The sequence below is a fragment of the Sphingopyxis sp. BE235 genome, assembly GCF_031457175.1.
Classification (GTDB): Bacteria; Pseudomonadota; Alphaproteobacteria; order Sphingomonadales; family Sphingomonadaceae; genus Sphingopyxis.
Map to the genome: position 1 here is coordinate 641,700 of NZ_JAVDWC010000001.1, position 54,526 is coordinate 696,225.

Annotated in this window: 59 protein-coding genes (2 of these 59 only partly in view); 40 read left to right on the forward strand and 19 right to left on the reverse strand. The window is 65.8% G+C overall.

What is annotated here, in order from left to right:
* Positions 1-562, reverse strand: the 5' portion of a protein-coding gene (locus J2X38_RS03040; protein ID WP_310251209.1) for a CHASE domain-containing protein. It extends 1,052 nt beyond the left edge of the window; the window shows 562 of its 1,614 coding nt (coding positions 1-562); its start codon is at positions 560-562; the stop codon falls past the left edge of the window.
* A gap of 170 nt (positions 563-732) precedes the next feature.
* On the opposite strand from J2X38_RS03040, the gene J2X38_RS03045 reads away from it, so the two are divergent.
* Entirely contained in the window at positions 733-1,383 is a 651-nt protein-coding gene (locus J2X38_RS03045; RefSeq protein WP_310251213.1) for a glutathione S-transferase family protein, read from the forward strand.
* Here the strand turns inward: J2X38_RS03045 and J2X38_RS03050 are convergent.
* Both J2X38_RS03050 and J2X38_RS03055 read right to left on the reverse strand, forming a co-directional pair.
* Positions 1,380-1,895 (reverse strand): PilZ domain-containing protein, encoded by a 516-nt coding sequence (locus tag J2X38_RS03050; protein WP_310251216.1) that lies wholly within the window; start codon positions 1,893-1,895, stop codon positions 1,380-1,382. The genes J2X38_RS03045 and J2X38_RS03050 overlap by 4 nt on opposite strands.
* A 105-nt stretch (positions 1,896-2,000) precedes the next feature.
* Entirely contained in the window at positions 2,001-3,602 is a 1,602-nt protein-coding gene (locus J2X38_RS03055) for an ABC-F family ATP-binding cassette domain-containing protein (RefSeq protein ID WP_310251217.1), read from the reverse strand.
* A 386-nt stretch (positions 3,603-3,988) separates the two neighbouring features.
* On the opposite strand from J2X38_RS03055, the gene J2X38_RS03060 reads away from it, so the two are divergent.
* The 7 genes from J2X38_RS03060 to J2X38_RS03090 all read left to right on the forward strand — a co-directional run bounded on the left by J2X38_RS03060 (position 3,989) and on the right by J2X38_RS03090 (position 11,217).
* A complete protein-coding gene (locus J2X38_RS03060; RefSeq protein ID WP_058539156.1) occupies positions 3,989-4,363 on the forward strand; it encodes a BlaI/MecI/CopY family transcriptional regulator in 375 nt (124 codons plus the stop codon).
* Entirely contained in the window at positions 4,363-6,084 is a 1,722-nt protein-coding gene (locus J2X38_RS03065; RefSeq protein ID WP_310251220.1) for a M56 family metallopeptidase, read from the forward strand. Before J2X38_RS03060 ends, J2X38_RS03065 begins: the two co-directional genes overlap by 1 nt.
* Before the next feature lie 113 nt (positions 6,085-6,197).
* Entirely contained in the window at positions 6,198-6,944 is a 747-nt protein-coding gene (locus J2X38_RS03070) for a hypothetical protein (protein WP_310251223.1), read from the forward strand.
* Positions 6,941-9,037 (forward strand): TonB-dependent receptor plug domain-containing protein, encoded by a 2,097-nt coding sequence (locus tag J2X38_RS03075; protein ID WP_310251225.1) that lies wholly within the window; start codon positions 6,941-6,943, stop codon positions 9,035-9,037. Before J2X38_RS03070 ends, J2X38_RS03075 begins: the two co-directional genes overlap by 4 nt.
* 17 nt (positions 9,038-9,054) lie before the next feature.
* Positions 9,055-9,432: a reverse transcriptase-like protein gene (locus J2X38_RS03080; protein ID WP_310251228.1), complete on the forward strand. Its 378-nt coding sequence runs from the start codon at positions 9,055-9,057 to the stop codon at positions 9,430-9,432.
* Between the two features lie 84 nt (positions 9,433-9,516).
* Positions 9,517-10,005, forward strand: coding sequence for a hypothetical protein (locus J2X38_RS03085; RefSeq protein WP_310252672.1), 489 nt, complete (start codon positions 9,517-9,519; stop codon positions 10,003-10,005).
* Positions 10,006-10,176: 171 nt separating this feature from the next.
* Complete coding sequence (locus J2X38_RS03090; protein ID WP_058539162.1) at positions 10,177-11,217, forward strand: rod shape-determining protein; 1,041 nt, start codon at positions 10,177-10,179, stop codon at positions 11,215-11,217.
* Positions 11,218-11,263: 46 nt separating this feature from the next.
* Here J2X38_RS03090 and J2X38_RS03095 read toward each other — a convergent pair whose 3' ends face one another.
* From J2X38_RS03095 to J2X38_RS03105, 3 genes are all read right to left on the reverse strand, one after another.
* Positions 11,264-12,289: an adenosine deaminase gene (locus J2X38_RS03095; RefSeq protein ID WP_310251232.1), complete on the reverse strand. Its 1,026-nt coding sequence runs from the start codon at positions 12,287-12,289 to the stop codon at positions 11,264-11,266.
* Entirely contained in the window at positions 12,282-12,857 is a 576-nt protein-coding gene (locus J2X38_RS03100; RefSeq protein ID WP_058539164.1) for a phosphoribosyltransferase, read from the reverse strand. The genes J2X38_RS03095 and J2X38_RS03100 overlap by 8 nt, the downstream gene beginning before the upstream one ends.
* A 130-nt stretch (positions 12,858-12,987) precedes the next feature.
* On the reverse strand, positions 12,988-14,802 hold the full coding sequence (locus J2X38_RS03105; protein ID WP_310251234.1) for a DUF885 domain-containing protein: 1,815 nt from the start codon (positions 14,800-14,802) through the stop codon (positions 12,988-12,990).
* A gap of 36 nt (positions 14,803-14,838) precedes the next feature.
* On the opposite strand from J2X38_RS03105, the gene J2X38_RS03110 reads away from it, so the two are divergent.
* Both J2X38_RS03110 and J2X38_RS03115 read left to right on the forward strand, forming a co-directional pair.
* Positions 14,839-15,447 (forward strand): hypothetical protein, encoded by a 609-nt coding sequence (locus tag J2X38_RS03110; RefSeq protein WP_310251237.1) that lies wholly within the window; start codon positions 14,839-14,841, stop codon positions 15,445-15,447.
* A 78-nt stretch (positions 15,448-15,525) separates the two neighbouring features.
* Entirely contained in the window at positions 15,526-15,786 is a 261-nt protein-coding gene (locus J2X38_RS03115) for a hypothetical protein (protein ID WP_310251240.1), read from the forward strand.
* A gap of 146 nt (positions 15,787-15,932) precedes the next feature.
* Here the strand turns inward: J2X38_RS03115 and J2X38_RS03120 are convergent, their stop codons facing one another.
* Both J2X38_RS03120 and J2X38_RS03125 read right to left on the reverse strand, forming a co-directional pair.
* Positions 15,933-17,591, reverse strand: coding sequence for a M20/M25/M40 family metallo-hydrolase (locus J2X38_RS03120; protein WP_310251243.1), 1,659 nt, complete (start codon positions 17,589-17,591; stop codon positions 15,933-15,935).
* 87 nt (positions 17,592-17,678) lie between these two features.
* Positions 17,679-18,203, reverse strand: coding sequence for a hypothetical protein (locus J2X38_RS03125; RefSeq protein ID WP_310251245.1), 525 nt, complete (start codon positions 18,201-18,203; stop codon positions 17,679-17,681).
* A gap of 196 nt (positions 18,204-18,399) precedes the next feature.
* Between J2X38_RS03125 and J2X38_RS03130 the strand changes: the two genes are divergently transcribed.
* Positions 18,400-19,113: a 2OG-Fe(II) oxygenase gene (locus J2X38_RS03130; protein ID WP_310251247.1), complete on the forward strand. Its 714-nt coding sequence runs from the start codon at positions 18,400-18,402 to the stop codon at positions 19,111-19,113.
* An 8-nt stretch (positions 19,114-19,121) separates the two neighbouring features.
* Here the strand turns inward: J2X38_RS03130 and J2X38_RS03135 are convergent, their stop codons facing one another.
* The 5 genes from J2X38_RS03135 to J2X38_RS03155 all read right to left on the reverse strand — a co-directional run bounded on the left by J2X38_RS03135 (position 19,122) and on the right by J2X38_RS03155 (position 24,402).
* Positions 19,122-19,568: a MarR family winged helix-turn-helix transcriptional regulator gene (locus J2X38_RS03135; RefSeq protein ID WP_058539169.1), complete on the reverse strand. Its 447-nt coding sequence runs from the start codon at positions 19,566-19,568 to the stop codon at positions 19,122-19,124.
* 101 nt (positions 19,569-19,669) lie between these two features.
* The gene (locus J2X38_RS03140) at positions 19,670-20,065 is read right to left on the reverse strand and encodes an Ohr family peroxiredoxin (protein ID WP_310251251.1); all 396 of its coding nucleotides are present in this window, start codon (positions 20,063-20,065) and stop codon (positions 19,670-19,672) included.
* 359 nt (positions 20,066-20,424) lie between these two features.
* A complete protein-coding gene (locus J2X38_RS03145) occupies positions 20,425-22,590 on the reverse strand; it encodes a S9 family peptidase (RefSeq protein WP_310251254.1) in 2,166 nt (721 codons plus the stop codon).
* A 247-nt stretch (positions 22,591-22,837) separates the two neighbouring features.
* Complete coding sequence (locus J2X38_RS03150) at positions 22,838-24,100, reverse strand: L,D-transpeptidase family protein (protein ID WP_310251257.1); 1,263 nt, start codon at positions 24,098-24,100, stop codon at positions 22,838-22,840.
* A 53-nt stretch (positions 24,101-24,153) separates the two neighbouring features.
* Positions 24,154-24,402, reverse strand: a complete 249-nt coding sequence (locus J2X38_RS03155; protein ID WP_058539991.1) for a hypothetical protein — start codon at positions 24,400-24,402, stop codon at positions 24,154-24,156.
* Between the two features lie 229 nt (positions 24,403-24,631).
* Here J2X38_RS03155 and pip point away from each other — a divergent pair, with 229 nt between their 5' ends.
* The 6 genes from pip to J2X38_RS03185 all read left to right on the forward strand — a co-directional run bounded on the left by pip (position 24,632) and on the right by J2X38_RS03185 (position 29,883).
* Positions 24,632-25,723, forward strand: coding sequence for a prolyl aminopeptidase (gene pip, locus J2X38_RS03160; protein ID WP_310251263.1), 1,092 nt, complete (start codon positions 24,632-24,634; stop codon positions 25,721-25,723).
* Between the two features lie 231 nt (positions 25,724-25,954).
* Positions 25,955-27,136, forward strand: a complete 1,182-nt coding sequence (gene chrA, locus J2X38_RS03165; protein ID WP_310251265.1) for a chromate efflux transporter — start codon at positions 25,955-25,957, stop codon at positions 27,134-27,136.
* Positions 27,137-27,286: 150 nt separating this feature from the next.
* A complete protein-coding gene (locus J2X38_RS03170) occupies positions 27,287-28,255 on the forward strand; it encodes an IS1595 family transposase (RefSeq protein WP_310251268.1) in 969 nt (322 codons plus the stop codon).
* Between the two features lie 106 nt (positions 28,256-28,361).
* On the forward strand, positions 28,362-28,910 hold the full coding sequence (locus J2X38_RS03175) for a hypothetical protein (protein ID WP_310251270.1): 549 nt from the start codon (positions 28,362-28,364) through the stop codon (positions 28,908-28,910).
* Between the two features lie 167 nt (positions 28,911-29,077).
* Positions 29,078-29,224 carry a hypothetical protein gene (locus tag J2X38_RS03180; protein ID WP_310251272.1) on the forward strand — a complete coding sequence of 49 codons (147 nt, stop codon included), beginning with the start codon at positions 29,078-29,080 and terminating at the stop codon, positions 29,222-29,224.
* A gap of 65 nt (positions 29,225-29,289) precedes the next feature.
* On the forward strand, positions 29,290-29,883 hold the full coding sequence (locus tag J2X38_RS03185) for a hypothetical protein (RefSeq protein ID WP_310251274.1): 594 nt from the start codon (positions 29,290-29,292) through the stop codon (positions 29,881-29,883).
* On the opposite strand, the gene J2X38_RS03190 is transcribed toward J2X38_RS03185, so the two are convergent.
* On the reverse strand, positions 29,880-30,203 hold the full coding sequence (locus J2X38_RS03190) for a hypothetical protein (protein ID WP_310251276.1): 324 nt from the start codon (positions 30,201-30,203) through the stop codon (positions 29,880-29,882). The genes J2X38_RS03185 and J2X38_RS03190 overlap by 4 nt on opposite strands.
* A gap of 523 nt (positions 30,204-30,726) precedes the next feature.
* Between J2X38_RS03190 and J2X38_RS03195 the strand changes: the two genes are divergently transcribed.
* The 10 genes from J2X38_RS03195 (at position 30,727) to J2X38_RS03240 (ending at position 39,181) form a co-directional block, all read left to right on the forward strand.
* Positions 30,727-31,233 carry a hypothetical protein gene (locus J2X38_RS03195; RefSeq protein ID WP_310251278.1) on the forward strand — a complete coding sequence of 169 codons (507 nt, stop codon included), beginning with the start codon at positions 30,727-30,729 and terminating at the stop codon, positions 31,231-31,233.
* Positions 31,234-31,235: 2 nt separating this feature from the next.
* Entirely contained in the window at positions 31,236-32,570 is a 1,335-nt protein-coding gene (locus J2X38_RS03200) for a terminase large subunit domain-containing protein (RefSeq protein WP_310251280.1), read from the forward strand.
* A gap of 583 nt (positions 32,571-33,153) precedes the next feature.
* The gene (locus J2X38_RS03205; RefSeq protein WP_310251282.1) at positions 33,154-34,260 is read left to right on the forward strand and encodes a phage portal protein; all 1,107 of its coding nucleotides are present in this window, start codon (positions 33,154-33,156) and stop codon (positions 34,258-34,260) included.
* Positions 34,261-34,354: 94 nt separating this feature from the next.
* Positions 34,355-34,663, forward strand: coding sequence for a DUF6127 family protein (locus J2X38_RS03210; RefSeq protein WP_310251284.1), 309 nt, complete (start codon positions 34,355-34,357; stop codon positions 34,661-34,663).
* 14 nt (positions 34,664-34,677) lie between these two features.
* Positions 34,678-35,139, forward strand: a complete 462-nt coding sequence (locus J2X38_RS03215; protein WP_310251286.1) for an HK97 family phage prohead protease — start codon at positions 34,678-34,680, stop codon at positions 35,137-35,139.
* 77 nt (positions 35,140-35,216) lie between these two features.
* Positions 35,217-36,359, forward strand: coding sequence for a phage major capsid protein (locus tag J2X38_RS03220; protein WP_310251287.1), 1,143 nt, complete (start codon positions 35,217-35,219; stop codon positions 36,357-36,359).
* A 97-nt stretch (positions 36,360-36,456) separates the two neighbouring features.
* A complete protein-coding gene (locus J2X38_RS03225; protein WP_310251289.1) occupies positions 36,457-37,797 on the forward strand; it encodes a tail fiber domain-containing protein in 1,341 nt (446 codons plus the stop codon).
* 168 nt (positions 37,798-37,965) lie between these two features.
* On the forward strand, positions 37,966-38,247 hold the full coding sequence (locus tag J2X38_RS03230) for a hypothetical protein (protein WP_310251291.1): 282 nt from the start codon (positions 37,966-37,968) through the stop codon (positions 38,245-38,247).
* A complete protein-coding gene (locus J2X38_RS03235; protein ID WP_310251293.1) occupies positions 38,247-38,792 on the forward strand; it encodes a hypothetical protein in 546 nt (181 codons plus the stop codon). The genes J2X38_RS03230 and J2X38_RS03235 overlap by 1 nt, the downstream gene beginning before the upstream one ends.
* Complete coding sequence (locus J2X38_RS03240) at positions 38,789-39,181, forward strand: DUF3168 domain-containing protein (protein WP_310251295.1); 393 nt, start codon at positions 38,789-38,791, stop codon at positions 39,179-39,181. Before J2X38_RS03235 ends, J2X38_RS03240 begins: the two co-directional genes overlap by 4 nt.
* Before the next feature lie 184 nt (positions 39,182-39,365).
* Here the strand turns inward: J2X38_RS03240 and J2X38_RS03245 are convergent, their stop codons facing one another.
* Entirely contained in the window at positions 39,366-39,704 is a 339-nt protein-coding gene (locus J2X38_RS03245) for a hypothetical protein (protein WP_310251297.1), read from the reverse strand.
* Between the two features lie 47 nt (positions 39,705-39,751).
* On the opposite strand from J2X38_RS03245, the gene J2X38_RS03250 reads away from it, so the two are divergent.
* The 11 genes from J2X38_RS03250 to J2X38_RS03300 all read left to right on the forward strand — a co-directional run bounded on the left by J2X38_RS03250 (position 39,752) and on the right by J2X38_RS03300 (position 49,453).
* A complete protein-coding gene (locus J2X38_RS03250) occupies positions 39,752-40,159 on the forward strand; it encodes a phage major tail protein, TP901-1 family (protein WP_310251299.1) in 408 nt (135 codons plus the stop codon).
* Positions 40,156-40,467: a gene transfer agent family protein gene (locus J2X38_RS03255; protein ID WP_310251301.1), complete on the forward strand. Its 312-nt coding sequence runs from the start codon at positions 40,156-40,158 to the stop codon at positions 40,465-40,467. The genes J2X38_RS03250 and J2X38_RS03255 overlap by 4 nt, the downstream gene beginning before the upstream one ends.
* Position 40,468: 1 nt before the next feature.
* Positions 40,469-40,672, forward strand: a complete 204-nt coding sequence (locus tag J2X38_RS03260) for a phage tail assembly chaperone (protein ID WP_310251303.1) — start codon at positions 40,469-40,471, stop codon at positions 40,670-40,672.
* Complete coding sequence (locus J2X38_RS03265; protein WP_310251304.1) at positions 40,665-41,249, forward strand: tail tape measure protein; 585 nt, start codon at positions 40,665-40,667, stop codon at positions 41,247-41,249. Before J2X38_RS03260 ends, J2X38_RS03265 begins: the two co-directional genes overlap by 8 nt.
* Positions 41,249-43,588: a DUF2460 domain-containing protein gene (locus J2X38_RS03270; RefSeq protein ID WP_310251306.1), complete on the forward strand. Its 2,340-nt coding sequence runs from the start codon at positions 41,249-41,251 to the stop codon at positions 43,586-43,588. Before J2X38_RS03265 ends, J2X38_RS03270 begins: the two co-directional genes overlap by 1 nt.
* Positions 43,588-44,403: a DUF2163 domain-containing protein gene (locus J2X38_RS03275; RefSeq protein WP_310252675.1), complete on the forward strand. Its 816-nt coding sequence runs from the start codon at positions 43,588-43,590 to the stop codon at positions 44,401-44,403. Before J2X38_RS03270 ends, J2X38_RS03275 begins: the two co-directional genes overlap by 1 nt.
* Entirely contained in the window at positions 44,396-44,815 is a 420-nt protein-coding gene (locus J2X38_RS03280; RefSeq protein ID WP_310251308.1) for a peptidoglycan endopeptidase, read from the forward strand. Before J2X38_RS03275 ends, J2X38_RS03280 begins: the two co-directional genes overlap by 8 nt.
* 73 nt (positions 44,816-44,888) lie before the next feature.
* On the forward strand, positions 44,889-47,066 hold the full coding sequence (locus J2X38_RS03285) for a phage tail protein (RefSeq protein WP_310251310.1): 2,178 nt from the start codon (positions 44,889-44,891) through the stop codon (positions 47,064-47,066).
* Between the two features lie 12 nt (positions 47,067-47,078).
* Positions 47,079-47,531 carry a DUF2793 domain-containing protein gene (locus tag J2X38_RS03290; RefSeq protein WP_310251312.1) on the forward strand — a complete coding sequence of 151 codons (453 nt, stop codon included), beginning with the start codon at positions 47,079-47,081 and terminating at the stop codon, positions 47,529-47,531.
* 130 nt (positions 47,532-47,661) lie between these two features.
* A complete protein-coding gene (locus tag J2X38_RS03295; protein ID WP_310251314.1) occupies positions 47,662-48,777 on the forward strand; it encodes an OmpA family protein in 1,116 nt (371 codons plus the stop codon).
* A gap of 238 nt (positions 48,778-49,015) precedes the next feature.
* Positions 49,016-49,453: a biopolymer transporter ExbD gene (locus J2X38_RS03300; RefSeq protein WP_056372381.1), complete on the forward strand. Its 438-nt coding sequence runs from the start codon at positions 49,016-49,018 to the stop codon at positions 49,451-49,453.
* 22 nt (positions 49,454-49,475) lie between these two features.
* Here the strand turns inward: J2X38_RS03300 and J2X38_RS03305 are convergent, their stop codons facing one another.
* From J2X38_RS03305 to J2X38_RS03315, 3 genes are all read right to left on the reverse strand, one after another.
* The gene (locus J2X38_RS03305; RefSeq protein WP_310251317.1) at positions 49,476-50,012 is read right to left on the reverse strand and encodes a DUF1993 domain-containing protein; all 537 of its coding nucleotides are present in this window, start codon (positions 50,010-50,012) and stop codon (positions 49,476-49,478) included.
* A gap of 30 nt (positions 50,013-50,042) precedes the next feature.
* Positions 50,043-51,827 carry an ABC transporter transmembrane domain-containing protein gene (locus J2X38_RS03310; RefSeq protein ID WP_310251319.1) on the reverse strand — a complete coding sequence of 595 codons (1,785 nt, stop codon included), beginning with the start codon at positions 51,825-51,827 and terminating at the stop codon, positions 50,043-50,045.
* Positions 51,828-51,973: 146 nt separating this feature from the next.
* Positions 51,974-52,231 (reverse strand): YjhX family toxin, encoded by a 258-nt coding sequence (locus tag J2X38_RS03315; RefSeq protein ID WP_310251321.1) that lies wholly within the window; start codon positions 52,229-52,231, stop codon positions 51,974-51,976.
* 275 nt (positions 52,232-52,506) lie between these two features.
* Here J2X38_RS03315 and J2X38_RS03320 point away from each other — a divergent pair, with 275 nt between their 5' ends.
* A complete protein-coding gene (locus J2X38_RS03320; protein ID WP_310251323.1) occupies positions 52,507-53,727 on the forward strand; it encodes a polyhydroxyalkanoate depolymerase in 1,221 nt (406 codons plus the stop codon).
* Positions 53,728-53,903: 176 nt separating this feature from the next.
* On the opposite strand, the gene J2X38_RS03325 is transcribed toward J2X38_RS03320, so the two are convergent.
* Positions 53,904-54,299: a YkvA family protein gene (locus tag J2X38_RS03325; protein WP_082639994.1), complete on the reverse strand. Its 396-nt coding sequence runs from the start codon at positions 54,297-54,299 to the stop codon at positions 53,904-53,906.
* Between the two features lie 24 nt (positions 54,300-54,323).
* Between J2X38_RS03325 and J2X38_RS03330 the strand changes: the two genes are divergently transcribed.
* A protein-coding gene (locus J2X38_RS03330) for a dipeptide epimerase (RefSeq protein WP_310251326.1) crosses the window boundary here: on the forward strand, positions 54,324-54,526 show its 5' portion. It continues 790 nt past the right edge of the window; the window shows 203 of its 993 coding nt (coding positions 1-203); its start codon is at positions 54,324-54,326; its stop codon lies off the right edge, out of view.

The following is a 54,526-nucleotide window of genomic DNA, read 5'->3' on the forward strand; positions in this document are numbered from 1 at the left end:
CCTGCGCGAGATGGACAATGCCGCTCGCGGCCGGGCGCCCGGTCTGCCAGGCACGTCGCATCGCCGCGCGCCGCACGGGCTCGCTGTACATGTCGAAGCCCAGCGCGACATCGCGGCGCGGCGTATAGGGTTCGAGGAGGATGACGGGAAAGCCGACGGGCTGGTCGGTCTCGCCCCACACCTTGATATTCTCGCCGTAATTTTCGTGCAGCCGCGTCTCGATCGCGGCCGGCGTACCCGCGCGCATCGCGGCGGCGATGCCGATGCCCTCCATCCCGGGGGCATGGACCTGCGGCCGGAGCGCGCCGAGATAGGCGCGGATGCCGGGGCCGCTTGCGGCGGCGTCGGACTGGTAGAGCGCGCGGACGCCTTCGAGGATCGCGACATGATCGCGCAGCCGCATGTTGAACTGCGCCGCGACGCGTTCGGCCTGATCGGCTTCTTCGGCCTGATTATAGAGGAAACTGGCGCCGGCCGCGACGATGGTCGCAAGCAGGATGACCAGCCCGACGAAGCGGACCAGCAGCGCCAACAGCCGATCTGCCCAGGTTGAAGGGCGCATTATCTTGTCCTGCCTGATGGCTGCCGTAGCAGCGCCCCCCTCCGAGGCCAGATGTTTCACGCGAAAGGGCTGATAGCAAGTAAATTTCGTGCCGCTTCGGCCCCATCGCTGGCCGGTTGCAAGCGAAAACCCATTGCCTATGATGCCGCATATAGAATGGGAGAAGCGCGATGATTATTTACGGGTCGGTGGTGTCGCCGTTCGTGCGCAAATTGCTGGCATATCTTGGCGAAAAGAGAATCGATTTCGAGCTGAAGGGCGTCGGGATCGGCGACCCCGATCCGGGGTTTCGTGCCGCCTCGCCGCTCGGCAAGATGCCCGCGATGGACGATGACGGCTTCCTGCTCGCCGATTCGAGCGCGATCATCCAATATGTCGAGGCGAAATATCCCGAACCCGCTCTGATTCCCACCGATCCGCAGGAGCGCGGCCGGGTGATCTGGTGGGAGGAGTTTGGCGACACGGTGTTTGCGGCATGCAGCGGCAAGATGTTCTTCAACCGCATCGTCGCGCCGAAATTCCTGGGGCGCGAAGGCGACCTGGCCGCCGCGGCGCAAGCGGAGAGCGAGGAATTGCCCAAGCTGCTCGCCTACCTCGAAAGCGCGATCCCGGCGTCGGGGTTTCTCGTCGGCGACCGGCTGACGCTGGCCGACCTTGCGGTGGCATCGCCGCTGATGAATTTCCGCCACTGCGGCGCGTGCATCGATCCGGCGACGCATCCGAAGATCGCGGCGTGGAGCGAGGCGATCCTGTCACGGCCGAGCATGGCGATGTGGATTGCGAAGGAAGAAAAGCTGATGGCGCGGGTGCTGGCGGCCTAGAATTCGACGATGATCCGGACCCTGTCGGCGCTGATGCCGGCAGCGACCGCGATCTGTTCGCGGCTGCGGTCGATCAAATCCAGCAACGTCTCGGGTTCCCCGGGCGCTTCGTCGATCACCGGTGCCGACTGATCTTCGTCGATGCCGGGCGCAGGGTCCGCGGCGTCCGCCAGTTCGGGCGCCGGGCCGATGGCGCTCTTGAGTTCCACGGCGCTCAGCGTTGCCGGCGATACCGGACCTTCGAACTGACATCCGAAAAGACGTCCGCTTGCCCAGATGACGACCGCCGTTATGTCTCCGGCATGCGGCAGCTCGATCTCGATCCGGTCACCGGTCGCCAGTTTGACGTCGCTTTCGAGCAGCAGGCCCGTTCCGGAGATATTGTGGATCTGGACCTCAAGGCCCGTGCCGTCATGCCGCAAGCCCGAGGCGAGAAGGCTGAGTTTCCGGCGCGCGTCGAACCGTTTTTCGGCGCCGGGCGCCGATGGCAGGAAATGTCCGAAAATAGGCATATGCGGTTGTTGGTGCCGGGCTGGTTAAAAGGAGGTTAGCGAGCGCGCCGAAAGATGGTGCGCCGGCACAAAAAGCACGGGTTTCGGCCGCGCGGCCTTCATCGCTCAGGATATGGTCAATTCGACCGTTCGCGTGATCCCGATCGCGTCCAGAAACGCCGTGTCGTGGCTGACGACGAGCAGCGCGCCGTCATAGGCGGCGAGGCCTGTTTCGACGGCGGTCAGCGACTCGATGTCGAGATGGTTTCCGGGCTCGTCGAGAATCAGGAGCTGCGGCGGCTGCGGCGCGCCGAGGACACAGGCGAGTCCGGCGCGGAGCATCTGCCCGCCGCTGAGTGTCCCGACGATGCGATCGGCGGCGTCGGCGCGGAAGCGAAAGCGTGCGAGCGCGGCGCGGCACTGGTTGTTCGTCGTCCCGGGGTTGAGCGCGAGGAAATTGCCGGCGATCGACTGCACGGGGTCGAGCAGGCTGACGCGTTGGTCGAAGAGCGCGAAGGGGACACCGACGCGGACCTGTCCCGACCAGGGGGGCAGGGTGCCGGCGACGAGCGCGAGAAGCGTCGACTTGCCCGAGCCATTGGGACCGGTGATCGCGACGCGTTCGGGACCGGTGAGGGTGAGCGACAGATTTTCGATGACCGGCCGGTCCTCGGCATAGCCTGCCGTGACATGATCGAGGGCAAGCACAGTCCGCGACGCGGGAAGACCGGTCGAAGGCAGGCCGACCGCAAGGGGGTCGACGATCTCGATCTTCGCGCGCGCGGCGGATAGCTGCTCTTCGGCCATGCCGCGCTGCCGTTCGGCGATGCGGCTTCCCGCCGCGCGGGTTTCTTCGGCGCGGCGCTTGAGACCGCCTATAAGGATTTTCGGCATGTCGCCGCGCGCGGCCTTGGCGCGTCCGCGCGAGTCGCGGCGGTCCTGTTTTTCGGTCGCCGCCTGCGCCTGCCGCTGGGCGGCGTCGGCGCGCTTTTCGGCGCCCGCGAGTTCGGCCTCGACCGCCGCCTGCTCGATGTCCTTGCGCGCGCGATAGGCGCTCCAGCCGCCGCCATAGCGCGTCCCGCCGAGGCTGGTCAGCTCGACGATCGCGTCCATTTCCTCGAGCAGTTCGCGGTCGTGGCTGACGACGATCGCGCCGCCGCGCCAGCCGGCGAGCAGGTCGCGCACGGCTTCGCGGCCCTCGCGGTCGAGATTGTTCGTCGGTTCGTCGAGAAGCAGGAAATCGGGTGCGGCGAACATCGCGCCGGCGAGCGCGGCGCGTGTGCGCTGTCCTCCCGACAGCTGTGCAAGCGGAGTGTCCGCGGGAAGCGGCAGGCCGACACCGGCGAGCGCTTCGTCGATCCGCGCTTCGAGCGTCCAGTCGGCGTCGCCGATTTCTTCGACACTCGCTTCGCCCGCTTCGGCCTTGCGCAGCAAGGCGAGGCCGTCGCGTGCGCCGAACAGATCGGCGATGCTTTCGTGAGCCGCGACCTGCACGGTCTGGCGGAGCATCGCGATGCTGCCGTCGATCGCAATGCTGCCCGATGCCGGCGTGAGTTCGCCAGTCAGCAGGCGCAGCAGCGTCGACTTGCCGACGCCGTTGCGCCCGACGATGCCTGCGCGCTCGGGCTGGAAATTAAGGTCGAGGTCCGAAAGGACGGCGCGGCCGTCAGGCGTGGACCAGCTGAGATTGGAGATCGTAATGGATGGAGAGACGGGGGGCATGAACATGAACTTTCCTGGCGGCAAGGCGGGGCTGCGTTGCGGTCAGGTTGCGGTCCATGGCGGGAATCTCCGGTTGGTTGAGCGGGTGATGTAGAGGCTGCGGTTGCGGCATGCAACCGGGGTCGACCGGGGAGGTCGGTCTGACGTGGTATGAAAACGACCGATGGCGGACGTTCTCTATCCTCGTCACCCCGGACTTGATCCGGGGTCCATAGCTGCCGTCACGCTAATGAATCCCGGATCAAGTCAGGGGTGACGAAAGGAGGAGATGGCAGCTCCCCATCCCGAAAGCGCCCGCTATCCGTCCTTCGTGTATTATCCGAATAAAACCCCTTGCCAAGCATGCGCTACAAATGTAGCACGCTACAAATGTAGCGCATGAGGTGAGTCGTATGTTGTCCAGCCTGCCCCCGCGAGAACGCGAGATCGTCGATATTCTGTATGAATGCGGTGCGTCGACCGTGACCGAAATCGGTGAGGCGCTGGCCGACGAATTGTCAGGTTCGGCGATCCGCGCGATGCTGAAGCGGCTCGAGACGAAGGGCTTTGTGGCGCGTGAACAATCGGAGCGCGGTTTCGTCTATGCGCCCAGCGTGTCGGACAAGACGGCGCGCAAGTCGGCGCTGAGCCAGGTCGTGCGCGTCTTCTTCAACGGGTCGGCGACGAGCGCCGCCGCCGCGCTGCTCGGCATGCAGGACGAGATGAGCAATAGCGAACTCGACGAGCTTGAACAGATGATCGCCAAAGCGCGCGAAGGGAGAGGGTGATGTTGACCACCGCCATGTTGCTGGGCCTTGCCTGGAAATCCGTTGTCGTCGCGGCGCTGACGATGGGACTGTTGCGGCTGATGCGCTCGCGCTCGGCCGGCGAGCGGTCGATGATCGCGCACGCCGGGCTGATGGCGCTACTCGCGCTGCCCGCGGCGATCCTGCTACTGCCGCAATGGGCGCCACTCCCCTCGAGCTGGTCTTTCGAACCCGCCGCGCCGATTGTGCAAACGGCAACAACGGGGGGATCGGCGATCGATCCGGCACCCGCCACGGCTTCAGTCCCTGTCGTGGTCGATGGTGCCGGATCGACGCCGATCGTCTTTTCGTGGAGCGACCTTGCCCCCTTTCTCTATCTTGTCCCGCTCCTGCTATTATCTGGAGTGATGGCGCTCGCCGTCGTGCGGCTGTTCGCGATGCGCGGGCGCGCCGAGATCCTCGTCGAACGCTCGTGGCTGTCCGCGCTCGCCGAGGCGCAGCGGCGCATGGGGTTCAAGCATGGCACCGCGTTGCTGGTGAGCAACGAGCTGCGTTCGCCGATCAGCTGGGGCGTGCTGCGCCCGACGATCGTGCTGAGCCCGAAAGCCGTCGCGGCATCGGGTGAGGCCGAGGCGATCATCGCGCACGAACTGGCGCATGTCGCGCGGCTCGACTGGGCGAAACTGCTTGGCGCGCGCGTCGCCTGCGCGGTCTTCTGGTTCAATCCGCTGGTGTGGATGCTGGCGCGCGAGAGCCATCAGTTGCGCGAGGAAGCCGCCGACGATGCGGTGCTGATGGCCGATATCAACGGGCCCGATTATGCGACTTTGCTGGTCGGCGCGGCGCGGCACGACAATCAGGGCGCGCTGCTCGCCGCGCATGGCGTCGCGCCGGGCAAGGACAGTCTGAAGCGCCGCATCACCCGCGTCCTCGACGGCAGCCTGAAGCGCGGCCCGGCGAGCGCGAGCTGGATTTTGATGAGCCTGGTGGTGCTGGCGGGCGTGACCGCGCCACTGGCGGCCTTTTCGGCAACCGCTCGGCCCGCGGCGACGGCGGACGTCCACTCCGTCGTCGCCTCGACGACCAAGAAGGCGACCACCGTGTCGTCGGCGTCGGCTGTGGCTGCGCAGGCCGCTGCCGTCGAGGGCGCCGCGACGGCGACGTCGAAGCAGCTCTCCGCCGAGCAGCTGGTCGGAATGCGCGCGGTCGGCGTGACTCCCGAATATGTCGAAAAGATGCGCGAGAGCGGCGGGTCGATGGACGCCGACGACATCATCTCGGCCAAGGCGAGCGGGATCGATCCCGCCTATATCCGGCAGATGCGCGATGTCATTCCCGGCGCCGATTTCGACGAGCTGGTCGGCGCGCGGCACGTCGGCGTCAATGCGGCCTTTGCTCGCGACATGAAATCGCATTTCCCCGACATCGGGGTCGACGATCTGATCGCGCTGAAGGCGATGGGGGTCGACTGCGACTTCGTCACCGACATGCAGAAGTCGGGCGTCAAGATGCGCGATGCCGACGACGCGATCGAGCTGCGCGCGACGGGCGGGTTCCGGCCCATGGCGAAGCATCGTCCCGCGGCGATGCCGCGCCCGGTGACGAAAGCGGTGCGCGGCGACAATGTTGCAGTCGTCGATATGGAGCGCGGCGTGATCGAGGCGCGGCGCGGGGATGGCCGGACCGCGCGGATCGAATTCCCCGCATCGCCGGAACCGCCCGAGCCCCCCACCCGCGACTGACGCCCGGACATTCGTCCGTAGCGACCGACGATTAATCGAAACTTGATTCAAAATTGCCGCTGCGGCGGCGAGCGATGACGCTCGCCCGGCGCACGGAGGGAGGAGTGCACCAAATGAAAGCCCTGTTATTTGCCGGCGGCGCCACGCTGCTGTCGATCCTCGCCTGTTCGGCGCCGACCGCCGCTGCCGATCCGCTCGTCCTGAGCGACGTCAGCTGGGTCGCCGAGCCCGCGGGCGGAAAGAAGGGCGCGCCGCGCGTCCGCATCCGGCACAAACAGTCGAGCAGCGACCAGAGTTTCGACGGCTCGCGCCCCTATTTCGCTGCGGCAGAAGCGGCGCTCGGGCGGAAAACGCCGGGGCCGGTCAGTTTTACTGTGACACATGATGCGGGGACGCTGGCGTGCACCGGCACGCTGACCCGCCCGTTCGAGGGGAAGGGCGAGTGCCGCTTTACTTCCGACCCCGCCTTCGAGCGTGCGCTTGGCGAACGCGGACTGGTGCCCGACCGGCGGTCGACCTTGCTTGCGATGCTGATGGTCGATGCGACGATCGAGCTTGCCGATGGGCTCACGCGCGAGGGGGTGCGGCCGAAGGATGCCGACGACCTGATTGCAGCGGCGGCGCTCGATGTGCGGCCGGCCTATGTTCGCGACCTCAAGTCCGAGGCGCTGGTGCTGACCGAAATCGAAGATGCGATCGCGTGCAAGGCGCTGGGCGTCGACGGCGCTTATGTGCGCGGGCTCGCCGCGGCGGGATACCGGAAGCTGAGCGCCGACGAGGTCGTCAGCATGAAGGCGATGGGCGTCACGGGCGAATATGCGCAGGCGATGAACCGCGCGGCGGGGGGAATTTCCAAGTGAACCGATGGACCAGCCTGATGGCGGTTGCGGCCGTGCTCTCGGCGCCCGCGCTGGCGCAGGAGACGGCGGCGCCGACCGGCGATACCCCGCCGCCCGCGCCGACCGAAATCGCGCCGACCGCGACGACCACGGCGCGGCAGGTCTATACGCCCGCCGACTTCGCGCGCTACGCGCCGAACAACGCCTATGACATGCTGATCCAGGTTCCGAGCTTCCAGATCCGCGACAACGAGAATCTGCGCGGGCTGGGCCAGGCGACGGGCAATGTGCTGTTCAACGGCGAGCGGCCGTCGAACAAGGCCGACGACATGTATACGCAGCTGTCGCGCATCCCCGCCAGCAATGTCGAACGGATCGAGATCGTCGACGGTGCGACGCTCGATATTCCGGGCCTGTCGGGGCAGGTCGCCAATATTGTCTATCGCGCCGATGCCTTTTCGGGGCAGTTTTCATGGAAGCCCGAATTTCGTGCCCATTACACCGATCCGCTCCTCACCCGCGCCGACGTATCGGTGCGCGGCCGCGCCGGCGCGGTCGAATATGAGGTCGCGCTGAACAACGACGATTCGGCGCGCAGCGGCGCGGGCGGGCCGACTTTGATCTATGACGGCGCGCGCAATATCATCGAGCGGCGCAAGGACATCTGGAACACGCATTACGACACGCCGAAGCTGTCGGGGCGCATCACCTGGGATCCCGCCGGCGATACGGTCGCCAACCTCGGCGGCCACTATCAGCGCATATATGACCGCTATTACGAGGATGGTGTGCGTATCGGGCCGGGTCTGCCCGACCGTATCCGCACGGTGTATGAGAATGAAGACAGCTGGAATTACGAGGTCAGCGGCGATTACCAGTTCAGGCTGGGGCCCGGGAAGCTGAAGCTGATCGGGCTCCGCCGGTTCAGCCACGAGCCTTATCGGCAGGAGATCGTCACGACGCCCGAGGGCGGCGTCGCAACCGGCGACCGCTTCATGCAGACCGGCGACATCGGCGAGACGATCGGGCGCGGCGAATATCAGTGGAAGATGTTCGGCGGCGACTGGCAGCTGTCGGGCGAGGCCGCGTTCAATACGCTCGACAATGTGGCGTCGATCGCGGTGCTCGATCCGACGGGGGCGTGGGTCGATCAGCCGTTCGAGGGCGGCACCGGCGGTGTGAGCGAGGATCGCTATGAGGGTTTGCTGAGTTTCGGGCGCAAGCTGACCGACAAGCTCAATTTCCAGATCATCGCGGGCGCCGAACATTCGACGATCACGCAGACGGGCATGAACGGCCTGACGCGCAGCTTCTTTCGTCCCAAGGGCTCGATTTCGCTGGCGTGGACTCCGTCGCCCGATTTCGACATTTCGGTGAAGCTGCGGCGGCGCGTGCTCCAGCTCAGCTTCTACGATTTCCTCGCGCGCGCCTTCCTGAACGACGGCAACCAGAATGAGAGCAACAACGACCTGCGGCCGCAGCAGGACTGGACCTATGAAGCCGAGATCAACAGGAAGTTCGGGGCGTGGGGCTCGACCAAGATCATCTTGATCTATCGCGATGTCGAGGACCGGGTCGACGTGATCCCGATCGGCGCCAATGGCGAGGCGGTCGGCAATATCGCCAAGGCAAAGGCGGGGGCGATCGACTGGACGGCGACGATCAACCTCGATCCCGCGGGGATCAAGGGAATGAGGCTCGAACCGCGGATGTTGCTGCAGAAAAGTTCGCTGCGCGATCCCTTCACCGGCGAGAAAAGGCAGTGGAACGGCTTCACCGACACGGTGATCAGCTTGGGCCTGCGCCACGATATCCCGGCCAGCGACTGGGCGTGGGGCGGGGATGTCGAATATTCGCATTATCAGCCCAATTATCGCCGCAACCAGACCGACAAGGTCTGGGAAGGGCCGGTCTGGGCGTCGGTCTTTGTCGAGCATAAGGATGTGCTGGGCCTGACCGTCCGCGCGTCGATCCGCAATATCGCCAACGCCCGCTCGAAGCGCGACCGCACGGCCTATACCGGGGTTCGCGGTGAAAGCCCGGTGAGCTTTATCGAGGAACGCGATCGGCTGATCGGCCCGATCTTCTCCTTTTCGGTGCGCGGAAAGTTCTGACGGGCTAAGGGAATCCGATGGTGGCGCGCCGCATCAAAATCTATTTCGACGGCGGGTGCCGGCCCAATCCGGGGAAGATGGAAACCGCCGTCGTGACGGGAGGCGCCGCGATGGTCGTGCGCGACGCGGGGATCGGCAGCAGCATGGATGCCGAGTGGCTGGCGCTGATCGCGGCGCTGCGGCTGGCGCAGGATCTGGGGCTGACGAATTTTGTCCTGCTCGGCGATGCCGCGGCGGTGGTGGGACAGGCGAATGACGTGGTGCGGGCGCGCGGCGACGCCGCCGCGCATCTCGCCGCGTTCCGCGCGCTCGTCGGAGACGGTCCGGTGCCGAACATACGCCATGTCAAACGGACGCAGAATCTGGCGGGGATCGCGCTGGCAAGCGGGCGATAACGCGCCGAAGGGCTGTCCATCGGGATCGCCAGTTGCTAAGCGACGCGCGCCTATCCTTTGGCGGCCCAATGGAAGACCAGCGTGTTGAAGCCGACCCATCCCTTGCCTGTCCATCATAGCTGGCCGCTTTATGAGCGTGATCGCTTTTTCGAGCTTGGGCGGCTTCATCTCGGCGACACGCTCGATCCGATCCCCGACGTCGTCGATGTCGCGGCGCGGCTGTTGCCGGTGCGCGCGCGGATCGGCCAATGGGAATGCGACCTAACCGACAACAACCGGCTGAGCTGGTCGGACGAGGTATATGACATTTTCGGCATTCCGCGGGGTGTGGCGGTCGCGCGGGCCGAGGCGGTCGCGCTTTATGCCGAGGGGTCGCGGGCGGCTATGGAGAAGCTCCGCGCCTATGCGATCCGGCACCGGCGCGGCTTCACGCTCGATGTCGAAATAAAGCCGGCGCAGGCGCAGCGCCGGTGGATGCGGTTGATCGCAGCGCCGGTTTGTGTGGGGGATGAGGTCGTCCGGCTGCAGGGGCTGAAATTCATCGTTCCGGGCTCGGATGGTCCCGAATTTTGAACCGATCGAACAGCCGGGCCTGAGAAACCACCGTTCTGGCAGGATTGGTCGCGGCATTCGTTGACGCGGGTGCGCCTTCGCCGCAGTCGATATGGGACAGACGTTGCGGGCGCCGAAGGGCCAGCCACGCCTGATTCTTCCATTCATTCCCGAAGGCATTTGCCCCGTCTTATGAAGTTTTTTAATCGGTTTGCGTCGGCCGCGCACGACATGGCCATCGACCTGGGTACTGTGAACACCGTGGTTTATGTGCGCGACAAGGGCATCGTACTCAACGAGCCGTCGGTCGTTGCGCTGGAGACGCGCGACGGGGTGCGGCGGGTGAAGGTCGTCGGCAACGAAGCCAAGCCGATGATGGGCAAAACCCCCGACAATATCCAGGCGATCCGGCCGCTGCGCGACGGCGTGATCGCCGACATCGACGTCGCCGAACAGATGCTGAAGCATTTCATGGACAAGGCGCAGGGCGGCGCGAGCCGCTTCATGCAGCGCAGCAACGTCGTGATCTGCGTGCCCTCCGGATCGACGATGGTCGAGCGCCGCGCGATCCGCGATGCCGCGACGAACGCCGGCGCGGTGTCGGTGCAGCTGATTGAGGAATCGCTTGCCGCCGCGATCGGCGCCGGTCTGCATGTCACCGAACCAAGAGGCGCCATGGTCGTCGATATCGGCGGCGGCACGACCGAAGTCGCGGTGCTGTCGCTGAGCGGCATCGCGTACAGCACATCGGTGCGCGTCGGCGGCGACAAGATGGACGAGATGATTTCGTCGTCGATCCGCCGCAGGCACAATCTGATGGTCGGCGAAATGACCGCCGAGCGCGTCAAGCTGACGATCGGCTGTGCGACGCCGCCGGTCGGCGACGGGATGATCATGGGCGTCAAGGGCCGCGACCTGGTGACCGGCCGCCCCGCCGAGGTCAAGGTAACCGAGGCCGAAATCGCCGAGGCGCTGACCGAGCCGGTCGGGCAGATCGTCAGCGCGGTGCGCGCGGCGCTGGAACAGACGCCGCCCGAACTGTCGGCCGACATTATCGACGAAGGCATCACATTGACCGGCGGCGGCGCGCTGCTGCGCCGGATGGATCAGGCGATTGCGCGCGCGACGGGGCTGCCGGTGGTGGTTGCCGACGATGCGCTGATCTGTGTCGCGATGGGAGCCGGCCGCGCGTTCGAGGACCGCGCCTATCATGGTGTGCTGATCGCGGCGTAAGGCTGCGCTGGGTTTCCGCTTTCGCGGGAATGACGAAGTTTAAGGATCAGGCGTAAGCGTCGATCGCCGCGAGGTGGCGCGCCTTGTCGGCGTCGCCGAGGAACGAACCGGCGAAGCTGTTGCGTGCGAGCGTGACGAGGTCGTACTTCGACAGGTCGAGCGCGTCGGCGACCGCCTGATAATTGGCGTTCACATAGCCGCCGAAATAGCTGGGATCGTCGCTGTTCACCGTCGCGCGGAGCCCGGCGCCGAGCATGAGCTTGAGCGGATGGTGGGCGATGTCGTCGACGACGCAGAGCTTGAGGTTCGAGAGCGGGCAGACGGTGAGCGTCATGCCCTGGGCCGCGAGGCGCGCGACGAGTGCGGGGTCTTCGAGGCTGCGGTTGCCATGGTCGATGCGGTCGACTTTGAGCAGGTCGAGCGCCTCGTGGACATAGGCGGGCGGGCCCTCCTCGCCAGCATGCGCGACGCTCTTGAGGCCGAGGCCGCGGGCGCGGGCGAAGACGCGTTCGAATTTTGCCGGGGGATGGCCGACCTCGGACGAATCGAGGCCGACGCCGTCAATGCGATCGAGGAAGGGCAAAGCTTCGTCGAGTGTCGCTTCGGCGTCGGCTTCGCTGAGGTGGCGGAGGAAGCACATGATGAGCTTCGATGTCATTCCGTAGCTTGCCGCCGCATCGTGGAGTGCGCGGGTGATGCCCGCGATGACGGTTTCGAACGCGACGCCGCGTGTCGTGTGGCCCTGCGGGTCGAAGAAGATTTCGACGTGGCGGACAGCGTCGGCGTTAGCGCGGGCAAGATAGGCGGCGGTCAGGTCATGGAAATCCTGCTCGGTTTGGAGGACGCCCATTCCCTGATAATAGATGTCGAGGAAATCCTGGAGGTTCGAGAAGGCGTAGGCCGCGCGCACGTCCTCCACCGATGCGAAAGGGATCGCGACGGCGTTGCGCTGCGCAAGCTCGAACATCAGTTCGGGTTCGAGCGAGCCTTCGATATGAAGGTGAAGCTCGGCCTTGGGTAGGCCGGCGATGAAGGCGGCCCGGTCTTCGGCCGATGCGAAACCATCAGGCATTGGGCTTGTCCTCCTCGCGCAGGATGATCGCCGCTTCGGGCTTGTGCTGGCGGATTTCATCGACCGTCAGCCCATCGACTTCGTGCGGGAAGATCAGCCACTGGTCGGTTTCGTGGACGAAGAAATCGGGGCGCAGGTCGGTGACGTTGCGCCCGGGTTTGAACCAGACGGTCGCGATGCGGATATCGCGCGGCATATTGTGGCGGCAGCGTGCTTTCAGCTCGGCGATGAAGGCGCGGATGCTGCGCCCGCTGTCGAAGACATCGTCGATGATGAGCAGCCGGTCCTCGGGGTTCAGCGTGTCGATCAGATAGCCGAGCGCGAAGACTTTGACGTGCGCGTCCTGTTTGTCGATGCCGTGATAGGAGGAGGTGCGGATCGCGATATGGTCGCAATGCTGGCCGTGATAGTCGAGCAGTTCCTGCACCGCAATGCCGACCGGCGCGCCGCCGCGCCAGATGCCGACGAGGTGCGTGGGCTTGAAGCCGCTGTCCAGCACCTGCATGCCGAGCCGGAAGGAGTCGGCGAGCAGGTCGTTTGCGCTGATGAAGATTTTGGCGTCGCTCATGCGCGTGGATTAAGCCTGCGGGAGGAGCGGGGCAAGGCGGGTTTCGACCGATTGATGCCGAACTACTCCCCTCCCGCTTGCGGGAGGGGAAACTCAAATCCACCCCAAAGCCGAGGTCAGCGTCGCCGCATCACTTCTTCTTCGCCGCGATATAGCGCGTTACCTGCTCTTCGAGAATGTCGAGCGGCAGGGCGCCTTCGCTGAGCACGGCTTCGTGGAAATCGCGAATGTCGAAGCGCGGGCCGAGCTCGCTTTCGGCGCGTTTGCGCAGTTCGGCGATCTTGAGCTGACCGACCATGTAGCTCGTCGCCTGACCCGGCCAGTTGAAATAGCGGTCGACTTCGCGCGCGATGTCGGTGTCCGAGACCGAGCTGTTCGCCTTGAAATAGGCGATCGCCTGATCGCGCGTCCAGCGCTTCGAATGGATACCTGTGTCGAGGACGAGGCGGATCGCGCGCCACACTTGCAGCGACAGCATGCCGAAGCGGTCATAGGGGGTCTTGTAGACGCCCATCTCGTTCGCGAGCCGCTCCGAATAGAGTCCCCAGCCCTCCATATAGGCGCCATAGCCGCCGAACTTGCGGAACTTGGGAATACCGGTGAGTTCCTGCTGGCGCGCGATCTGGAAATGGTGGCCCGGCGCGCCTTCGTGCGCGGCGATGCCGGCGACCTGCACCTTCTGCGTCTGGTTCATGTTGACGAGGTTGACGTAATAGATGCCGGGGCGCGACCCGTCGGCCGACGGCGGGTTGTAGAAGGCGGTCGACGCCGTCCCCTCGCGCCATTTCTCGACCGCGCGCACTTCGAGCGCCGCCTTGGGCAGCACGCGGAAATAGCGCGGCGCGGCGGTCATCACCGATGCGATCACCGCGCGCGCGTCGGCGAGATAGGTTTCGCGGCCGGCCTCGGTATTCGGATATTTGAACTGCGGATCGGTGCGGATGTGGTCGAAGAATTGTTCGAGCGTGCCCTTGAAACCGACCTCGTTTTTGATCGCCTCCATCTCGCCGCGGATCGCCGCGACCTGCGCGAGGCCGAGGTCGTGGATCTGGTCGGCGGTGAGGCTGGTCGTGGTCGAGCTCTTCAGCCGGTCGGCATAATAGGCGGCGCCGTCGGGCAGGTTCCATGCGCCGAAATTGCCCTTTGATTTGGGCTCGATTTCGTCGATCGCGGCGACCAGCGTGTTGTAGCCTTGCTTGAACGGTCCGGTCAGCGCGGCGCTTGCGTCGGCGAGCAGCTTGGCCTTCGTCGCCGCGGGCGCGTCCAGCGCACCCACCTTTTTGCGGAAATCGGCCATCAGCGTCGAATCGGCGCCGCTGCCGAACGGGGCGCCCGTGATGACTTTCAGCGCATCGGCGCGCGCGGGGGCGAAATTGACCTTGTTCGGGACGATCCCCGCCGCCGCCTGTTCGCGCATCGTCGCCGCGACTTCGCGCATCACGCGGTCGGTGTCGCGCAGGCGCGCGATATAGGCTTCCGCGTCCTGCAGGCTGTCGATCTTGTGATTGTTGATGAGCAGCACCGGGATTGCGCCCGCCGGGCTGCCGTTGGTCGACACGGGGAAGCGCAGCTTGCGGAAGCGCAGCGATTCGCGGCCGCGTTCGACTTCATATTCGAACAGACGGTAGCTGACGCGCGCGCTCTCGCCGAGCTGGTCGGGTTTGAAACGCGCGTGCATGTCCTTGAGCTGGCGTTCGGCCAGCTCCTGCTCGCGTACCGACGCGGCGTCAGTGTAATCGTCGAGCTTGCCGTAATTGGTCTTGAGCCCGAGCTGGGTCTGCGATTCGGGGCTGAGGGCCAGCCGCTCTTCGAACGCCTGATCGAGGAAGTCGAGCAGGGCCGGGTCCTGAGCGCCGGCTTGCGGTGCCGCCTGTGCGAAGGCGGGCGCGGTCATCGGAGCGAAGGGCAGGACGGGGAGCAGCATCAGGGCAACGGCAAAGCGCATCACATTCTCCTATTCGAATGAGGGGCTTGTTGCGCAGTGCCGGGCCGGGCGCAATATTATTTCAGTGGTTGGTTGTACCTACCTGTTTTCGTGAAGGCGGTTGCCTGTCGTCGTGCGGCGCGAAGGGCCGGTTTGGGGTGGGAAGCGGACATTGCACCCGATACTGGAAAGTTGCATGCAACGGCGATGGAATGGTCAAGTATCGCACAGGATTTCGAGCCGGACGGCGGATTACGGGATATCTACATTCTTAATGCATCGCTCTCAGTGTGGGAGAATGTCTGGGCATTGCTGACAGCCGATCCCGATTTGCTGGAATTCTGGGTCGATGGCGATCGAACCGATCCACCGAGCGATCTGCAAAAGATTTTCGAGCGCCGGCCATTCCACGGATTCTTGGCAACATATCGGCTTGGAACAATGGGCCTGAATTGCCATTTCTTCGGAGCAGACGAAGTGGAGTTGGATCTCGATCCACAAGAGGTTCGTTCTGCTGCTGACGGCGAATTGCTCGAACGGTTTCTCACGCAAATGGGGCGTGCCACCTCCCAGGAAGTCATTCTCACTCCTGAAAATCAGAGGGATTCCGCCATTGCGCGATATGACCCTGCGGTCGACCGCGTAACTTGGTCGAGCGCCCGCTAGGAACGTCCACAATCGGTCGATTGCGCCTCATCCGCAAGATAGCCTATGGCCACTGGCGATGGACGAAGAGGGAAAGCAATGGCCGCGACATTTTCAGTGGACGAGCGACGCGAGCATTTTGCTTATTGCGTCCAACTGTTTGGCGGAACCACTGCATTCTCGCGGCGCCTTGGCATAGACGAGCGGGCCATCCGCCGTTTTATCAATGGCGAGCGGCCCCTTGGTGACGGGCTTTTGGAAGACACCGCAAAGGCATTGCGCCTGCTCATCGAAGAAGCAACCGCGGCCGAGGCACAGATCGCTGCCACGTTGCGCTTTCCGCCGGCCGATCCGTCGTAGCCGAAATTGGTCGCCTCCAGTCGCTCGTCATCCCGGGCTTGACCCGGGACCCATAACCGCGCCGTTGTCATGGACCCCGGATCAAGTCAGGGGTGACGAGAAAAGGGATGTACGCGTCCCGGTCGCCAACAATCGCCGCCATTCGCTTATTTCCGCGACGAGGCGCTCTTGTCGCGGATCGCCTTGAATTCGCTGCCGTCCTTCCAGCCCGGCCATTTGGCCGAGCGGGCGAGTTCGTCGCCGATCGTGTAGAAAATCGAAATGTCCTGAACCGCGCCGTCGAGGTTCCAGCTTTCGTCCCACGCATCGCAGGCCTGATGATAGCATTTGCCGGTATAGGCATCGACCCACGCCTGTCCGGCGGGCTTACCGCCCCGGGCGAGATCGGAGGCGCCCGCGATGCCCATCATCAGGAGGACGGGGACGCCGCGCTTGGCGAGGCTGAAATGGTCGGCGCGGTAGAAGAGGCCGCGTTCGGGGAGGCTTTCGACGCTGACGGTGCGGCCTTGGGTGGCGGCGACGCGCGCGAGATCGTCTTCGAGCGTACCCTGTCCCTTGCCGACGAGGACGACGTCCTTTGCCTTTCCGGCGGTCTGGAGGATGTCGAGGCCGAAGTTTGCGACGGTTTTCTCTGCAGGGAAGATCGGGTTCTGGGCATAGGCTTCGGAACCGAGTAGTCCGCGCTCCTCGGCGGTCCAGAAGGCGAAGGCGATCGTCCGGTCGGGGGCGGGCGCCGCCTTGAACAGCCGTGCGATCTCGAACAGTCCGGCGACGCCCAGCGCGTCGTCGTTGGCGCCGGCGCGGTAGATGCGGCCCTTTTCGTCGGGCGCGCCTTCGCCATAGGCGTCCCAATGCGCGCCGTACATGACGACCTCGTCGGGGCGCTTGGTGCCGGGGATTTTGGCGAGGACGTTCTGGCTCTGCACGACCGCCTGTGTCACCGGGATCGCGGCGTTGAAGCTGGTGCCGAGGTCGATGGGTTTGAAATCCTTGCGGCGCGCTGCGGTGCGCAGTTTTGCCAGATCCTGTCCGGCGTTCTTGAACAGCGCCGTCGCGGTCTCGCCCGAGATCCAACCCTGGAGCGCGAGGCTCGTCACCTTTTCGGGCGACATGACGAGGCCGTAGTTTTCACCGCCCGGTGCTTTGACGACGTTCCAGCCATAGCCGACGCCGTCGGTGTGGTGGACGATCAGCGCGCCGATTGCACCGCGGCGCGCGGCTTCCTCGAACTTGTAGGTCCAGCGGCCATAATAGGTCATCGTGCGGCCGCCGAACTTGCCGAAGCTGTCCTCGCCTTTTGTGGCGACGAAATCGGGGTCGTTGATAAGGAAGACCGCGACCTTGCCCTTGAGGTCCTGCCCCTTGAAATCGTCCCAGCCGCGTTCGGGCGCGGAGACGCCGTAACCGACGAACACCATCGGCGCATTCTGGATCACCGCCTGATCCTTGGGCTGGAGCGTCGAGACATAGATGTCGGTGCCGAAAGTCAGCGGGGTCGCGGTGCCCTTGCGGTCGAAGGCGAGCGCCGTCGGGGTGCCGAGGCGGGTGTGGAGCAAGGGCACGGGCTGGGTCCAGCCGCCGTCGGTGCCCGCGGGTTCGAGCCCGAGCGCCTGCAGCCGGCCGATCAGATAACCGATCGTGCGTTCCTCGCCGATTGTGCCGGGCGCGCGACCCTGAAACTGATCGGAGGCGAGGGTGCGGACGGTCTGGGTGAGGTTCGCGGCGTCGATGCCGGGCGCGTTTTGCGCCGCGGCGGGAATGGCGAGCAGGGGGAGGAGCAGGGCGGCGGCGTGGCGCAGGGACATGATGAATCGGTTCCGCTTTGGGGAAGGAGATCGAACCCTAGCATGGTCAAGCGCTTTGTGAACCGGTGCGGCGGCGGTTGAGGCTGGCTAGAGTGCAACCAGCAATGCGGCAAGCGTCGCGGCCGCGATCGCGAGCAGAACCGCAGCGCGGAGGCCATAGAGGCGCAGGAGGCGCGCCGTTGGCGGCTCGGCGGGTGGCCAGTCGGCGGCGACGGCAGGCTCGGCTTCGGGCCACACATCGCCGATGCGGTTCGGAAAGCCGGGTCGCGACGAGAGGTCCGGCCCGCTGATCCCGCTGGCGAGCGCGAGTTTCTCGAAGGCGACCGCCATCCTTCCTTCCTTGACAATGCGGGCGGCGTGTTCCTGCTGCGGATCGTCGGGCGAGACGGGGAGCGCGCCGACGAGGCGTTCGACCTCGATATCGAGTGCGTGCAGGTCGTCGATCGCCTCCATCGCGCGCGACCGGTCGCCGCGTTCGAGCGCGAGTTGCAACCGCGTCAGCGACAGAAAGCCGACGCGGCAAAACTGGAGCCCCAGCGCATAGTCGTCCGCCGTCGGCGGGCAGCCATGACGGACCGGGTCGGGCTCGTGCCGGGTCGAAAGGGCGCTCATGATCTTTGCTCCTGTCTTCACTCGCCCCCTGTCAGATCGACTAGAGAGAAGATGCGCGGGCGCGAAAGCCCCGATCGGGTCCGCTGTGCCCTGGATACGCCGGACGGTGGCGCGGCGTGGGACTTCCAGTTTGAAAGCAAGAAACGGGGCGCGGGTCGGCGCGCGCGGTGGCATGGCCCGGGGCATGACGGAAACCATGGAAACAGACATCGGCGCGCGTATCGAAGCGCTGGACTGGGACGCGATCGCCGTGGTGCTCGACCGCGACGGGTGGGCGGTGTTGCCGGGGCTGTTGAGCGATGCCGAGTGCGACGGCACTGCGGCGCTCTATGCTGAGGAGGCGGGGTTTCGCAGCCATGTGTTCATGGCGCGGCACGGCTTCGGGCGCGGCGAATATCGCTATTTCGCCTATCCGTTGCCGCCTCTGGTCGCGGCGCTGCGGAGCGGGCTGTATCCGTCGCTCGCGCCGATCGCCAATCGCTGGCACGAGCGGATGGGAATGGCGGTGCGCTTTCCCGCCGGGTACGCCGAATTTCTGGCGCGGTGCCATGATGCGGGGCAGCGGCGGCCGACGCCGTTGCTGCTGCAATATGGCGCGGGCGATTATAATTGCCTGCACCAGGATCTGTATGGCGAGCATGTCTTTCCGTTGCAGGTCGCGGTGCTGCTGTCGGCGCCGGGCGACGATTTTACCGGCGGCGAATTCGTGCTGACCGAGCAAAGGCCGCGGATGCAATCACGCGCCGCGGTGGTGCCGCTGGCGAAGGGCGATGCGGTGGTGTTTGCGGTGAATGTCCGGCCCGTGAAGGGCTCGCGCGGCGACTATCGCGTCGCGATGCGCCATGGGGTGAGCGAAATCCGGTCGGGGCGGCGGCACACGCTGGGCGTCATTTTTCACGACGCAACCTAAGCGCGCGGTCAGTCGTCCAGCGAGCGCATCAGATTGTCGCGTAGCTTGGCGACCGATTTCTGCACGTCGAAAAAACTGTCACCGAGACCGGTCGCGTCGAACAATTCATTGCCGATCTCGTGACTGCGCAGCTCGCTGCCCTTGGGGGTCAGGCGGATGCGCACCTGGCGCTCATCGGCGGGGTCGCGGCGGCGCTCGATGAAACCTGATTGTTCGAGTTTCTTCAAAATCGGGGTGAGCGTGTTCGATTCGAGGAACATTTTTTCGCCGAGTTCGCCGACGGTCTGGTCGTCCTGTTCCCACAAAGCGACAAGCGCGACATATTGGGTGTAGGTGAGGCCGAGCTTTTCGAGGATTGGGCGATAGGCGCGGCCGAAAGCGAGATTTGCCGAATAGACCGCGAAGCAGAGGAATTCGCCAAGTTTGGGCCGTTCGGGGGCGGGCGACTTAGTCATGGGCGTTCCTTGGTGAATGTCCGAAAATTCAAGCGTGTACGATGAAATCGGAATCCGCGGGTGTCAACCGGGCGGTGCGGGGAACACCGCCCGGAGAGACATCAGACGAGGTTGAGTTCGATGTCGATATTGCCCTCGACCGCCTTCGAATAGGGGCAGATCTTGTGCGCGGTGTCGACCAGTTCGCGCGCGATGTCGCGGTCGATGCCGGGAACCTGGATGTCGAGGCGGGCGCGGAGGACAAAACCGTCAGCGCGGTTCAGCAGCTCGATCGTCGTGTCGGCTTCGGGCGAGGCGGGCAGCGCGATCTTGCGCTGTCCGGCGGCGAGTTCGAGCGCTCCGATGAAGCAGGCCGACCATGCGGCGGCGAAGAGATTCTCGGCGGCGGGGTGCGGCTGGGGCAGCGCGAGATCGAGAACGTCGTTCGTGCTGCGGGCGTAGCCGTCGGGGCCGCCTTTGACGTGGGTGGTGCCGGTGAAGATGATTTTGTCAGTCATTTCGGGTTCCTTTCGGGGTTTTTGATCGCATCCGGTTAGATCGGATGCGATGTAATTAAGTGAGTCGCGCCGCAATGTCAATCGCTAGCGATTAAATCGCGTACGATATAATAATAAAATATTGATATCGAATGGATAAAATTTGATCTGGATGGTCGCTAATCGTCTTCCGGTGCGGCGGCGTGCCGAGGCAGTGTCGGCTTCGATCGAGAGCTGACCTATCCATCATCGTCACCCCGGACTTGATCCGGAGCCTGCCTTCTTGAAGGAAAAGGCGGGTCCCGGGTCAAGCCCGGGATGACGGAAGTGGATGATCGAAAGGATGCTCACCACCCCTAAGCAGACGCGAGACGGGCAGGCTATTTCGCCGCAGCATCGCTCGCCGGGCGCGTCCAGCCCTTCTTGTACTTTTCGAACCAGGCGAGGATTGCCGAGGCTTTGGCGGCCGATTGCGACGGGCGCGCGGCGATGGTGCCGTGGCCGGCGCCGGGCACCTTGATCAGCGCGCTGGGCACGCCGCGGAGGCGGAGCGCGGTGTAATATTGTTCGGATTCGCTGACCGGGGTGCGGTAATCCTCGGCGCCGACGATGACGAGCGTCGGGGTTTCGACATTGCCGACGAGCGAAAGCGGCGAACGCGACCAGAAGAGTTCGGGCTTTTCCCACGGCTCGGCGCCGAGCCAATAGGGGCCGAAGAAGCCGGGGCCGTCGGCGGTGAGCGCCTGCGTCGTCCAGTTGATCACCGGCTTTTGCGTGACCGCGGCCTTGAAGCGGTTGGTCTTGCCGACGATCCAGCTGGTGAGCACGCCGCCGCCCGAACCGCCGGTGACGAAGAGCGCGTCGGGGTCGGCAACGCCGAGCTCGATCGCGCGGTCGACGATGCTGATCAGGTCGAAATAATCATTGCCCGGATATTGCTTGTCGATCTCGTTCGCGAAGGCCGCGCCATAGCTGGTCGAACCGCGCGGGTTCGCGGAGAGGACGGCATAGCCGCCCGCGGCGTAAAGCTGGTTGTCGGTCGAGAAATGACCGCCATAGGCCGCGAAGGGACCGCCGTGGATTTCGAGGATCAGCGGCACGCGCTGGCCCTCGCGGTAGCCGGGCGGGAGGGTCAGCCAGCCCTCGATGGTCTTGCCGTCGTGGCTCGACGCCACGGTGATCTTGCGCACCTCGCCGAGCGATTTCACTTCGCGAAGCGAGCGGTTGAGATCGGTGAGGATGCGCGGGGTGCCGCCGCGGTTGAGCTGTACCTCGGCGGGGCGGGTCGCAGTGCCGCCGGTGAAGGCGATCGCGCCGCCGTCCGACACGGTGAAGCTGCCGCCCGTATAGGGCCGGTCGAGCCCGCCACCCGAAAGGCCGGTCGCGGCGGTGCGCACCGCGCCATCGAGGCCGATGCGTGCGACCTTGGTCTCGCCATGATCGTCGTACTGCGCGTAGACCGACTTGCCGTCGGCGCTCCACTGGATCGCGTCGACGCCATAGTCCCAATTGCCCGTCAGGCTGCGCTTGCCCGATCCGTCGCGGTTCATGACGTAGAGCTGGGTGTTTTCGTAAGCGCGCAATTTGTCGTCGAAGCCGAGATACGCGATCTTGCCGCCGTCGGGCGAGACGAGCGGGTTGCTGTCGGGGCCGTTGCGGTCAGTGAGCGCGGTGACCGTGCCGCTCGTCACGTCGAGCGCGTGAATTTCGCTCTCGACCGGATCCTTCTCCCAATCGGGTTTGCGGTTCGCGCTGAAATAGAGGGTGCGGCCGTCGCGCGACCAGCTCAAGGGACCGCCGTCATGATAAGGGCCGAAGGTCAGCTGGCGCGGCGAGCCGCCCGTCGCGGGGACGACGAAAATCTTTTCGAAGCCGGGTTCGAGATAGCCTTCGCCGTCGGCGCGGTAGGCGAGAAGGTCGTGGACCTCGAGCGGTTCGGCCCATTTCGCGCCCTCGGGCTTGTTCTTCGGTGCCGAGCCGAAGCTGGGGCCGTCGTCCTTGACGAGCATCGTGTAGGCGATCGAGCGGCCGTCGGGCGACCAGGCGAGGCTCGACGGGCTGGTCGGCAGACCGGTGAGGCGCACCGCCTCGCCGCCGTTCATCCAGCGCACCCAGAGTTGCGCGCTGCCGCCCTCGGTCGAGGCGAAGGCGAGGCGCTTGCCGTCGGGCGACCAGCGCGGCGAGAAAGCGCCGCCGCTGCGGCCCGCCACCGGGGTTTCCTCGCCGGTCGCGGTGTCGATCAGCCAGATCGAACTGACCGCGCGGTCGGACATGATGTCGTTCGAACGGCGGACATAGGCGATGTGGCGCCCGTCGGGGCTGATCTGCGGGTCGGAGGCGATCGAGAGGTCGAAGAGGTCGGCGCCGGTGAGGCGGCGTTCGGGGCCTTTGCGCGCGCTGCCGGCGGCGGACGCGGACATGGGGGCGGGGGTGGTGGTTTCTGTGGCGGGGGCGGGCGGGGCGGCTGGGGCGGGCTCTTCCTGTGCGAAGGTCGGCTGCGAGGAGAGCACGAGCAGGCTCGCACCGAGGATGGCCAGTTTGCGCATGAAGATTCGCCCTTTTTTCAGTGAGGCGGCAGGTCTGTACGTTTCGCCGGGGTGGGTCAACCGCCTCTGGCAGAGGTTCTTTCGTTAGACACGGCCTGACGAGAGAGCCGTGCCGCAAGGTCGAAAATTATTGTCCCGTTTATCGTCACCCCGGACTTGATCCGGGGTCCCGCTCGAGAGCTGGGCAGACCAACTTTTCAAAAAGAGAGCGGGATCCCGGGTCAAGCCCGGGATGACGAAGGGGTGGCTACCCGTCCCTGCCGTACACATCGTCGCGAAAGGCCAGGCCGCGTTCGGTTGCGATGGCGGTGATATAGGTGAGGTAGACGGGCACTTCGACCGGCAGCGCGACCGCCTGTTCGGGGGTTTTCGACTTGGTGTTGATCGAGCGGTGGAGCAGCCACTGGCCTAGCGCGGAGGCATTTTCGAGGCGGATGCAGCCGTTCGAAAAATGGCGGTCGGGCTTGCCGAGCAGCGCGCGATCGGGGGTGTCGTGGAGGTAGATGCCCTCGTCATTGGGGAAGAGGAATTTGACGCGGCCCATCGAATTGGCGCCGCCGGGAAGCTCGCGCAGGCGCAGCGCCTGATCGCCAGCGGCGACCGCGGGCCAGTCGATTTCGGACGCGTCGAGCTTGCGCGGATTGGGGCCCCAGTCGGACAGCGCCTCCATGCGCAGCGAGGCGAGGCTGCGGCCGGCGAGCACCTTCGGCGCGATGCTTTTCTGTGCGAGATAGTCGGGGACGTTCCAATAGGGGTTCAGGATCGCCCATTGGAGCTTGCCCGCGAGCATCGGCGTCTGCGTCTCGGGCGCGCCGACGACCACCTTCATAGATCCCGCGCGCTTGCCCGATCCATAATACCAGAGCTGCCCCGACGAGGCGTCGACGACGATATGGTGGACGTACGGGCCGGGGAGGATGCGCGTGCGGTCGAGGTTGAGGCGGAGGCGCGCCATCGCGTCCCTCGGCGCGCCCTCTACCAGCGCGCGGCCCATAGCCAAGCGGAGGCGGACATAATGTTCGCTCATCCAGCCCATGTTTTTCATATAGGCACCGAAATCCTTGGGGAAGGCGGCGGCGCGGAGCACGTCATCGGCATCGGCCTTTTTCGGGCGAAGCGACTTGTCGGCATAGTCCATCTTCGCTTTGCCGGGGCTGCGCATGTCGCGAACGTAGCGCGCGAAGGCGGCCGAGAGCGCGACCTCGGCGCGCGCGAGCGCTTGCGGGTCGCCGCCGCGGGCGCGGGCGATCAACGCCTCGAGCTTTTCGAGATCATAGGAAGAGGATTTGAGGTCGTCGCGCGAGGCGGTCGAGAGATAGCCGAGCAAGGTCACCGCTTCGGGACCGACCTTGCTCGCGCGCATCCACAGCGGCTTGTAGCCGCGCGCGGCGTAGAAGCGCTTGACGTCGCCGCCCGCCTCTTCGCGGATCGCGCTGACAAGCGGGATCGACGCGCTTTGCGCGGCAGGCGCTGCGAGTGCGGGCGGGGCGAGCGTGGAACCGAGCGCCAATCCGATCAGAAAAAGGGGAGCGCAGCGGTGCCGTACTCCCCGAATATGCGTGTTCAGCCGCGTTCTCCCAGCCGCGTCGGCGCGGGCGGAGGTGGCGGCGGGGGCGGCGCATAGTTCGGATGGTAGATGCCGTCCGAGGTGTAATAGCCGTCGATGATGCCGTCCCCGTCGCGGTCGGCGGCGACGCTGCCCGGAACGGCGCCCGGCGGGGGTGGCGGGGCGGCGGCGACTTCTTGTTGCTGCGAACAGGCGGAGAGCGCCAGCGCGCCAAGCGCACCGAGCAAAACGGGTTGGATACGCATAGACCACTCCTTTTTGATGCTGATGGAAATCGCTTTCCACAGGCGAGTGCCCAACCCCGGGATTTCAGCCATGCGCACTTTGTGAGCGCGTCATCCATCCCGCGATCAGGAGTGATTTCTGAACGACGGCCCGCGCCATAAGTTCCCCGGCGGTGGACATGGCTGTGGGGCAGGTTAAGTCGGGCACCACGGCCGGTCGGCGGCCGAGTCATCAGGTAAGGCATCGGACATGGATTTTTCGCGGTTGCAGGCTTCGAGCAAGATTGGCGACGATTGGGTCTATCCGCAGCCGCCGTGCCTGAATTTCGGCTGGCTCGAGGTCGACCGCGACCCGGCGCACCGCATTTACTGGGAGGAATATGGCAATCCCGCGGGCGAGCCGGTCATGTTCCTCCACGGTGGCCCCGGCGGCGCATGCGCCCCGGCGATGGCGCGCTTCTTCGATCCCAAACGCTACCGCGTCATCCTGTTCGACCAGCGCGGATGCGGGAAGAGCGAACCGACGGTGGCGTCGGCCGGCCCGGCGGTGGCGCTGGCGAAGAACACCACCGCCGACCTGATCGGCGATATCGAGAAATTGCGCGAGAAGCTGGAGATCAGCGGGCCGATGCATGTGTTCGGGGGGAGTTGGGGGAGTACGCTGGCGATGGCCTATGCGATCGCGCATCCGGCGCATGTCGCGAGCCTGATCCTGCGGGGGATCTTTCTGGGCTCGTCGGAGGATCTCCTCTATCTCTATCAGGGCAATGCCGCGGCGTGGGAGCAGGACCCGTACGGTCTGACCGAACCCGGCGCCTATATGAAATATCCCGCCGAGTGGGCGGAGCTGCTGTCGGTGCTGACGCCGGCCGAGCGCGGCGATGTGATGAAGTCGTACAAGGCGATTTTCGACATGGTGCCCGCGACCGAGGCCGAGAAGGAACGGCAGCTGAAGGCCGCGCTGACCTGGTCGCTTTGGGAGGGCGTGATCTCGAACATGATCCCCGAGACCGCCGATACGGGCAAGTTCGGCGAGGCCGATTTCGCACTGTGTTTTGCGCAGATCGAGGCGCATTATTTCGCGAATGAGCTGTTCATTCCGGCGGGGCATTTCTTTGACAATATCGACACTCTGGCGAGCATCCCGGTGCATATCGTGCACGGTCGTTTCGACGAGGTCTGTCCGCTGACGCAGGCGTCGCGGCTGGTCGCGGCGCTGCGCGATGCGGGGAGTGCGCCCGCGACCTATGTGGTGACCAACGCCGGGCACAGCGCGATGGAGCGCGAGAATGCGCTCGCGCTCACCGCGATCATGGACGGATTGCCGGCGATCGGCGGCTGATTGGGTCCATCGAGGTCGAGCTTGCTCGCCGGATGACGAAGGAAGATGAAGTAACGTCTGCTTCCCACCTCAAAGCCGACATTCGCGTTTCGCGCTGAAACAAAGTCTATCTTCCCCTTTCGGGCGGACGCGGTAAAACAGGCGGTGCGGGCAATGCGGACGCCCGTTCAGACGGTGCGCCGTCCAAGTTCCGCTCCATAAGCCGCGACTGCGGCAAGGAGCGTGCTTGCAATGACGACCGATATCTATTCGCCGCCCAGCCTTTCATTGTTCCGGCTTTTCCTCCGCTTCCTGCGTTTCGGTTTCCTCGCCTTTGGCGGCCCGGTCGCGCAGATCGCGATGGTGAAACAGGCGCTGGTCGAGGAGGAGCGCTGGATTTCGCCGGTGCGTTTCAACCGGCTGCTCGCGGTGATGCAGATCCTGCCGGGACCCGAGGCGCATGAATTGTGCGTCCATCTGGGGATGGTCGCGCGCGGGCGGATCGGCGGGCTGCTCGCGGGGCTCGGCTTCATGCTGCCCGGCTTTGCGCTGATGCTGGGTGCGGCGTGGCTCTACACGGGCTGGATCGTCGGCAATCCGGCGATGGCGCCGATCTTTCTGGGGGTGCAGGTCGTCGTGCTGGCGATCATCCTGCGCGCAGTGCAGCGGATCGGGGCGCATATCCTGGAGGACCGGCTGCTCTGGCTGCTCGCGGCTGCCGGGCTTGCCGCGACGCTGGCGGGGGTGCCGTTCTGGATTCCGCTGATCGCATCGGGGCTGATCTATACCTATGCGAAGCGGCCGGTCGTGGCGGCGGCGATCTTTGTCGCGGCAGTCGTGCTCGCCGCCCTTGTGTCGGGCGCCGCGCCCTCGGCGAAGACAAGCATCGCCGCGAGCGAGGCGGGGATCGTGGCGCTGTTCATCGCCGGGCTGAAAGGCGGGCTGCTGACCTTTGGCGGCGCCTATACCGCGATCCCCTATGTGCGCACCGACACGGTCGGGCGCGGCTGGATCAGCGACGCGAGCTTTCTCGACGGCGTCGCGTTCGCGGGGATGCTGCCGGCCCCGCTGGTGATCTTCGCGACCTTTGCGGGATATGTCGCGGCGGGCCTGCCCGGCGCGGTCGCAATCACGGTGGGGATGTTCCTGCCCGCCTTTGCCTTCTCGATGATCTTTTTCGAGCGGCTGGAGGCGGTGGTCGACAATCCGGCGCTCCACCGCGTGCTCGCCGGCGTGGCGGCAGCGGTGGTCGGCGTGATCGCCGCGACGCTGCTGCAACTGGGCTGGTCGACCGCGGGACGCGTCGCGAACCTTGTGCCCGCGGCGCTTCTCTTTGTCGCCGCCGTGCTGGTGGTCTGGCGCTGGAAGGGAAAGCTCACCGCTCCGGCGCTCGTGCTGGCGGGCGGCGTCGCTGGGTGGGCGCTGAATCTCTGACTTGAGGCGGGTCATCCATTTTGGCGTAATAACCAAATAGGTTATTTTCTATTGACATCGTCACGCTGATATGGCACAAGTGTCGCGATTATGTACTTTACACACCCAAGGCTAAGTGCTAGATAATGCTCATCAACGGAGCATATCACCATGTCGGTTCTTTCTTCCCCCTACTTCCACGACGAAGCCAAGGCTTTCGAGCATCTGGAGAGCATCGTTTGGGCTGACGGCGTGGTCTGCCCCCATTGCGGTGTGATCGGTGGTCGGGTCTATGACCTGTCGGGCGTTCGCGGCAAGCCGACCCTGAAAACGCCGGAAGGTGCGCTCCGTCACGGCCTCAAGAAGTGTGGCGAGTGCCGCAAGCAGTTCACCGTGAAGGTCGGCACTGTCTTTGAACATGCCCGTATGCCGCTCCACAAGATGCTACAGGCCGTCCACCTGATCGCGTCGAGCAAGAAGGGCATTTCCGCCCACCAGCTCGGCCGCATCCTTGAGGTCCAGTACAAGACCGCTTGGTTCCTTGCCCACCGCATCCGCGAAGCCATGCGTTCGGGCGACCTTGCTGCTCCGTTCGGTTCGGGCGGTGGCGCCGTTGAGGTCGATGAGACCTATTTCGGCGTCAAGGAAGGCCGTCGCGGCGCCAAAGCTGGCACGGCCCACAAGTTCGGCGTTCTGGCGCTGGTGGACCGCGAAACCGGCACCATGCGTTCGTTCACGTTCGACAAGTTCCGCGCCGACGAGGTTCACCCCATCGTTCTCAACAACATCGCCCGTGAAGCCCGTTTGATGACGGACGAAGCGAAGATGTACAAGAAGATCGGCCGCGAGTTCGCCGAGCATGGCACGACGCTCCACGGCGCGCGCCAGTACGTCGATTACAGCGACCGCACGATCCATACGAACACCGTTGAAGGCGCGTTCTCGATCTTCAAGCGCGGCATGAAGGGCGTCTATCAGCATTGCGGCGAGCAGCATCTGCACCGCTACCTTGCCGAGTTCGAGTTCCGCTATAACACCCGTCAGGCGAACGGCATTGATGATCGCGGTCGGGCAGTAGCGACTGCGCGCGGTATCGTCGGCAAGCGCCTCACCTATCGGCGGACTGACACGGAGGCGTAGTCCATAGCCCGCCGAGAACAAAGGGGGCATATGGGTTTGGTGTTGGGGTTTGCGTTTCCACCCAAACCTGCTATTGGTGGCACAACGAATCGTTAGGGGTGCCCCCATGAGCATGTTGGATAAAATCGAAAAGTTGCGCGCTGAGGCATGGCAGGAGGTCATGGCTTCCCCTGCCTTGGCAACAGTTCGAGCGCTAGATGACGCCGTAGAGGCGGCTGGAGGAAAGCGCCTTTTTGAAAACCAAGGCGCGCGAATACCTGCCGCGATTACCTCCGCAATCTTTACCCCTGCATTCTCTGTGCGGCCCGCAGCGTATGCAGGTGGAGGGGAGGCGATCCCCCGGATGTCGCAAGCGGACGCAGCGGAACAAGCGTTGCGTAGCAACGGACCGTTGCCGGTCACGCCCTTGATGACACAGGCTATCGAACTTGGGGCTAATGTGGGAGGCGAGAAGCCTCTCGTCAGCTTCCGCTCGACGCTTTCGAAGGACGATCGTTTCTACAGCATCAAGCGGGACGGAAATTTCTATTGGTGGTTGACCAACGTTGACCTCCCGGAAGGCTGGTTGGGATCAAGTGAAAGTTACGACCTTCCTCTCGATCCCGAACCGAACTCTAGCCAGAGAGGGGGTGATAGCCATGCGGCCACCACCTAACTGACTAGCGGAGCTATCTCCGGGGGAAACAGGTCACAACCCCTGCCAACCTCGCAGCCCCGTTGGGGAGCACGCCCTGAACACAGGGATACCAACCACAAACTGGCCGGGGGGCATTTGCCTCCCGGCTCATTCTGTTATGTAGCAGAATCGTTAGGAATCTGCAAATGTCCGATGAACCAAAGCGGTCACAACTCAACAAGTTCAAGGAAGCCGCGCGCGACCTCGAAACCGACGACGATCCCAAGCGCTTCGACGAGCGCCTAGGGAAGCTGGTGAAGCATAAGCCGGTAGAAAAACCCTCTAAAACCTGATTGTCGAATCTTTCGAGTCACTTAGCCGCACTTGCATAAGCCTCTGATTCTGTTATATTTTCTCTATGGATGCGACCTATCACCTCAACGGCGGGTATAAGCCGACGATGAAGCGGTTTGCCGACCTTGACGGCCCCGACTTCTTCCCAACCCCAGCTTGGGCAACGCATGCCCTAATCGACAACGAGGATTTCCGCGGCGATATCTGGGAGCCGGCTTGCGGCGACGGCGCCATGTCGCGCGTGCTCGAAACAACCGGTAACAAGGTTATCAGCTCGGATCTCCATGATCGTGGCTATGGAGAGGCCGATCACGACTTTCTGGATAGCTGGCGCCGCGCGCCAAACATTGTGACCAATCCGCCGTACAATGCGGCGGAGGGTTTCGTGAGAGCGGGCGTCGATCGTTCCAGCGCAAAGTTCGCGATGCTCTTGCGGCTCGCGTTCCTGGAGGGCGCAAATCGCCAGCGGACGATATTTACCGACGCGCCCCCATCGCGCGTCTGGGTATTTAGCGAGCGTATTACCTTCTATCCCGCTGGCGCCGTGCAAAAGGGAACCGGGACCACCGCATACGCATGGTTTGTCTGGGACAAAGAGGCGAGCGGCGGCACGGAACTCAAATGGCTAAAGCCGGGATATAAAGCCCTCTACGGTTAAACGCCGTGCTTGGCGAGAAACGCACGCCCCGCTGCCGTTAGGCTCCATTTTCCGCCAGTGTAATCGATCAGTCCCCGATTGATAAAATTCTCCGGCGACTCAAGTCGGTGGCTGACGATGTTTCCCACAACCTGCCGCCAAACTTCCTCGTTTGGCCGGGTATCTGACGGCTCGTTATCGCCGGGAGTCAGTTTGATGAAATTCGGGATATGCTTTTTGACTGTGGCAGTGGTCGCCGTACCCATGGGCAGCGACGCAAGATATTTCATCGCCGCATAAGCAATATCGTGTTCACTTGATCGTCCGGCTTTACTTGTCATGTTGCTCCCCTCCTCAGGAGAGGCGAGAAGTTATCGAGCGGCCAAGGGGAGTCGAGTCCATATTTATTCCATTCTGGCGCTGTCCCGAAATGACCAGCACTATCCGTCAGGTTAATTGACGATGCAGCCATTTTGGATATGATCGCTGCAACTTTGGCGACTCCGCCGCGACCGGGCTCGCCAAGGGGGCTGCATGAAAATGCCGGAAGGCCGCGCTGTCCACTAGCGCGGCCTTTTTGCTTTCCTACAAAATCCCGGCCTGTCATGCCCGCCGGATGAACCACGAACCAAATTGGAAAGATCGCGGTAGAGCGGTCGAATATTGGCTTGCGACCGCAATCGTCGCCGGATCGTTCGTTGCGGGGCTGATTTCCGCCGTTCGTTATCTCATCGGCTGAACCATGGGTTTGCAAACTACATAAACGCCACAAGTGTCACATCATGAAGAATTGCGAGTCGGGCCGGTGCCCCCTTTTCGATGCGGAGGGGCGTTCCGGCCCGGTTGCTTTTGGAGGTGGCAACGATGGATCTGGTGCTGATGGGCGGAAAGGGTCGATTGCTGGTCAAGGCGAAGCGGTCGCGCCGCGAGATTTCGCAGCGCAGCCGCGACGAGTTCATCCTGTCGCTGAGCGAGACGTGCAACGTCTCGCTGTCGGCCGAGCGCGCCGGGGTGGCATTGTCGACAGTTTACAAGATTCGCCAACGCGACGCTGCATTTGCCGGGGCGTGGCAGCGTGCGCTCGACGACGGATATCAGAGGCTGGAGATGGGGCTGGTGCAGGCCGCGCTGGCCGCGGTCGAAGGCCCGCGGCCGGCGGCGAGCGAGGCCACGAATCGGCCGCTTGTGGAACCGATGACGATGGATCAGGCGCTCCGCTTGCTCGGACGGCATGAGGGCAGTGTGCGAAGCGGGCGGTTCAAGACCAATCGACCGGGCAAGGGGCGCATGCCGACCTCGGAAGAAACCGACGAAGAGGTTCTTAAGCGGGTTGCGATTCTGCGCCGCCAGCGCGGCTGGGACAAGCTGTAGCGATGGCGCACGCGACACGCGACATCGTTGGCGACATTCTCGAGCTATTGGGTACGCTGACGCCGGGCCAGTTACGGCGATTGATGCGCGACCTTCCGCTGAAATACAGGCGCGAATTGATCGAACGCTGGCAGGGCTGGGCGCAGGCGGGACAGTGCGAACCGCCGGGCGACTGGCGTATCTGGATGATCCGCGCGGGGCGCGGGTTCGGAAAGACGCGCGCGGGTGCCGAATGGATCAGCGAATGGGCGCGGATGCTGCCCGAGGCGCGGATCGCGCTGGTTGCGGCGAACGATGCCGACGGGCGGCGGGTGATGATCGAGGGGCCGAGCGGGCTGCTCGCGGTTGCGCGCAGCGACGAGGAGCCGCGCTGGCGCGAGGGGTTGCGCGAGTTGCATTTCAGCAGCGGTGCGGTGGCGACGCTCTATTCGGCGGCGGCAGCGGAGAATCTACGCGGCCCCGAGCATCATGTCGCCTGGTGCGACGAGCTGGCAAAATGGCCGCATGGGGAGGCGGCGTGGGACAATCTGGTCATGGGGCTGCGGTTGGGAGATGCCCCGCGCGTACCGATCACGACGACGCCGCGGCCGACATCGCTGATGCGCCGGATCATGGCGCTGCCGGGGTTTGAGGAAACGCGCGGCGGGACGAACGACAATGCCTATCTTCCGTCGAATTTCGTCGAGGCGATGGTTGCGAGTTACGGCGGGACGCGGCTGGGGCGGCAGGAGCTTGACGGCGAGATGCTCGAGGATGTCGAGGGCGCACTGTGGACGCGGGTGCTGATCGAGCGGTGCCGGGTCGATTCCGATGCGATCGGCAAGCCGGTGCGTGTCGTGATCGGCGTCGATCCGCCGGCGACGGCGCACGGCGATGCGTGCGGGATCGTGGTGGCGGCGCTGCTGCGCGACGGACGGCTGGCGGTGGTCGAGGATGCGAGCGTCGAGAACCCGCCGCCCGCCGTGTGGGCGCAGGCGGTGGCGGGCGCGGCGGCGCGCTGGGGTGCCGAGCGGGTCGTCGCCGAGAGCAATATGGGCGGTGAAATGGTCGAGGGGACGCTGCGCCAGGCCGACCTGACGCTGCCGGTGGTGCCGGTGCATGCGAGCGTCGGCAAGGCGCGAAGGGCGGAGCCGGTGGCGCTGGCGTATGAGCGCGGGCAGGTGGTGCATGCGGGGGTGTTTACGGCGCTGGAGGACCAGCTTTGCGGATTGCAGGTGGGTGGCGGTTATGCAGGGCCGGGGCGGTCGCCCGATCGGGTGGATGCGTGCGTGTGGGCGCTGGCGGCTTTGCTGGAGGGGCTACGAAAAGGACGGGTGCCGGGGGTGCGGCGGGTTTGAAAACCTTTGGCATGGGAAATATCCCATAAGCATCTTGCAACGGGTACGGCGGTATGCGATTCCACCAACACGGAATTTATTCCGTAGGGTTGGCAGCCGCCCTACCGTTCACTCCGTGCTAGAAGTCGAACGCATACTGGCAAGGCCAGCGCCGAGTGTGAGCTCTTACCAGCTCCACTCGGCCGAACCGCCAGCGCCTATAAGCACGCACAAAAACGCGCTGCATAAGCTGCCTGCTTTCTGATTGCGGGGAAGAGCCCACGCTCCGGAAGGCCCGATGCCTCCGCGCCCAATCAGAGACACGGTTCCGGTCAGAAAGCCGATAGGACGGCTGCCAAGGCGATTCATAAGCGAGCAGGAACAAATAGCCAACCATGAAGACGGGCCATTTCCAGCCATTGGTCTCGTGGGCCGTGAATTGTGTGTGAATAACCCATCCGTTCGCATCGAGCGGAGTGATGCCCATCGACTTGGCGTTTGCCTTCGGGGTGTCTCGACTTCGCTCGACCCGAACGGAGAGAAGAAGACGGCGCTTTGACGCTCTGAGCCCCGGCGTTCGCTGGGGAACATGCAGGAGATCATCATGAACTGGTTTGGCCGCAAGGCCGCGCAGCATCCTGCGCGGCCCGCTTTGTCGCGTGTGTATGGGACGTGGAGTGCACCCGCGCCGCTCAGCTGGGAAGCGCAGGTGCGCGAGGGCTATTTGTCCAATGCGATCGTGCAGCGGGCGGTGCGGTTGGTGGCCGAGGCCGCCGGCAGCGCGCCGGTGGTGGCGAGCGATCCGGCGCTGGGGGCACTCGTCGCGGCGACGTCGGGCGGGCAGGGGCTCGTTGAGACCCTCGCGTCGCAGTTGCTGTTGCATGGCAATGGCTATGTGCAGATTTTGACCGATGGCGCGGGGGCGCCGGCGGAGCTGTTTGCGCTGCGGCCCGAGCGGGTGACGGTCGAGGCCGACGCGCGCGGGTGGCCGGTGGCCTATCGGTATAAAGCCGGCGGATCGGGGGTTGTGCTGCCCGCCGAGGATGGCGGGGGGCGGCCCCAGGTGGTGCATGTGAAGGCGCTGCACCCGCTCGACGATCATTATGGCGCGGGGTGTCTGGGGGCGGCTTCGGGGGCGATCGCGGCGCATAATGCGGCGGCGAAATGGAATGCGGCGTTGCTCGACAATGCGGCGCGGCCTTCGGGGGCGCTGGTGCATGATCCGGGCGACAAGGGGATGCCTTTGTCGGCGGAGCAGGTCGACCGGCTCCGCGAGGAGCTGGCCGAGAGTTTCGCGGGCGGGGCGAATGCGGGGCGGCCGTTGCTGCTCGAGGGCGGCCTCAGGTGGCAGGCGCTGTCGCTCTCGCCGGCGGAGATGGATTTCCTGGCGCTGAAAGACAGCAGCGCGCGCGAAATTGCGATGGCGTTCGGGGTGCCGCCGATGCTGCTCGGGCTGCCGGGGGATGCGACCTATGCCAATTATCGCGAAGCCAATCGCGCGCTGTGGCGGCTGACCGTGCTGCCGCTGTGCGCGAAGATATTGGGGGCGGTTTCGCAGGGATTGTCGGGCTGGTTCGCGAGCGCCGAGCTGCGCGTCGATTTGGACAAGGTGCCGGCGCTGGCCGAGGACCGGATGGCGCTGTGGCGCGAGGTGTCGGCGGCGGACTGGCTGAGCGCGGATGAGAAGAAGGCGCTGCTGGGGGTGGGTTAGCCGCCCTCGTCACCCCGGACTTGATCCGGGGTCCATGACTTCGGCGCTGCTGTGGATCCCGGATCAAGTCCGGGATGACGAAGGAGTTACACAAATGGATGAAGAGGAAGCGCTGGCGCGGCTGATCGCGCTGGCGGGGACGAGCGCGCCCGATGCGGCTTTGCTGCGCGCGGTGGTCGAGGAGGCGAGCGAGCTGGGGGCGCGGCGGGCGCTGGCGCGGCTGGGGCTCGCCGACGAGGCGGCGCGCGACGACATGGTCGATCTGCGGCAGCTGCTCGGTGCGTGGCGCGATGCGAAGACGAGCGCGTGGAAGGCCGCGGTCGACTGGGCGGTGCGGTGCGGGCTGGCGCTGCTGGTCGTCGGGCTGGCGATGAAGCTGGGGCTGCCGGGGTTGCTGCGGTGAGGGCGGTTGCTGACATGCCCTCCCCTAGCCCCTCCCGCAAGCGGGAGGGGGACTTGTGGTTCGCGGGTTATGCTTCGGTGTTCGATCGGGTCGATCGCGGGGGCGATGTGGTGCGGGCGGGGGCTTTTGCGGCAAGTTTGCGCGAGCGGCGCGCGGTGCCCTTGCTTTGGCAGCATCGGCCGGGGGCGGTGATCGGCGTGATCGAGACATTGGCGGAGGACGCGCGCGGGCTGCGCGTCGTCGCGCGGGTGACGCATCCGACGGCGGCGGCGCTGGTCGCGCGCGGGGCGCTGACGGGATTGTCCTTTGGATATCGGGTGACGGCTTCGCGCGGGAACGGCCCACGCGAATTGCTGGGGCTCGACCTCGCGGAAGTGAGTTTGGTGGCGGCGCCGATGCAGCCGCTCGCGCGAGTGATTGCAGTGGATGTGGGCGGTGAGCGCGAGGTCGCCTCACCCTCTCCCAGCTTCGCCTAGACAGCAAGCTGCCAAGGCTGCGCAACCCTCCCCCGTCGAGGGGGAGGGAGTCTATTTTCGATGAAGGAGTGACGGGCATGGATATGGAGATGGAAGTGAAGGCGGATGCGCTCGAGGGGGCGTTCGATGCGGTGCTGGCGGCCGAGGCGGTCGATGAGCTGAAGGCGTCGGTCGCGGCGCTGAAGGCACAGGTCGATGCGCAGACGGTGGCGGCGTCGCGGCTGCCGCTTGACGGGGCGAAGGCGGCCGATCCGGCGCGTGACGCCTTTGTCGAGCGCTACCTGCGCCGCGGGATCGATGCCGGGGTCGAGATGAAGAGCCTGTCGGGGGCGTCGGGCGGTGACGGCGGTTATGCGGTGCCGCGCGAGATCGACGGCAGCATCGCGGCGACGCTGAAGACGCTGTCGCCGATCCGGTCGATCGCGACGGTCGTGCAGACAGGGACGAGCGGCTATCGCAAGCTGATCGCGACGGGATCGATGGGTGCGGGCTGGGTCGGCGAGACCGCGGCGCGGCCCGAGACCGCGACGCGCAGCTTTGCCGAAATCGCGCCGCCGTCGGGCGAGCTCTACGCCAATCCGGCGGCAAGCCAGGCGATGCTCGACGATGCGATGTTCAACGTCGAGGACTGGCTGGCCGAGCAGCTCGGCCGCGAGTTTGCGGTCGCCGAGGGCAGCGCATTCGTGAACGGTAACGGGACGAACCGGCCGAAGGGGTTCCTGACTTATACGACGACGAACGAGATCGACAGCGTGCGGGCGTTCGGGACGCTCCAGCATCTGGCGACGGGGACGGCGGGCGCGTTTCCGGCGTCGAACCCGCAGGACAAGCTGGTCGAGCTGGTCCATTCACTGAAGGCGCCCTATCGTCAGGGCGCGAGCTGGGTGATGAATTCGGATACGCTGAGCCGCATCCGCAAGTTCAAGACCAGCGACGGCGCCTTCATCTGGCAGCCGGGGATGGTCGAGGGGCAGGCGGCGACGTTGCTGGGTTATCCGGTCGTCGAGGCCGAGGATATGCCCGATGTCGGAGCGAACAGCCTGTCGATCGCGTTCGGCAATTTTCGCGCGGGGTATCTGGTCGCCGACCGCGGCGACACGCGCATCCTGCGCGATCCGTTCAGCAACAAACCCTTCGTGCATTTCTATGCAACTAAGCGGATCGGCGGCGCGGTCATCGATTCGCAGGCCATCAAGCTGATGAAGTTCGCCGCCAGCTGATCTGCTGGCGCGCGATGGGCGCCCGGCCGGCCCTATCCCTTTCGGGGCGGACCGGGCGCCAATTTCCTCATGACATCAAGAGAAGGATGGCCCCGCCATGCCGACCCAATTTTTCGCCGACCTGGTGCGCGAGACGTGCCAGGACGGCGGCAGCGGACCGCTGACGCCGACCGGCGCGGTCCCCGGGCATCGCCGCTTCGTCGATGCGGTGCCGCCGGGCACGCCATTTCATTATGCCGTCGCGGGCATCGCGCAGCCCCAGCAATGGGAGGTCGGGATGGGCCGGATCGATGGCTCCGGCCGGTTGCAACGCGATGCGGTCGTCGCCTCGTCCGCCGGTAGCGCGCGCGTCGATTTCGCGGCGGGGCTCAAGACGATCGCACTGACGGTTGCCGCCGACTGGTTCGCCGCGAGCGATGCAGGCGCGGCGGGGCTGAGCGACGATGTCGCGACGCTGGCGAGCGCGCTGGAGGCAAAGCAGCCGCTGTCGACGACGCATGGCGGCGCGGCGACGGGAGCCGACGGCGACCTGATGACCGTCCGGCGCGGCGGCGGCTGGGTCAATATTCCGCTGACGGCGCTGGCGTATCGGAATGCGAGCGGGCGCCACATGCTGAGCGGGGGGCTGGCGGCGCAGGACGGCACCGCGGCGGCCCCCGCGATCGGTTTTGCCGACGACGGCGATTGCGGCCTGTTCCGCCCCGCCCCCGACAGCATCGGCCTTGCCGCCGGCGGGGTGGAGCGGATGCGGATCGCGAGCGGCGGCCTGGTCGGGATCGGCACGGCCAATCCGGCGACACGGCTGGAGATCGCGGGCACGGACCAGATCGTGGCGCGCCTGCGTATCCGCAACAGCGCCGCCGGCGGGCGGGTTTATGACCTGGTGTCGGGCATCCACAATGCGAGCCAGTCCTGCTTTTCCGTCTATGATGCGACGGCCGACACGACATTGCTGGTCGTCGACGGCACCTTTGTGCGGCCCGGCGGCGACAATGCGCAGTCGCTGGGCGTCGGTTTCAATCGATGGTCGGTCATCTTTTCCGCCACCGGCGCCATCAACACATCGGACATGCGCGAAAAGACGTGGCGGAGCCCGGCGAACGGCGCGGAACTGCAGGCCGCATCGCGCATCGCCGCCGAGCTGGGCTTTTTCCAGTGGAACGATGCGATCGCGAAAAAGCGGCCGGATGGCGCGCGCCTGCATTTTGGCGTCCGCGCGCAGGCGGTGTGGACGATCATGGCCGACGAAGGCCTGATCGAACCGCTGGACCCCGCCGGACGGCCGGGCGACACGCCCTATGCCTTTCTGTGCTGGGACGCGTGGGCCGATGAGGCGGGTGCGGTGCACGACCGCTTCGGCATCCGCCCCGACCAGCTGGCGCTGTTCCTGATCGCGGCGCAGGAGCGGCGCCTGGCGGCGCTGGAGACGGCGTCGTGATCGCCGGTTCGGCGCTGGCGTCGCGCGCCGTCGGCGACGCTCAGCGGCGCGATTTGCCCAGCGAATGGGGCGGTCCCGAACCCGCCGCAGCCCAGACCGCAGTCCCGGTGGCGCCTGAAACCCGCCGCCGCCTGGCGGTTCGCAAGCCCTGACCAGAAAGGAGCGGCCATGACGATGATGGTGAAGGATCCGGGATCACGGATCGATTATGAGTTCGACTGGGGTGCGGCCTATGCCGATGGGCAGGCGGTGCTGGCGAGCGCATGGCTGGTTGTACCGGACGAGGATGGCGGCGTGGCGGTGGCCGCCGCCGCGCACGACCTGACCCGGACGACCGCGACGCTGGCGGGCGGGATCGCCGGCCATGTCTATCGCGTCACCAACCGGGTGACGATGAGCGACGGCCAGATCGACGAACGATCGATGACGGTGCGGGTGGAGGAACGGTGATGGCGGAAAGTCTGACGCCGGGCGATGCCCCGGTGAGCCTGAACGAAGCGCGCGGCTGGTTGCGGCTGGGGGCGACGATCGACGATGCCATGGTCGCGGGCCTTGTCCGCGCGGCGACCAATATCTGCGAGGCCTTTATCGGGCAGTGGCTGGTCATTCGCGCGGTCGAGGAGCTTTTGCCCTTGAAAAACGGGGTGGTCCAACCCGGGGCACGACCGGTGGTCGGGATCGATGCCGTGACTTTGTTGCTTCCCGGCGGCGACGAGGCGGCGCTGGGCGACGGCGATTACCGGACGACGGTCGGCCGCGACGGGACCGCGCGGGTGACAGTGGGCGACCCGCGCGGCGCGGCGCGGGTGCGCGTCGCCTATCGCGCGGGAATTGCCGAAGGCGCGAACGGGATTCCCGAAGCGATCCGGCAGGGTATCGTCCGGATGACGCAGCATCTGCATGAGGCGCGTGACGGCGCGGGCGCGGCCCCGCCGGCGGCGATCGCGGCGCTGTGGCAGCCGTGGCGGCGGCTGACACTGGGGGGCGGGCAATGATGAGCGCGGAGGGCGCGGTGCGCGCGCGGGCGATCGAGCTGTTGGCGCGCGATGACGCGCTGGCGGCGATGGTCCACGGAATATTCGACGGCACGCCGCCGCGGGTGAGCGCGCCCTATGTAGCGGTCGGTACGGCGGAAGGCGGCGACTGGGGGACCAAGGACCGGGCGGGGCGCGAAATCCGCCTGACGCTGACATTGGTCGGCGTCGGCAGCGCGATCGACGACAAGGCCGCGGGGCGCGTCGAGGCGGTCGTCACGGCCCTGCGCGGCCCGGCCGGTGCCTGGTCGGTGGTCGGGGCGCGAACGATCCGCACGCGCTTTACCTTTGCGCGCGACGGCGGCTGGCGCCACGAGCTGATCGTGCGGTGTCGGTGTTTGGCGGGGTGATTGCGGTAGGAACTGACGGATATTGCCATCCAATCCTCCCTGTCGCGTAGCGATGGGGAGGTGGCAGTGGCTTTAGCCGCTGACGGAGGGGCTATTGGCGCTACCGTCGCGGCCCCTCCACCACTCGCTTTGCGAGCGGTCCCCCTCCCCATGGCTTCGCCACAGGGAGGATCAGATGGTTCGTTTACTCGCCGGGCATCGTGTTCGTCGACTTATAGTCCTTGAACTTGTCGGTGAAATTGGCGTGGTAATCGTCGATCTGCATGTCGGCGTCTTCGCCCGCGACCTTTTCGGAATCGCCGCCCGACCGGCCCAGCGCGATCACGGCCTTGCGGAACGCGTCGCGCTCGGTCGCGCAGTTCGATTTCACCTGCATTTCATACTCGGCCTCTTCCATCTTGGCCTCGAGCGCCTTCTTCATGTCGGCGCGCAGGCATTTGGTGAAAGCGGCGCGCGTCGTGTCGACCGTCGCCGAGGGCGACTGCACCATGACGGCCAAAATCAATGTTGTGATCAAAAGCATCCTGCGACTCCCCGTTAGCAGTGTTTTTTCCCAGAGGAGATTAGACGATGGCGATTGAAAATGGGAGCGATTTTCTGCTCAAGATCGGCGACGGCGAAGCGCCGCCGACCTATCGGACGGTCGCGGGCCTGCGCACCACGCAGATGTCGGTCAACGGCGAAGCGGTGAATGTCACGACGAAGGATTCGGGCGGCTGGCGCGAGCTGCTGTCGGGCGCCGGGGTGCGATCGGTTTCGGTGAGCGCGGCGGGCATTTTTACCGGGTCCGACGCCGAGGTGCGGCTGCGCGGTCATGCGCTTTCGGGCGTCATCGACGATTATGAATTGAGCTTTGAAAGCGGCGAACGGATGCGTGGGCGCTTCCTCGTCACGCGGCTCGACTATGCCGGCGATTATAATGGCGAGCGCAATTACACGCTGAACCTGGAATCGAGCGGCGCGGTGGTGAGCCTGTGAGCGCCGCCAACGCGCTGCGCGGCGAAGCGGAATTGCGCGTCGGCGACCATGTGCATGTCCTGCGGCCGAGTTTTGCTGCGTTGGTTGCAGCGGAGGGCGAGCTGGGGCCGCTGTTCGCGCTGGTTGAGCGCGCGGCGGACGGGCGGTTGGGGCTGGGCGAGCTTGCGTGCCTGTTCTGGCATTGCGTGAAGGATCGGCCCGAGACGCTGACGCGCGAGGCGGTCGGCGAGGCGGTCATCGCGCAGGGTCTGGCGTCGGCGACGCCGGCGCTGCGCGTGCTGCTCGGGCAGATTTTGCAGGGACGATGAGGTGGCGGGCGACCGGCTGGGGCCTGCAGCGGTGACGCTGGCGGGCGTGATGGCGCGCGTCGCGGGATGGCGGCCCGATGAGTTCTGGACCGCGACGCCGGCCGATGTGCGCGCGGTGCTGGCGGGCTGGGTCGAGGCGGATGCCGAGGCGTCCCTCGACGGTGCGGCGCTGGCGGCGATGATGGAGAGGTTTCCCGATGGGTGACGAGATCGACGAGATGGTGGTCGCGGTGCGCGCCGACACGGGCGCGTTCCGGCGCGACATTGCGGCGCTGCGCGCCGAGCTGGGCGGGCCGCTGGTTGCCGAGGCCGATCAGGCGGGGCGTGCGATCGAGCGGGCGCTGTCGCGCGCGATCGTCAGCGGCAAGATGGGGTTCGAGGATCTGAAGCGGCTCGCGCTGTCGGTGATGGCGGACATCGCAAGGGCGGCGATTTCGAACGGTATCGGCGCGGCGGCGGGCGGGGGCTCAGGTGGTGGCGGGAGCGGCAATTTGCTTTCGCTCGGCACCTCGATCGCGATGGCGCTGTTCGGGGCGCCGGGGCGGGCGACCGGCGGGCCGGTAAGCGCCGGGCGCGCCTATCGCGTCGGCGAGCGTGGGCCCGAGTTGTTCGTGCCGACCGCAAGCGGGCGGATCGAGGCCGCGGGTGCCGGTGGGGTACGCAATTTCGCGATCACGGTAAATGTGCGCGGGGAAGTGGGGAGCGAGCCGCAGCGGCTGGCGCAGACGGGGCGGCAGCTGGCGCGCGCGGTGCGGCGTGCGGTTGCAGCGGGCGACGATTGATGGGCTGGGCGCTGGTAGCGGCGGCCGAGCCGCATCATCGGACGGGCTGGCTCAAGCGGTTCGATCCGCGGTTCTGGACGGTCGATTTCGCGCGGCCGATGATGGCGAGCGTGACGAGCGATGTGCCGGGGTCGCTGCGGGTCGAGACGGTCTTTTATCGGAAGCAGGATCTGGCGGGGCTGATCTGGGAAGCCGAGGACCGGTGGGATCATCCTTTGCTCGCCTATGAGACGCGCCGTGATTTTCGGCACACGCAGCTCAGATTCCGCTGGCGGTCGGGCGGGGTGAAGCCGCTCGACGCGTTGCACGGGCCGACCTTGACGATCGAGGGGCGCGATGCGGCGGGGAGTCCGCGCGCCTGGTATGTGCGGCTCTGGAACTATGCCGAGGGGACGGCCGAGGATGCCGTCGTCAGTCTCGATTTCGACGCATTGGACGGTGGCTTTCTGCTGCCGGCCGAAGCCGATCCGGTGTGGGCGGGCGACATCGACCGGATGTTTATTTCGCTGGTGCCGCCGACCTATGACGGCGGCGACGGCGTGCTGGGGGCACCGGCCGCGGGCTGGGCCGAGATGAGCGACATTGCGGCTTCGGGATCGGGTTCTGTGCTGGCGATCGGCGATGTGGTGATGCCCGAATTGGACCCGGCCAAAGGGGGGCTCGGGATCGCGAGCGGCTATGACGACAGCTATCACCTGACCCCGGCGCGGCTGGTGCGGCAGATGATGCAATTGGGCTATCGCGGCGATGTCGTCCATTATGTCGGGATGAGCCATTATATGCGGCTCGAGGCGGCGGGCGGCGGCTTTTCCGCGAGCGTGGCGGGCGGCGTGCTGAATGCGCCTTGCGCAGCTTGGCATGCGGGTTTTGCGGTGGCGTGTGCGAATGCGGGGCTGGGGGTGATATGGTCGCTCTCCTACGAGCTGTTCGACGCCTATTGCTGGGACGTGTGGAAGCAGCGGGCGAGCGACGGGTCGCCCGCGCTGACCGGGTGGGAGCCGCCGTCGACCCTGCTGTCGCCGGCGAATGCAGCGGCGATGGGATATTTGCAGCTGGTCGCGCGGGCGTTTGTGGCGATCGGCGCGGCCGCTGGCTTGCCGCTGAAATTCCAGGTCGGCGAGCCTTGGTGGTGGATCGCGAGCGGCGGGCGGATTTGCGCTTATGATGCGGCGACGGTGACGGCTTTGGGTGCGGCGAGCATTCCGATTGCCGACGTGCGCGGGCCGCTGGGGGCGGCGCAATTGGCGATGCTCGATGCGCTGGGGGTGTTGCTGGCGGGGTCGACTGCGGCTTTGGTTGCGGCGGCGCGCGACGAGGCGGGGGCGGCGGGGCTGGTGAGCCATTTGCTCGTTTACCTGCCGACGGTGCTCGACCCGGCAGCGCCGGCGGTGCGGCGCGCGAATGTGCCGCTGGGGTGGGCGACGCCGGCGTTCGATGTGCTGCAGCTCGAGGACTATGACTGGGTGACCGGCGGGCGCGGGGCGGAGACCGCGGGTGCGCGGGCGGCGATAGTGGTGCGGCTCGGCTATCCGGTTGCAGAACAGCATTATTTTTCGGGCTTCGTGCTCGCGGGCGAGGATCGTGCGCAGTGGGCGGCGATCGCCGATGCGGCCGATGGCGCGCGGCGCGCGGGGGTCGCGCGGACCTTCATCTGGGCGCTGCCGCAGGTGGCGCGCGACGGCTTTGTGACATTTGACGGGGAGGATGCGGTGCAGGCTTTCGATGCGGTGGATTTTCCGCTCGCGATCGGGCGCGAGGCGATGGTCGCGACCGAATTTTCGACGCAGATCGTGAGTTCGCCGTCGGGGCACGAGCAGCGGGCGACCGAATGGGCCGAGGCGCGGATGCGCTATGACGCGGGGCCAGGAATCCGGTCCGAGGCCGATGTGCGGGCGCTCGCCGACTTTTTTCGCGCGCGGCGCGGGGCGGCGCGAGCGTTCCGCTTTCGCGATCCCTTCGATAGCAGCTCGGCGGCGGATGGCGGGTTGCCGACCGCGGTCGATCAGATGCTTGGCGTCGGCGATGGTGCGCGGCGGCAGTTTGCTTTGGTGAAGCGCTATGGTGCCGGTGATGCTGAGCAGGTGCGCAGCGTTCGGATGCCGGTCGAGGGCAGCGTGCGCGTGTCGGTCGACGGGCTGGAGACGGCGGCATTTCTGGTGACGGACGAGGGCGAGATTTTGCTCGATGTCGCGCCAGCGGTCGGGGTCGCGGTGCGCGCGGGGTATCTGTTCGACGTGCCGGTGCGCTTTGCCGAAGATCGGCTGGAGGTCAGTCGCGCGACCTTCCTCGCGGGCGAGATGGCGAGCGTTCCGCTGGTCGAGGTGCGCGCGCCGTGGTGATGATGGAAGCGCCGGGCTGGCTGCGCGAAGAGCTGGTGACACTGGCGTGGTGCTGGCGGCTGGCGCGGCGCGACGGGGTTGTGATCGGGCTGACCTCGCACGACCATGACCTGATGGTCGGCGGAATATTGTACCGTGCGGCGCCGGGGATGAAGCCTTCGGCGCTGGAGACGAGCGACAGCCTTGATGTCGCGACGATGGACCTTGAGGGCGCGGTCACGAGCGACGCGCTCGCGGCGCGCGACCTCGACGCCGGGCGGTGGGACGGCGCGGAGCTGGAGCTGTTCGTCACCGACTGGCGCGCGACCGACGTCGCGCCGGTCACAGTGGCGCGTGGATCGCTGGGGGCGATCGAGAGGCGCGGGCCGGCCTTTGCAGCGGAGTTGCAGGGGGTGACACGGCTGCTCGACCGACCGGTGTGCCCGGCGACCTCGCCATCGTGCCGCGCCATGCTGGGCGACCGGGCGTGCCGGGTCGATCTGGCGCCGCTGACGCACGCGAGGCGGGTCGTTGCTGTCGATGGGCGCATGGTGACGCTCGATGCAGCGGCGCCCGGAATGGCGTTCGGCGAGCTCATGTGGATGGAGGGCGCCAATTGCGGATTGGCCAGTCCGGTGATCGCGGTCGAGGCGGCAGTGCTGCATCTGGCCGAAGCGCCGTCTTTCGCGGTCGCGGGACCGGTGCGCGTACGGCTCACTGAAGGATGCGACAAGCAGCTTGCGACGTGCCGGGATCGGTTTGGCAACGCTGTCAATTTCCGCGGCGAGGCGCACCTGCCGGGTAATGACCTGCTGACGCGTTATCCCGGTGGATGAGCTGGGACCGCGCGCCTTTGCGGCGGCGCGGACGATGGTCGGGGTGAGGTTCCGGCCGCAGGGCTATGATCCGGCGACGGGGCTCGATTGCGTGGGGCTGGTGTGGGCGGCCTATGCGGCGGCGGGGCGGCGGTTGGCGCGGCCGGTCGGTTACCCGCTGCGGGGCTGGGCGCGGGCTCGGGTCGAAGCGGGATTGGTTCACGCGGGCTTCGTTCCGGTCGTTGGGGATGGGCGCGGTGGCGATGTGATGCTGATCGCCTATCCGGCGGGGCAGTTTCATCTCGGCCTGATGGGGCTGGATCGGCTGGTGCATGCACATGCCGGGCTGCGGCGGGTGGTCGAGACGCCAATCTCTGGACTGGATGGCGTCGCGTGCTGGCGGCTGGAGCAATGCCCTCCCCGCTGCGACTAGGCAGCGAGCTGCCTAGTCTCGCTGCCCCTCCCGCAAGCGGGAGGTGAGGAATATTCTTTTCGGGAGCAGATTGATGGCAACGTTGGTGCTGACGGTGGTCGGTGGGATTGTCGGGGGTCCGGTGGGGGCCGCGATCGGGGCTGCGGTGGGCCAGCAGATCGACGCACAGATTTTCAAACCCAAGGGGCGCGAAGGGCCGCGGCTTGCCGATCTGAAGATTCAGGCGTCGACCTATGGCCAGCAGATCCCGCAGCTGTTCGGGACGATGCGCGTCGCAGGGAGTGTGATCTGGGCCACCGACCTGATCGAACGGCGGAACAAGCGCGGCGGGGGCAAGGGGCGGCCGTCGACGACCGAATATAGCTATGCCGTGTCGCTGGCGGTCGCGCTGTCGTCGCGGCCGATCCGCAGGATCGGACGGATATGGGCCGACGGAAATCTGCTGCGCGGGTCGAGCGGGACGTTCCAGGAGCGGTGCATCTTTCGCTGGCATAACGGCAGCGAGGACCAGGCGGTCGATCCGCTGATCGCATCGGCGCTGGGCATCGCGTCGGTGAGTGCGTTTCGGGGGTGCGCCTATGCGGTGTTCGAAGAGCTTGAGCTCGGCACGTTCGGCAACCGGATTCCGTCGCTGACATTCGAGGTGGAGGCCGACGCCGCGGGCATCGACGCCGGGATGGTCGGTAACAGCCTGTTCGGTGAAACCGCGCGCTGCGACGGCGAATGGCCTTTTACGGGCTATGCCGCATCGGGAGACCGGTTGCGCGACGCGCTCGCGCCGCTGTTCGAGGCGGACGGCGTGCGGCTGCTCAGCGGGCCGGACGGATGGCGGCTGGCGCCGACGGCTGCGGCCGGGGAACCGCTGGCGCTGGCCGATTTCCGCGAGGCGAGGCGGGGCGATGCGCCGGGCGACCGGACCCAGCATCGTCGCGCGCCGCTGTCATCGCTGCCGGGGACGATCCGGCTGCGGCATTATGAACCCGAACGCGATTATCAGCTCGGCCAGCAGACGAGCCAGGTTGCCGGCGGCGGCGTCCGCGAGGAACGGATCGATTTGCCCGCGGTGCTGCCGGCGCCCTCGGCGCGGGCGCTGGCGCAGCGGCTTGCCGCCGCCGCGGCCGACGGGCGCGAAACGCTGGTGTGGCGGGCCGATCTTGCGGCGCTGGCGTTGACCGTCGGGCATGTCATTGCACTGGCCGACGGGAGCCGCTGGCGGCTGGCGGGAAGGACGGTTCGCGGGAGCGACATCTTGCTCGAACTCAGGCGCCACGCGCCGCTTCCCGCGGCCGATCTTCCCGCAGAACCCGGCGTTCCGGTCCGTGCGCCCGATTGGCCTGATGCCATCGGCACGGTCCGCCTGTTCGACCTTCCCAATATGGGCAGTCCGGCGGCGTCGGCGCCGCGATTATTGGTCGCCGGTGCCGGCAGTAACGATGGCTGGCGCGGCGCCGATTGCTGGCTCGTCGCGTCGGCCGGTGCCGAACCGATCCCGGTCGGCGCGGTGCGTCCGGCGGCCGCGCTGGGCCAGCTTGCCCTGCCGCTGGCCGCGGGAAGCGATTGCCTGTTCGACCTTTTGAACAGCGTCGAGGTTCAGCTGGTCAATCCGGCGATGACGTTGGAATCGGTAAGCGACGCGGCGTTGCTGGGCGGCGCGAACCGGGCGATGGTCGATGGCGAATTGCTGCAATTCGGCATTGCCGAAGTTGTCGGATCCGGGCGCTGGCGCCTGTCGCGATTGCTGCGCGGGCGGGCCGGCACCGAGAGGGAAATGACGCATTCGGCCGGGGCGTCCTTTGTCCTGCTTGACGATCCGGCGCTGTTGACACTGCCCGAGGCGCTTGCGGGACCGGCGGAGGGCGGCGCGGCGACCCTCGAATGGGCTCCGCGGGGCGGGACGACGCTGGCCGACGTTGATGTGCCGGCGACCGGCCGGGCGCTGCGGCCGCTGACGCCGGTACACGGGCAGGTCCGGGCCGACGGTGCGGGCGGCGTGACGATCGGTTGGGTTCGGCGCAGCCGCGCCGACGCGGAGTGGCGCGACCATGTCGACCAGCCACTTGGCGAAAGTCATGAGGCGTGGCGCATTGCGCTGTCGCCGCCCGTTCCGGGAATCGGGCCGTGGGAAAGCGCATCGCCGACGCTGGATATTGGTGCCGCCGAGCTGGCGGTGCTGCCGCCCGGTTGCACGATCGAGATCCGGCAGGCGGGGGATTTCGCACTGTCCTCGCCCCTGTCTTTACCATTGACATAAAAGGATAAAACCATGACCGTCATGCCATCCACGCCGCGCTTCGCGTTACCGTTACTTGGCGTAGCGCAGGCGCAGAAAGAGGTAACGCACAACGAAGCTTTGACGCTGCTCGACGCGTTGGTCCACGCGGCCGTCGAGGCCGGACCGCTCGCCGCGCCGCCCGCGGGACCTGTCGAGGGGCAATGCTGGATCGTCGGTGCGGCGCCGACGGGTCCCTGGGCGGGGCAGGCAAATGCGATCGCGATCCAGACCGGGGGCGGATGGCGATTTGCGCCGCCGCGTGAGGGGATGCGGGCGACGCGGCTGACCGACGGCGCGCAGCTTCGCTTCGTGGGCGGCGCATGGGCCGCGCCGGCGACGGTGGGGGCGCCTTCGGGCGGGTCGATAATCGATTCCGAAGCGCGTAACGCGATCTCCACACTGATTCTTCACCTCGCCGCGCAGGGTCTTCTGATCTCAGGCTGATTTTCGGTTCTTTGACATAAGAAGTGCGACTTTTTGGCAACAGATTGACGATTTGTTCACTTGCACGGAACCAAAGCGGCGAGTAGGACGTCTGCCGAGACGTATATCTCAATTTGAAAGGGGAATTACTATGAGGAAGCTTGCCGTCGCTGTGGCGTTGGCCTCCACCACCCTGGCGTCGCCCGTCCTGGCGCGCGACAACTCCTGGTATGTTGGTGTTGGTGCTGGCGCAATGCTCGTCGAAGACCTGGATCTCGACATTGGCACTTTCAACAATGCCGGTTCGCTCGACCATCGCGCTGGCTATGACGTCGAAGGCACCGTCGGTTATGACTTCGGCGGTTTCCGCGCGGAAGTCGAAGTCGGCTTCCGTGAAGCTGACATCAAGTCGGGCCGCTTCGCGACCCCGGGCATTCCGCAGTCGGTTAACGGCGCTGGCGCGCTCGCTACCGGTTCGTTTGACCTCGCTGGCGATACGAACGCGCTGAGCTTCATGGTCAACGGCATGCTCGACTTCGGCGACGACGACGGCCTTCAGGGCTTTGTCGGCGGTGGTGCCGGTGTCGCGCGCGTTTCGGTCGAGCCGGTCTTTGCCGGTAACTTCCTCGACGATTCGGACACGGGCTTTGCCTGGCAGGCGATCGCGGGTGTCCGCGCTCCGCTGACCGACAGCATCGACGTTGGCCTGAAGTATCGCTTCTTCAACGCCGACAAGATCGATCTGGTCGACCAGCGCGGTCGCGACGTTTCGACGCGCTTCCGTTCGCACTCGATCCTCGGCACGCTGACGTTCAACTTCGGTGGCGCACCGGAGCCGGTGGTGGCACCGCCGCCGCCGCCCCCGCCGCCCCCGCCGCCCCCGCCGCCTCCGCCGCCGCCGCCGGTCGTGGAATGCGCACCGGGACCGTATATCGTGTACTTCGACTGGGATAAGTCGGACATCACGCCGGAAGCGGCTTCGACGCTCGACAACGCGATCAGCGCCTACAACCGTGGTTGCACGGGTACGCAGGTCATGCTCGCCGGTCACGCTGACCGTTCGGGTTCGGCCAAGTACAACGTCGGCCTGTCGGAACGTCGCAACACCGCGGTTCGCAGCTATCTCACCGCTCGCGGTATCTCGGATGGCTCGATCAGCGCGCAGGGCTTCGGCGAAAGCCGCCCGGCCGTTGCAACCGCCGATGGCGTCCGCAACGACCAGAACCGTCGCGTGGAAATCACTTACGGTCCGAACTCGGGCATGTAAGACCGGTTTCCGCTCCCGACTGGGACGGAACGAAAAAGAAGGGCGGTGCCGAAAGGTGCCGCCCTTTCTTTATGCGTGCTTTGTGCGGCAGTAATTGTCCGCTGCTCATTTTCCAGTTTCTGCTTGCTCGGCGCGTATTATGATATACCATCACTCTGGGGCGCAGGATGGTCTTGGGTCCTCGATGAGGGGGTGGTGCCCGTCAAGCGCGGTGCGTCTCCCCAGCGGGAGAGAGACGATGCGCACACGCAGCAGATTCCATCGCAGCATTTTTCGCGCCGACCCCAATGGCGATCCCGATATCAACACCACGCCGCTGATCGACGTGATGCTGGTGATGCTGGTGATGTTCATCATCACCATCCCCCCGCCGACGCACAGCGTCGATGTCACGCTGCCCGGTGAGGCGCCGCCACTTGCGAAGATACTCGACGAGAATCGCGTGACGATCGATACCGCCGACGTGATCCGCTGGAACAACGAGGCGGTCGATCTGGCGCAGTTGGGGATGCTGGTCAAAAAGGCGGCCGATCAGTCGGAACCGGCGGCGATCCTGCTCGAACCCGAGGCGCGGGCGCGCTACTTGCGCGTCGATGAGGCGATCGGGGCGATCCGGCGTAATGGCGGGTCGAAGCTTGGCTTTCCCGGCATCCACAATTACGCCGGTTTGATCTGATCCCTGGCGGCTTCCCGTCGTCTCAGGCGGCGGGGGCCGTTCCGGGCCGGAGATAGCGCATCATATAGCTGACATAGTCCGCCTTGCCGAGCGGGACGCCCATATGGCGTAGGACCGCATAGGCCGCGGTGCGGTGGAAAGCGAACTGCGGTTGCGCCCAGTCGCGGACATAGTCGAAGGCGCGCATGTCGAAGATCATGCCGTTGGGCAGCGGGAAGCTGACCGCCCGGTCGAGGTCGGAGCCGAGCGCGGCGGGATCGACCGCGTCGAGAACCGCGAGTGTTGCCGCGATCTGTTCCTGCATCCCGGCGAAATCGACCGCGTCTTCGGCGAATTCGGGGACTTCGGCGTCGGCGAGGCGGACCAGCGGCTGGAGCGCTTGGACGCAAGTAAAGCGAACCTGCGAGGCGAGCGGGAACATGTCGCGCGCGAGGCGCGCGACCGCGAACTGCAATTCGCCGATGCCGTTTTCCTCACCCCATACGCGCGCCCGCGAAAGCTCGCCCGACAGCGCTCTCAGGCCATTTTGCCAGGCGGGTACGGTCAGGTCGTAGAGCATCGTCATTTCCTTCGATCGATCGAACTTGGGTCAGGCGGCGGCGAGATTGTCCTGGAACTGGAGCCGCGCGAGGCGGGCGTAGAGGCCGTCGGCGGCGACGAGCTCGTCGTGCTTGCCCTCTTCGACGATGCGGCCGTCGTCCATGACGACGATGCGGTCGGCGGCGCGGACGGTCGCGAGACGGTGCGCGATGACGATCGTCGTGCGGTCGTGCATCAGCGTCTCGAGCGCGTCCTGCACGAGCTTTTCGGATTCGGCGTCGAGCGCCGAGGTCGCTTCGTCGAGGAGCAGCAGCGGGGCGCGGCGAAGCAGCGCGCGCGCGATCGCGACGCGCTGGCGCTGGCCGCCCGACAGCCGCGCGCCGCCTTCGCCCATGAAAGTGTCGAGCCCCTCAGGCAGCTTGCGCAGGAATTCCTCGGCATTGGCGGCGCGTGCGGCGTCCCAGAGTTCTTCGTCGGTCGCGTCCCAATTGCCGTAGCGAAGATTGTCGCGCGCCGAGGCGGCGAAGATCACCGTTTCCTGCGGCACCATCGCGATACGCGCGCGGATGTCGGCGGGGTCGGCTTCGGTGAGCGCGACGCCGTCGAGGCGGATCTGCCCACCCTGCGGGTCATAGAAGCGCTCGGCGAGCTGGAAGAGCGTCGACTTGCCGGCGCCCGAGGGGCCGACGATCGCGACGGTCTCGCGCGGGCGGATCGCAAGGCTGAAATCATGGAGCGCGGGGGCGTCGGGGCGGGTCGGATAGTGGAATTCGACATGATCGAATTCGAGCGTACCGACGGGCGGTGCGGGGAAGGGGCGCGGTTTTGCGGGCGGCGCGATGCTCGCCTCGGCATTGAGCAATTCGCTGAGCCGCTCGGCCGCTCCGGCGGCGCGAAGCAGGTCGCCATAAACTTCGGTAAGGGCGCCGAACGCGCCCGCGACGAGCCCGCCGGTCAGCACGAAGGCGGCGATCGTGCCGCCGGTGATCGTGCCCGCGGCGACGCCCGCCGCGCCGTACCAGAGCAAGGTCGTGATCGCGCCAAAGAGCAGGCCGATGACGATCGCGGTCATCGTCGCGCGCAGCCGGATGCGGCGCTTGGCGGTTGCGAAATTCGCCTCGACCGCGGTCGTGAAGCGATCAGCCTCGCGCGCTTCCTGCCCGAATGCCTGGACGATCTTCATCGCGCCCAATTGCTCGGCGGTGGTCGCGCCGATGTCGGCGACGCGGTCCTGGCTCGACCGCGAGACATTCTGGAGCTTTCGGCCGAGCAGCACGATCGGCATGATGATCACCGGAATACCGAGCAGGATGCCGCCGGTGAGCTTGGGCGATAGGGTGAAGAGATAGGCGATGCCGCCGATACCCATCACGGTGTTGCGCAGTGCGACCGAGACGGTGGTGCCGACCGTCTGTTCGATGACCGAGGTGTCCGATGTCATGCGCGAGGCGATTTCCGACGGGCGGTTTTCCTCGAAGAAACCCGGGGCGAGGCGCAGCAGGTTGCGCTGCACCGCCTGGCGGATGTCGGCGACGGTGCGCTCACCCAGCCAGCTGACGAAATAGAAGCGCAGCGCGGTGGCGACCGCGAGGACGATGACGATGAGATAGAAGAAGCGGAAATGGGGGCTCACGTCGCCGCCGCCGGCGACGAAGCCGCTGTCGATCATTTCCTTGAATTGATAGGGGATCGCGAGCGTCGCGAGCGCGGCGACGCCGAGCGCGACCGCAGCAATGACCAGTTGCAGCGGATAGCGACTGGCATAGTGCCAGATCATGCGCAGGCTGCCGAGCTTGCGGCGGGGCGTGTCGGATTTGTCGGATGTGGTCGCCATGGACGACGGCCCTAGCAGCCCCGCCGATGCCGCTCAACGCCGCAGAATGACACATGGCTTCAAGCGCTTTGAAGCGGGACGATATGGTCGCTCCGAAAAGGGAGCGCGGCGGCGTGCACCGCGCTCCGATCGTCAACGCCCGATTGTCAGCGGTTGTCGAGCTGCGCGCGTACCGCGCGGAGACCCGCCTGCGTGATGCGATACGGCGCGCCATTCTGCGAACCGATGAAACCGCGCCGCCGCAGGCGGTTGAACAAGGGCAGGCCGGTATCGGCGAGGACGTGGCCATCGCGGGTGAAGCACAAGGCTTCGACGATATGGCCGTTTTCGCCGCGCCGATGGCGGATCATGCCGCCCTGCGCCAGCACATGGAGCATACGCTGCTCCGCTTTCGAAATATTCATGGGATTATCCGGGATTTTCAAGCAACAAGGGCGCGCGGACCCGCTGGTCCGCACGCTGCGCACATCCCGATTACGCCGGGATGTTAGCGGTTGCCCGCAATCTCAGACATATTCACTCCATCGGCGCATCATGCGCCGTTCCGCGCAGAATATTCGACTTCGGCACGCCTCGCAACGATTTTGATGCATTGCACAATGAGGATCAGCCCCTAGACTGCTAACCAATGAGCAGGCGCCGGAGAGTGCCGCCGGGGTCACGCAAGGAAGAATCGAATATGCTGTACCACGCCTTTGACATGCAGAAAAACTGGCTCGCAGGCGCGAGCGCGCTGGCGACCGCGGGCGCACAAGTGATGCAGCATCCCGCGAATCCGCTCGGCTATTTCAGCGGCAGCCCGATGTTTGCATCGGCGCTCGAAGTATTCGCGCACGCCTCGGCGCCGCGCGGCAAGCCGGGATTCGAACTATACGAGACCCAAGTGGATGGCGAAACGACGCGCGTGACCGAGGTGGTCGAGGCGCGCAAACCCTTTGGCCAGCTCAAGCATTTCAAGCATAAGGGGTCGAAAGACGCGCCGAAGCTGCTGATCGTCGCGCCGATGTCGGGTCATTATGCGACGCTGCTGCGCGGCACGGTCGAGCGGATGCTGCCCGGCCATGACCTGTGGATCACCGACTGGCGCGACGCACGCAACGTGCCGCTCGAAGCCGGCAAGTTCGACCTCGACGACTATGTCGATTATCTGATCTCGTGGCTCGAACATATCGGCCCCGGCGCGCATGTGCTCGCGGTGTGCCAGCCATCGGTGCCGAGCCTTGCGGCGGCGGCGATCATGGCCGCGAACAAGCATAAGTGCCGGCCGAAGACGCTGACGATGATGGGCGGGCCGATCGACACGCGCAAGGCGCCGACCGCGGTGAACGAGCATGCGATGACGCGCCCGCACGCCTGGTTCCAGGAAAATGTCATCGCGACCGTCCCCGCTTATTATCCGGGCGCCGGGCGCCGCGTCTATCCGGGCTTCCTCCAGCTTGCGGGCTTCATGTCGATGAACCTTGGCAATCACATGATGAGCCATTGGGAGATGTTCAAGCATCTGGTCGATGGCGACGGCGAGAGCGCCGACAAGACCAAGGAATTCTATGACGAATATCGCGCGGTGTGCGACATGACGTCCGAATTCTACCTGCAGACGGTCGACGTCGTGTTCCAGCGCCACCTGTTGCCCAAGGGCGAGATGACGCACCGCGGCCAGCCGGTCGATGTCGGCGCGATCGAGGACATCGCGATCCTCGCGATCGAGGGCGAGCGCGACGATATTTCGGGGATCGGCCAGACCAAGGCCGCGCTGACGATCGCCAAGGCGCTACCCGCCGACCAGAAGAAATATTTGATGGTGAAGGGCGTCGGCCATTACGGGATTTTCAACGGCCGCAAGTGGCGCGACGAAATTGCGCCGGTGGTCGAGAAATGGATCCGCACGCACGGCGGCTAACGACGGGTTGTGGACATACTTCTCCCCTCCCTTTTAGCGAGGGGCCGGGGGTGGGTGGCCGCCGAAGGCGGCGTTCTACTGCAGCTCGCTTCGCTCGTACCCACCCCTAACCCCTCCCAAAAAGGGAGGGGAATGACTGGAATCCACCCCGAAGCCGACCGTCAGAAAACCGGCAACTAATGCCAGGGCGACGTCCGCACCGACCAGTAAACTATATAGAGCAGCCCCGCCCACAGCAGCAGGATGAACGCCATTCCAGCGCGGCTCGACGGGCGCTCGCTCGCGGTTTCGGCGGCGGCGTGAAGTTCGGCCCATAGGGGATCGGGGATCAGGCGGCGCACGACCCACAGGCCGAGCGGCACGATCAGCAAATCGTCGAGCCAACCCAAGACCGGAATGAAATCGGGGATCAGGTCGATCGGCGACAGCGCATAGGCCGCCACCGCGATCGCCAGCAGGCGCGCGAGCCAGGGCACGCGCGGGTCGCGCGCGGCGAGCCAGGCGGCGTGCGCCTCGACCGCGAGGCGGTGGCCGAGATCGCCGATACGTTCGGAAAGGGATTTGCCGGTCATCGCGATCTACACTAGCCTTCCCGCATGGCTATCCAACTGAAAAGCGCACGTGTTGAACGCTGGCCGGTCGCGGGAGCGTTCGTGATCAGCCGCGGCGCGAAGACGCATGTCGATGTCGTCGTCGCCGAAATCGAGGGTGACGGCGCTGTCGGACGCGGCGAAGGGACGCCGGTCTATTATCTGGGCGAGGATGCCGCGGGGTGCCGCGACCAGTTACTGCGCGTCGC

Bases quoted from the DNA above. Each gene is read 5' to 3' on its own strand.
- J2X38_RS03305 (WP_310251317.1), bottom strand. From the start codon at position 50,012: ATGCTCTACGACCTGACCGTACCCGCCTGGCAAAATGGCCTGAGAGCG.
- J2X38_RS03045 (WP_310251213.1), top strand. From the start codon at position 733: ATGATTATTTACGGGTCGGTGGTGTCGCCGTTCGTGCGCAAATTGCTG.
- J2X38_RS03195 (WP_310251278.1), top strand. From the start codon at position 30,727: ATGGATCTGGTGCTGATGGGCGGAAAGGGTCGATTGCTGGTCAAGGCG.
- J2X38_RS03270 (WP_310251306.1), top strand. From the start codon at position 41,249: ATGGGCTGGGCGCTGGTAGCGGCGGCCGAGCCGCATCATCGGACGGGC.
- J2X38_RS03170 (WP_310251268.1), top strand. From the start codon at position 27,287: ATGTCGGTTCTTTCTTCCCCCTACTTCCACGACGAAGCCAAGGCTTTC.
- J2X38_RS03225 (WP_310251289.1), top strand. From the start codon at position 36,457: ATGCCGACCCAATTTTTCGCCGACCTGGTGCGCGAGACGTGCCAGGAC.
- J2X38_RS03055 (WP_310251217.1), bottom strand. From the start codon at position 3,602: ATGTTCATGCCCCCCGTCTCTCCATCCATTACGATCTCCAATCTCAGC.
- J2X38_RS03095 (WP_310251232.1), bottom strand. From the start codon at position 12,289: ATGCCTGATGGTTTCGCATCGGCCGAAGACCGGGCCGCCTTCATCGCC.
- J2X38_RS03065 (WP_310251220.1), top strand. From the start codon at position 4,363: ATGTTGACCACCGCCATGTTGCTGGGCCTTGCCTGGAAATCCGTTGTC.
- J2X38_RS03115 (WP_310251240.1), top strand. From the start codon at position 15,526: ATGGCCGCGACATTTTCAGTGGACGAGCGACGCGAGCATTTTGCTTAT.
- J2X38_RS03245 (WP_310251297.1), bottom strand. From the start codon at position 39,704: ATGCTTTTGATCACAACATTGATTTTGGCCGTCATGGTGCAGTCGCCC.
- J2X38_RS03210 (WP_310251284.1), top strand. From the start codon at position 34,355: ATGGATGAAGAGGAAGCGCTGGCGCGGCTGATCGCGCTGGCGGGGACG.
- J2X38_RS03250 (WP_310251299.1), top strand. From the start codon at position 39,752: ATGGCGATTGAAAATGGGAGCGATTTTCTGCTCAAGATCGGCGACGGC.
- J2X38_RS03190 (WP_310251276.1), bottom strand. From the start codon at position 30,203: ATGACAAGTAAAGCCGGACGATCAAGTGAACACGATATTGCTTATGCG.
- pip (WP_310251263.1), top strand. From the start codon at position 24,632: ATGGATTTTTCGCGGTTGCAGGCTTCGAGCAAGATTGGCGACGATTGG.
- J2X38_RS03215 (WP_310251286.1), top strand. From the start codon at position 34,678: ATGCCCTCCCCTAGCCCCTCCCGCAAGCGGGAGGGGGACTTGTGGTTC.
- J2X38_RS03185 (WP_310251274.1), top strand. From the start codon at position 29,290: ATGGATGCGACCTATCACCTCAACGGCGGGTATAAGCCGACGATGAAG.
- J2X38_RS03145 (WP_310251254.1), bottom strand. From the start codon at position 22,590: ATGCGCAAACTGGCCATCCTCGGTGCGAGCCTGCTCGTGCTCTCCTCG.
- J2X38_RS03220 (WP_310251287.1), top strand. From the start codon at position 35,217: ATGGATATGGAGATGGAAGTGAAGGCGGATGCGCTCGAGGGGGCGTTC.
- J2X38_RS03320 (WP_310251323.1), top strand. From the start codon at position 52,507: ATGCTGTACCACGCCTTTGACATGCAGAAAAACTGGCTCGCAGGCGCG.
- J2X38_RS03080 (WP_310251228.1), top strand. From the start codon at position 9,055: ATGGTGGCGCGCCGCATCAAAATCTATTTCGACGGCGGGTGCCGGCCC.
- J2X38_RS03300 (WP_056372381.1), top strand. From the start codon at position 49,016: ATGCGCACACGCAGCAGATTCCATCGCAGCATTTTTCGCGCCGACCCC.
- J2X38_RS03290 (WP_310251312.1), top strand. From the start codon at position 47,079: ATGACCGTCATGCCATCCACGCCGCGCTTCGCGTTACCGTTACTTGGC.
- J2X38_RS03325 (WP_082639994.1), bottom strand. From the start codon at position 54,299: ATGACCGGCAAATCCCTTTCCGAACGTATCGGCGATCTCGGCCACCGC.
- J2X38_RS03175 (WP_310251270.1), top strand. From the start codon at position 28,362: ATGAGCATGTTGGATAAAATCGAAAAGTTGCGCGCTGAGGCATGGCAG.
- J2X38_RS03310 (WP_310251319.1), bottom strand. From the start codon at position 51,827: ATGGCGACCACATCCGACAAATCCGACACGCCCCGCCGCAAGCTCGGC.
- J2X38_RS03265 (WP_310251304.1), top strand. From the start codon at position 40,665: ATGGGTGACGAGATCGACGAGATGGTGGTCGCGGTGCGCGCCGACACG.
- J2X38_RS03240 (WP_310251295.1), top strand. From the start codon at position 38,789: ATGATGAGCGCGGAGGGCGCGGTGCGCGCGCGGGCGATCGAGCTGTTG.
- J2X38_RS03180 (WP_310251272.1), top strand. From the start codon at position 29,078: ATGTCCGATGAACCAAAGCGGTCACAACTCAACAAGTTCAAGGAAGCC.
- J2X38_RS03125 (WP_310251245.1), bottom strand. From the start codon at position 18,203: ATGAGCGCCCTTTCGACCCGGCACGAGCCCGACCCGGTCCGTCATGGC.
- J2X38_RS03105 (WP_310251234.1), bottom strand. From the start codon at position 14,802: ATGCGCTTTGCCGTTGCCCTGATGCTGCTCCCCGTCCTGCCCTTCGCT.
- J2X38_RS03070 (WP_310251223.1), top strand. From the start codon at position 6,198: ATGAAAGCCCTGTTATTTGCCGGCGGCGCCACGCTGCTGTCGATCCTC.
- J2X38_RS03060 (WP_058539156.1), top strand. From the start codon at position 3,989: ATGTTGTCCAGCCTGCCCCCGCGAGAACGCGAGATCGTCGATATTCTG.
- J2X38_RS03135 (WP_058539169.1), bottom strand. From the start codon at position 19,568: ATGACTAAGTCGCCCGCCCCCGAACGGCCCAAACTTGGCGAATTCCTC.
- J2X38_RS03100 (WP_058539164.1), bottom strand. From the start codon at position 12,857: ATGAGCGACGCCAAAATCTTCATCAGCGCAAACGACCTGCTCGCCGAC.
- J2X38_RS03315 (WP_310251321.1), bottom strand. From the start codon at position 52,231: ATGAATATTTCGAAAGCGGAGCAGCGTATGCTCCATGTGCTGGCGCAG.
- J2X38_RS03050 (WP_310251216.1), bottom strand. From the start codon at position 1,895: ATGCCTATTTTCGGACATTTCCTGCCATCGGCGCCCGGCGCCGAAAAA.
- J2X38_RS03155 (WP_058539991.1), bottom strand. From the start codon at position 24,402: ATGCGTATCCAACCCGTTTTGCTCGGTGCGCTTGGCGCGCTGGCGCTC.
- J2X38_RS03090 (WP_058539162.1), top strand. From the start codon at position 10,177: ATGAAGTTTTTTAATCGGTTTGCGTCGGCCGCGCACGACATGGCCATC.
- J2X38_RS03205 (WP_310251282.1), top strand. From the start codon at position 33,154: ATGAACTGGTTTGGCCGCAAGGCCGCGCAGCATCCTGCGCGGCCCGCT.
- J2X38_RS03120 (WP_310251243.1), bottom strand. From the start codon at position 17,591: ATGTCCCTGCGCCACGCCGCCGCCCTGCTCCTCCCCCTGCTCGCCATT.
- J2X38_RS03200 (WP_310251280.1), top strand. From the start codon at position 31,236: ATGGCGCACGCGACACGCGACATCGTTGGCGACATTCTCGAGCTATTG.
- chrA (WP_310251265.1), top strand. From the start codon at position 25,955: ATGACGACCGATATCTATTCGCCGCCCAGCCTTTCATTGTTCCGGCTT.
- J2X38_RS03140 (WP_310251251.1), bottom strand. From the start codon at position 20,065: ATGACTGACAAAATCATCTTCACCGGCACCACCCACGTCAAAGGCGGC.
- J2X38_RS03275 (WP_310252675.1), top strand. From the start codon at position 43,588: ATGATGGAAGCGCCGGGCTGGCTGCGCGAAGAGCTGGTGACACTGGCG.
- J2X38_RS03130 (WP_310251247.1), top strand. From the start codon at position 18,400: ATGGAAACAGACATCGGCGCGCGTATCGAAGCGCTGGACTGGGACGCG.
- J2X38_RS03295 (WP_310251314.1), top strand. From the start codon at position 47,662: ATGAGGAAGCTTGCCGTCGCTGTGGCGTTGGCCTCCACCACCCTGGCG.
- J2X38_RS03230 (WP_310251291.1), top strand. From the start codon at position 37,966: ATGACGATGATGGTGAAGGATCCGGGATCACGGATCGATTATGAGTTC.
- J2X38_RS03285 (WP_310251310.1), top strand. From the start codon at position 44,889: ATGGCAACGTTGGTGCTGACGGTGGTCGGTGGGATTGTCGGGGGTCCG.
- J2X38_RS03235 (WP_310251293.1), top strand. From the start codon at position 38,247: ATGGCGGAAAGTCTGACGCCGGGCGATGCCCCGGTGAGCCTGAACGAA.